Origin of the sequence: Vibrio intestinalis, assembly GCF_025195085.2 — a bacterium.
Taxonomy (GTDB): Bacteria; Pseudomonadota; Gammaproteobacteria; order Enterobacterales; family Vibrionaceae; genus Vibrio; species Vibrio intestinalis.
The window spans coordinates 230687-274183 of record NZ_JANAVY020000002.1 but is presented as its reverse complement, the minus strand read 5'-3'; the positions used below and the strand labels follow the sequence as shown (position 1 = coordinate 274183).

45 protein-coding genes (1 of these 45 running past the window's edge) are annotated in these 43497 nt (G+C 46.2%); 33 read left to right on the top strand and 12 right to left on the bottom strand.

What is annotated here, in order from left to right:
* From MU515_RS05765 to pyrF, 19 genes are all read left to right on the top strand, one after another.
* A partial coding sequence (locus MU515_RS05765; RefSeq protein WP_260259442.1) for a chemotaxis protein CheW occupies positions 1-1052 on the top strand: 1052 nt, incomplete at its 5' end.
* Positions 1053-1088: 36 nt separating this feature from the next.
* A complete protein-coding gene (locus MU515_RS05760; RefSeq protein WP_260259441.1) occupies positions 1089-1583 on the top strand; it encodes a chemotaxis protein CheW in 495 nt (164 codons plus the stop codon).
* A complete protein-coding gene (locus MU515_RS05755) occupies positions 1583-2077 on the top strand; it encodes a DUF2802 domain-containing protein (protein ID WP_260259440.1) in 495 nt (164 codons plus the stop codon). The genes MU515_RS05760 and MU515_RS05755 overlap by 1 nt, the downstream gene beginning before the upstream one ends.
* Positions 2078-2298: 221 nt before the next feature.
* On the top strand, positions 2299-2919 hold the full coding sequence (ccmA, locus tag MU515_RS05750; RefSeq protein WP_260259439.1) for a cytochrome c biogenesis heme-transporting ATPase CcmA: 621 nt from the start codon (positions 2299-2301) through the stop codon (positions 2917-2919).
* A gap of 2 nt (positions 2920-2921) precedes the next feature.
* Positions 2922-3590 carry a heme exporter protein CcmB gene (gene ccmB, locus MU515_RS05745; protein ID WP_260259438.1) on the top strand — a complete coding sequence of 223 codons (669 nt, stop codon included), beginning with the start codon at positions 2922-2924 and terminating at the stop codon, positions 3588-3590.
* Positions 3591-3706: 116 nt separating this feature from the next.
* Positions 3707-4459 carry a heme ABC transporter permease gene (locus MU515_RS05740; RefSeq protein ID WP_260259436.1) on the top strand — a complete coding sequence of 251 codons (753 nt, stop codon included), beginning with the start codon at positions 3707-3709 and terminating at the stop codon, positions 4457-4459.
* 2 nt (positions 4460-4461) lie between these two features.
* Positions 4462-4668, top strand: a complete 207-nt coding sequence (gene ccmD, locus MU515_RS05735) for a heme exporter protein CcmD (protein ID WP_260259435.1) — start codon at positions 4462-4464, stop codon at positions 4666-4668.
* On the top strand, positions 4665-5150 hold the full coding sequence (gene ccmE / locus MU515_RS05730; RefSeq protein ID WP_260259434.1) for a cytochrome c maturation protein CcmE: 486 nt from the start codon (positions 4665-4667) through the stop codon (positions 5148-5150). Before ccmD ends, ccmE begins: the two co-directional genes overlap by 4 nt.
* Entirely contained in the window at positions 5147-7105 is a 1959-nt protein-coding gene (locus tag MU515_RS05725; protein WP_260259432.1) for a heme lyase CcmF/NrfE family subunit, read from the top strand. Before ccmE ends, MU515_RS05725 begins: the two co-directional genes overlap by 4 nt.
* A complete protein-coding gene (locus tag MU515_RS05720; RefSeq protein ID WP_260259430.1) occupies positions 7106-7660 on the top strand; it encodes a DsbE family thiol:disulfide interchange protein in 555 nt (184 codons plus the stop codon). It begins immediately after the preceding gene.
* Positions 7657-8139 (top strand): cytochrome c-type biogenesis protein, encoded by a 483-nt coding sequence (locus tag MU515_RS05715; protein WP_260259429.1) that lies wholly within the window; start codon positions 7657-7659, stop codon positions 8137-8139. The genes MU515_RS05720 and MU515_RS05715 overlap by 4 nt, the downstream gene beginning before the upstream one ends.
* A complete protein-coding gene (gene ccmI, locus MU515_RS05710; protein ID WP_260259427.1) occupies positions 8139-9356 on the top strand; it encodes a c-type cytochrome biogenesis protein CcmI in 1218 nt (405 codons plus the stop codon). The genes MU515_RS05715 and ccmI overlap by 1 nt, the downstream gene beginning before the upstream one ends.
* Before the next feature lie 51 nt (positions 9357-9407).
* Positions 9408-10169: an MlaA family lipoprotein gene (locus MU515_RS05705; RefSeq protein WP_432816132.1), complete on the top strand. Its 762-nt coding sequence runs from the start codon at positions 9408-9410 to the stop codon at positions 10167-10169.
* A 180-nt stretch (positions 10170-10349) separates the two neighbouring features.
* The gene (cmk, locus tag MU515_RS05700) at positions 10350-11030 is read left to right on the top strand and encodes a (d)CMP kinase (protein ID WP_260259425.1); all 681 of its coding nucleotides are present in this window, start codon (positions 10350-10352) and stop codon (positions 11028-11030) included.
* 106 nt (positions 11031-11136) lie between these two features.
* On the top strand, positions 11137-12807 hold the full coding sequence (gene rpsA / locus MU515_RS05695; protein WP_260259424.1) for a 30S ribosomal protein S1: 1671 nt from the start codon (positions 11137-11139) through the stop codon (positions 12805-12807).
* Between the two features lie 245 nt (positions 12808-13052).
* Positions 13053-13337: an integration host factor subunit beta gene (gene ihfB, locus MU515_RS05690; protein WP_333482214.1), complete on the top strand. Its 285-nt coding sequence runs from the start codon at positions 13053-13055 to the stop codon at positions 13335-13337.
* Positions 13338-13463: 126 nt separating this feature from the next.
* Positions 13464-13745 carry a LapA family protein gene (locus MU515_RS05685; protein WP_260259422.1) on the top strand — a complete coding sequence of 94 codons (282 nt, stop codon included), beginning with the start codon at positions 13464-13466 and terminating at the stop codon, positions 13743-13745.
* Between the two features lie 23 nt (positions 13746-13768).
* Positions 13769-14938 (top strand): lipopolysaccharide assembly protein LapB, encoded by a 1170-nt coding sequence (gene lapB / locus MU515_RS05680; RefSeq protein ID WP_260259421.1) that lies wholly within the window; start codon positions 13769-13771, stop codon positions 14936-14938.
* Positions 14939-15021: 83 nt separating this feature from the next.
* Positions 15022-15717 carry an orotidine-5'-phosphate decarboxylase gene (gene pyrF, locus MU515_RS05675; protein ID WP_260259420.1) on the top strand — a complete coding sequence of 232 codons (696 nt, stop codon included), beginning with the start codon at positions 15022-15024 and terminating at the stop codon, positions 15715-15717.
* A gap of 49 nt (positions 15718-15766) precedes the next feature.
* Here the strand turns inward: pyrF and MU515_RS05670 are convergent, their stop codons facing one another.
* The 4 genes from MU515_RS05670 to cysP form a co-directional block, all read right to left on the bottom strand.
* Positions 15767-16897, bottom strand: coding sequence for a sulfate/molybdate ABC transporter ATP-binding protein (locus MU515_RS05670; RefSeq protein WP_260259419.1), 1131 nt, complete (start codon positions 16895-16897; stop codon positions 15767-15769).
* Between the two features lie 8 nt (positions 16898-16905).
* Positions 16906-17763, bottom strand: coding sequence for a sulfate ABC transporter permease subunit CysW (gene cysW, locus MU515_RS05665; protein ID WP_260259418.1), 858 nt, complete (start codon positions 17761-17763; stop codon positions 16906-16908).
* A 10-nt stretch (positions 17764-17773) separates the two neighbouring features.
* Positions 17774-18631, bottom strand: a complete 858-nt coding sequence (gene cysT / locus MU515_RS05660) for a sulfate/thiosulfate ABC transporter permease CysT (RefSeq protein ID WP_260259417.1) — start codon at positions 18629-18631, stop codon at positions 17774-17776.
* A 90-nt stretch (positions 18632-18721) separates the two neighbouring features.
* Entirely contained in the window at positions 18722-19732 is a 1011-nt protein-coding gene (cysP, locus tag MU515_RS05655; RefSeq protein ID WP_260259416.1) for a thiosulfate ABC transporter substrate-binding protein CysP, read from the bottom strand.
* A gap of 188 nt (positions 19733-19920) precedes the next feature.
* Between cysP and cysM the strand changes: the two genes are divergently transcribed.
* The gene (cysM, locus tag MU515_RS05650; protein WP_260259415.1) at positions 19921-20814 is read left to right on the top strand and encodes a cysteine synthase CysM; all 894 of its coding nucleotides are present in this window, start codon (positions 19921-19923) and stop codon (positions 20812-20814) included.
* Between the two features lie 45 nt (positions 20815-20859).
* Here the strand turns inward: cysM and miaE are convergent, their stop codons facing one another.
* Both miaE and MU515_RS05640 read right to left on the bottom strand, forming a co-directional pair.
* Positions 20860-21633, bottom strand: coding sequence for a tRNA isopentenyl-2-thiomethyl-A-37 hydroxylase MiaE (miaE, locus tag MU515_RS05645; RefSeq protein ID WP_260259413.1), 774 nt, complete (start codon positions 21631-21633; stop codon positions 20860-20862).
* A 67-nt stretch (positions 21634-21700) separates the two neighbouring features.
* Positions 21701-22465 carry a DNA repair protein gene (locus MU515_RS05640; protein WP_260259412.1) on the bottom strand — a complete coding sequence of 255 codons (765 nt, stop codon included), beginning with the start codon at positions 22463-22465 and terminating at the stop codon, positions 21701-21703.
* 363 nt (positions 22466-22828) lie between these two features.
* Between MU515_RS05640 and cysB the strand changes: the two genes are divergently transcribed.
* From cysB to MU515_RS05615, 5 genes are all read left to right on the top strand, one after another.
* A complete protein-coding gene (cysB, locus tag MU515_RS05635) occupies positions 22829-23803 on the top strand; it encodes an HTH-type transcriptional regulator CysB (RefSeq protein WP_260259410.1) in 975 nt (324 codons plus the stop codon).
* Positions 23804-23883: 80 nt separating this feature from the next.
* Positions 23884-25080, top strand: coding sequence for an SAM-dependent methyltransferase (locus MU515_RS05630; RefSeq protein ID WP_260259406.1), 1197 nt, complete (start codon positions 23884-23886; stop codon positions 25078-25080).
* 235 nt (positions 25081-25315) lie between these two features.
* Complete coding sequence (locus MU515_RS05625) at positions 25316-26281, top strand: ABC transporter substrate-binding protein (RefSeq protein WP_260259405.1); 966 nt, start codon at positions 25316-25318, stop codon at positions 26279-26281.
* Between the two features lie 105 nt (positions 26282-26386).
* Positions 26387-27328 (top strand): ABC transporter permease, encoded by a 942-nt coding sequence (locus tag MU515_RS05620; protein WP_260259404.1) that lies wholly within the window; start codon positions 26387-26389, stop codon positions 27326-27328.
* Positions 27325-28119: an ABC transporter ATP-binding protein gene (locus MU515_RS05615; protein WP_260259402.1), complete on the top strand. Its 795-nt coding sequence runs from the start codon at positions 27325-27327 to the stop codon at positions 28117-28119. Before MU515_RS05620 ends, MU515_RS05615 begins: the two co-directional genes overlap by 4 nt.
* 101 nt (positions 28120-28220) lie before the next feature.
* On the opposite strand, the gene dusC is transcribed toward MU515_RS05615, so the two are convergent.
* Entirely contained in the window at positions 28221-29177 is a 957-nt protein-coding gene (dusC, locus tag MU515_RS05610) for a tRNA dihydrouridine(16) synthase DusC (protein ID WP_260259401.1), read from the bottom strand.
* 197 nt (positions 29178-29374) lie between these two features.
* On the opposite strand from dusC, the gene MU515_RS05605 reads away from it, so the two are divergent.
* From MU515_RS05605 to serS, 4 genes are all read left to right on the top strand, one after another.
* Positions 29375-29989, top strand: a complete 615-nt coding sequence (locus MU515_RS05605; protein ID WP_260259400.1) for a YecA family protein — start codon at positions 29375-29377, stop codon at positions 29987-29989.
* Between the two features lie 101 nt (positions 29990-30090).
* The gene (gene lolA, locus MU515_RS05600) at positions 30091-30690 is read left to right on the top strand and encodes an outer membrane lipoprotein periplasmic chaperone LolA (protein ID WP_260259399.1); all 600 of its coding nucleotides are present in this window, start codon (positions 30091-30093) and stop codon (positions 30688-30690) included.
* Positions 30691-30693: 3 nt separating this feature from the next.
* Entirely contained in the window at positions 30694-32043 is a 1350-nt protein-coding gene (locus MU515_RS05595; protein ID WP_260259397.1) for a replication-associated recombination protein A, read from the top strand.
* A 91-nt stretch (positions 32044-32134) separates the two neighbouring features.
* Positions 32135-33442, top strand: coding sequence for a serine--tRNA ligase (gene serS / locus MU515_RS05590; RefSeq protein WP_260259396.1), 1308 nt, complete (start codon positions 32135-32137; stop codon positions 33440-33442).
* Positions 33443-33480: 38 nt separating this feature from the next.
* Here serS and MU515_RS05585 read toward each other — a convergent pair whose 3' ends face one another.
* Positions 33481-34344, bottom strand: coding sequence for a LysR family transcriptional regulator (locus tag MU515_RS05585; RefSeq protein WP_260259395.1), 864 nt, complete (start codon positions 34342-34344; stop codon positions 33481-33483).
* Positions 34345-34455: 111 nt separating this feature from the next.
* Here MU515_RS05585 and MU515_RS05580 point away from each other — a divergent pair, with 111 nt between their 5' ends.
* Positions 34456-35103 carry a glutathione S-transferase family protein gene (locus tag MU515_RS05580; protein ID WP_260259391.1) on the top strand — a complete coding sequence of 216 codons (648 nt, stop codon included), beginning with the start codon at positions 34456-34458 and terminating at the stop codon, positions 35101-35103.
* 89 nt (positions 35104-35192) lie between these two features.
* On the opposite strand, the gene MU515_RS05575 is transcribed toward MU515_RS05580, so the two are convergent.
* Both MU515_RS05575 and MU515_RS05570 read right to left on the bottom strand, forming a co-directional pair.
* Positions 35193-35738 carry a hypothetical protein gene (locus MU515_RS05575; RefSeq protein ID WP_260259389.1) on the bottom strand — a complete coding sequence of 182 codons (546 nt, stop codon included), beginning with the start codon at positions 35736-35738 and terminating at the stop codon, positions 35193-35195.
* A 153-nt stretch (positions 35739-35891) separates the two neighbouring features.
* Positions 35892-36779: a LysR family transcriptional regulator gene (locus MU515_RS05570; RefSeq protein WP_260259387.1), complete on the bottom strand. Its 888-nt coding sequence runs from the start codon at positions 36777-36779 to the stop codon at positions 35892-35894.
* Positions 36780-36955: 176 nt separating this feature from the next.
* Here MU515_RS05570 and MU515_RS05565 point away from each other — a divergent pair, with 176 nt between their 5' ends.
* A complete protein-coding gene (locus MU515_RS05565; protein ID WP_260259386.1) occupies positions 36956-37624 on the top strand; it encodes an NADPH-dependent F420 reductase in 669 nt (222 codons plus the stop codon).
* 264 nt (positions 37625-37888) lie between these two features.
* A complete protein-coding gene (locus MU515_RS05560; protein ID WP_260259385.1) occupies positions 37889-38767 on the top strand; it encodes a DMT family transporter in 879 nt (292 codons plus the stop codon).
* A gap of 59 nt (positions 38768-38826) precedes the next feature.
* Here the strand turns inward: MU515_RS05560 and ansA are convergent, their stop codons facing one another.
* Both ansA and sppA read right to left on the bottom strand, forming a co-directional pair.
* Positions 38827-39843: an asparaginase gene (ansA, locus tag MU515_RS05555; RefSeq protein WP_260259384.1), complete on the bottom strand. Its 1017-nt coding sequence runs from the start codon at positions 39841-39843 to the stop codon at positions 38827-38829.
* A gap of 146 nt (positions 39844-39989) precedes the next feature.
* Entirely contained in the window at positions 39990-41840 is a 1851-nt protein-coding gene (sppA, locus tag MU515_RS05550) for a signal peptide peptidase SppA (protein WP_260259383.1), read from the bottom strand.
* Between the two features lie 243 nt (positions 41841-42083).
* Between sppA and MU515_RS05545 the strand changes: the two genes are divergently transcribed.
* A protein-coding gene (locus MU515_RS05545; protein WP_432816134.1) for a 2,4-dienoyl-CoA reductase FMN-binding domain-containing protein crosses the window boundary here: on the top strand, positions 42084-43497 show its 5' portion. 590 nt of this gene lie beyond the right edge of the window; only the first 1414 of its 2004 coding nucleotides appear in the window; the start codon lies at positions 42084-42086; the stop codon falls past the right edge of the window.

The following is a 43497-nucleotide window of genomic DNA, read 5'->3' as shown; positions in this document are numbered from 1 at the left end:
AGCCAGAGCCAGAGCCAGAGCCAGAGCCAGAGCCAGAGCCAGAGCCAGAGCCAGAGCCAGAGCCAGAGCCAGAGCCAGAGCCAGAGCCAGAGCCAGAGCCAGAGCCAGAGCCAGAGCCAGAGCCAGAAATTTCCAAGCCTGAGATTCACGTCAACGGCTTTGAACTTCAACCTAAGGCGCAAGAGTGGAGTGAAGAAAGCTTCTATCAATCAACTACTGCCGAGATTGAAGTCCCAAATTTAGAAGATGTCGAGCGACTACTGCAGCAGCTTGAGACATCGAACCCCGTTGATGATTTGCATCTCGACGAGGTTATGGAGCAGAATACGGTTCAGATTGCTCAAGAAGTCGCCCAGCAGGCCATCGAAGAAGAAATTCAAGAATGGGATGTTGAAGTACTCGCTGAGCCAGAGCCGCAGATTGCCGAGCCAAGTATTGAGGTAGAGCCGCCTGTTGTCGAGGTTGAACCTGCTGAGCCTGAAATAGTGCCAGTGATTGAGCCGACATTTGACGTTGAACAGGTGCAAGAAGTTGAAACCGCTGTTGAGTTAGAAACGCAAGCGGGTGGTCACTTAGCTGCTACGTGGGAGTCCACGCAGCGAGACCAAGATTTCCAAGTGCTTTACTTTGATGTGAATGGCGTGACATTCGCAGTTCCACTAGATGAACTTGGTGGGATTCACCAGCTAGCAGAATTGAGCCATTTAATCGGTCGTCCAGACTGGTATTTGGGTCTTCAAACCAGCCGAGAAGCCCAACTGGATGTGGTCGACACAGCCAAATGGGTAATGGCTGACAAGCTTGCTGATGATTCTTACAAAGAAGAATACCAATACATCGTGATGTTAGGCGAAAGTATGTGGGGGTTAGCTTCGACCCAACTTATGGGTACCGAACTGCTAAACACCGATATGGTTCGCTGGCGTGAAACAGCAGGCAAACGACCATGGCTTGCTGGCATGGTGAAAGAAAAAATGTGCGCTTTGATCCATGTTGAAGCATTGATCACTATGCTAAATGCTGGACTTGATGTAAAAGCATTAGATAAATAGAAAAGTACGCCTAGTAAGGCTTAGAGAGGTTAAGGTATGTCTCAAACTAACGAAGTAGAAATGAGAAAAGATCAGTCTAACGACGAAGTGCTTCAGTGGGTGACGTTCCAGTTAGAAGAAGAAACGTACGGCATCAATGTAATGCAAGTACGTGAAGTTCTGCGCTACACAGAAATTGCGCCAGTACCAGGTGCACCGGATTACGTTCTAGGTATCATCAACCTACGTGGTAACGTTGTAACAGTTATTGATACACGTTCACGCTTTGGTTTGATGGAAGGTGAAATCACTGATAACACTCGTATCATCGTGATTGAATCTGAGCATCAAGTAATCGGTATTTTGGTTGATAGCGTTGCTGAAGTAGTTTACCTACGTTCTTCTGAAATCGACACAACGCCAAGCGTTGGTACTGATGAAAGCGCTAAGTTCATCCAAGGTGTTAGCAACCGTGATGGTAAGCTGCTTATTTTGGTTGACCTTAACAAGCTTCTTACTGACGAAGAATGGGATGAGATGGCTCACCTATAATGAACACCAGCTTGCTGACTAGTACTCCGGTGATTGCCGGAGTCATAGCGTTTTTCGTACTTGTGATATTGCTTAGCCTATTTAGGCTCAAGCGTTCACAACGCATTGCAGCGGATCATGCAAGGCAGCAACATCGCAATTTGGACCGAGAGTTACAAAAAGCGAATAAGCAGCTACTGGAAGTAAGATCGGTTGTTGTTGGCCTTGGACAAAAAGTCAGCGAACAACAAGACATCATTCACCACCTGCTTGAGCGTATAAAAGATCTTGAGCAAGCTGATGGTGATGGACGTTTGTATTCTCGCGCAACCAAGATGGTTCAGTTAGGCGCAGACCTCAATGAACTGATTGAAGAGTGTGAGCTACCAAAGGCAGAAGCAGAATTGATGATGTCTTTGCAGAATAAGCTCGCCGGGCGCGAAAAAATACCGCCACTAGGGGGTAGCCCAGACAAACGCCAAGCTGCTGCGCGAAGGAAAGTACAGAAAAAATAATTAAGGATGCCAAGTGCATCCTTTTTTTATGTCGCCATAACTACAAGTGTAAATATGAATACCTCGCTTATTGATGTAACCATTTAGTGGTAATTACTACTAAATGTGATTATTTATTAATGCATTCTTACGTAGTTTCGTGACTCGTAAAGGTCTATTGCTATGTTGTCAAAAAGTGGCTGTGGTAATATAAACCCATACTTTTCCTGTTGTGACTATAAATGTTAGAAGTAAAACAACTGACAGCTATTCGAGATGAAAGAGTTTTGTTTGCGGCTCTTTCTTTTACTATCGATAGCGGTGAATTAGTACAGATCGAAGGCCGCAATGGCACAGGGAAAACAACGTTATTACGTATTGTTGCCGGCTTGGGCGATCGTGATGAAGGTGAGGTGTGTTGGAACGGTGAGACCATTGAGTCCAACCGCGATGCTTACCATCAAGATTTGCTCTTCTTAGGACACCAGACAGGCGTTAAGCGTGAGCTTACAGCTTATGAAAATGTGCGTTTCTATCTGTCGATTCACAGTAAGAAAGCGGTCGAGAAACAAGCGATCTTCGATGCCCTAACTAAGGTTGGCCTTGCTGGTCGTGAGGATGTGCCTGTCGCGCAGCTTTCCGCAGGTCAGCAGCGCCGAGTTGCTCTAGCGCGCTTGTGGCTGAGCGATCATAAGTTGTGGATTTTAGATGAGCCACTGACGGCGATTGATAAACAAGGTGTAAAGGTACTGGAAGCGTTGTTTCTTCAGCATGCTCAAAATGGTGGCATCGTGGTGTTAACAACTCACCAAGATATGTTTGCCGATAATCCCAAACTTAGAAAAATTAAGTTAGGAGGTTAACCATGTTTGCTGCAATGAATAGCATTGTTCGCCGCGAACTGCTGATCGCCTTTCGCCGCCAAGCTGATATCTTCAATCCGCTGTGGTTTTTCATCATTGTTATTACACTATTCCCGTTAAGTATTGGCCCTGAGCCTAACTTGCTTACGCGTATTGCAGCAGGCATTGTTTGGGTCGCGGCGTTACTCTCGGCACTGCTATCACTAGAGCGTCTATTCCGTGACGATTTCCAAGATGGCGCACTAGAGCAAATGATGTTGATGCCAGTACCGTTATCAGTGGTGGTGATTTCTAAAGTGGCCGCTCACTGGTTGCTTACTGGCCTGCCTTTGATATTGATTAGCCCGCTATTAGCGGTGTTGCTCTCTTTAGATTTCAACACATGGTTGGCGGTTGTTCTAACCTTATTGGTAGGTACGCCGACGTTGAGCTTTATTGGGGCGATTGGTGTCGCGTTGACGGTTGGCCTGCAGAAAGGTGGGGTACTGCTAAGTTTATTAGTACTGCCGTTGTATATTCCGATACTGATTTTTGCTACGTCAGCGATTGATGCAGCCTCGCTGGGTATGGGTTATAGCGGTCAGCTAGCCATATTAGGTGCGATGTTTATGGCTGCTTTAACCTTAACGCCTTTTGCAATTAGTGCGGCATTGAGAGTAAGTGTGAATTAATTGTTTTCGATCAAGCACGAAAAATTCCCATTATATAAATTACAAAACTAATAATTATTGCGTAGCAAATTTTTGAAGCGCAACACAAAAAACTGAAGTAAAGAGCGAGAACAAACATGTGGAAATGGCTACATCCTTATGCAAAGCCTGAATCCGCTTACCAGCTGTGTGGTAAGTTATTGCCCTGGTTTTCTATATTGGCGCTGCTGTGTTTATCAGTCGGTACCGTATGGGGACTAGCTTTTGCACCTTCTGATTATCAGCAAGGTGACAGCTTCCGAATTATCTATATTCATGTGCCTTCGGCTATTTGGTCGATGGGTGTCTACATGTCGATGGCTATTGCTGCATTCATTGGTCTTGTTTGGCAAATCCGTTTGTCGGATATGGCGGCACTGGCTATGGCTCCTATCGGCGCAGTGTTTACTTTTATCGCTCTGTTGACCGGTGCGGTATGGGGCAAGCCAATGTGGGGTACATGGTGGGTATGGGATGCTCGCCTTACCTCAGAGCTAATTCTTCTATTCTTATATCTTGGTGTTATCGCTCTTTACCATGCGTTTGATGATCAAAAAACGGCGGCTAAAGCGGCGGGTATTTTGGCGATTGTTGGCGTGGTTAATTTGCCAATCATTCACTTCTCAGTGGAGTGGTGGAATACGCTGCACCAAGGCGCAACGATTACTAAGTTTGATAAACCTTCGATCTCCAACGATATGTTATGGCCGCTGCTGTTAAACATTTTCGGTTTCGCATTTTTCTTTGGTGCTCTAACTATGGTTCGTTTACGTAACGAGATTATAAGCAAAGAAAGTCACCGCCCTTGGGTGGTCGCCCTTTCTTCTCGTGCGACTCAGAGAGGTAACTGATCATGCATTTTGAATCTTTGAGTGATTTTTTGGCCATGGGTGGCTACGCCGGTTATGTATGGAGCTCTTTCGGTATCACTTTCTTCGTAATGATCGCATTGCTTGTTAGCAGCGTTCGACGACATAAAACCCTGCTTAATGAAGTTCAGGCTAAAGTTGAGCGTCAAGCTCGCATCGATGCCGCTAAGAATTTGGAGAATACCTTATGAACCCAAGACGTAAAAAGAGGCTCACAATTGTTCTTGCGATTTTTCTGGGTATATCGTCCACTATTGGTTTGATGCTGTATGCGTTAAACCAAAATATGGACTTGTTCTATACACCGACTGAACTTGTGCAAGGCAAACCGGATGGTACTAAACCACAGGTTGGTCAGCGCTTGCGTATTGGCGGTATGGTGGTTGAAGGTTCAGTGAAGCGTGATAGTGAATCCTTACGTGTATCGTTCGATTTGCACGATGTTGGCCCTAAAGTGACCATCGTATACGACGGTATTTTGCCGGATCTGTTCCGTGAAGGGCAGGGTATTGTGGCGCAAGGTGTGTTGTTAGATTCAACTACAGTAGAAGCATTTGAAGTGTTAGCCAAACACGATGAAGAGTACATGCCACCAGAAGTGGCAGAAGCGATGCAAAAGTCTCATCAGCCTCTTGATTACACAGAACAACAAAAACAAGGAAGCGGTGAATGATTGCTGAAATTGGTCACTTTGCGCTGATCGTTTCTCTTGCGATGGCAGTATTGCTCAGCATACTGCCGTTGATAGGAGCATCACGAAATAACACTATGTTAATGAATACCGCAAGACCATTGTCTTGGGGTATGTTTCTTTTACTTTCGATCTCATTCGGTGTGCTGCTTTGGGCATTTTACACCAATGATTTTACGTTAAGTTACGTTGCGAATAACTCAAACAGCCAACTGCCTTGGTATTACCGTTTAACCGCGGTTTGGGGCGCGCATGAAGGGTCATTACTGCTTTGGGTGCTAATCCAAGCGGCTTGGACTGTGGCCGTTGCGTCGTTTAGCCGTGGCATGCCACAAGAGTCCGTAGCACGTGTGCTAGCGGTAATGGGTATGATCACTGTCGGCTTCTTGCTGTTTATCATTGTGACGTCTAACCCATTCTTACGCACGTTGCCTTTCTTCCCAGTTGACGGTCGAGACTTAAACCCATTGTTGCAAGACCCGGGTCTGATTATTCACCCACCAATGCTGTACATGGGCTACGTAGGCTTCTCGGTTGCTTTCTCGTTCGCGATTGCATCATTGATGACAGGTCGTTTAGATACAGCATGGGCGCGTTGGTCTCGTCCTTGGACAACCGCAGCTTGGCTTTTCCTAACTTTAGGTATTGCACTAGGTTCTTGGTGGGCTTACTACGAGCTTGGCTGGGGTGGTTGGTGGTTCTGGGATCCAGTAGAGAATGCATCCTTTATGCCTTGGCTAGCAGGTACCGCATTAATGCACTCACTTGCTGTCACCGAAAAGCGCGGCACATTTAAAGCGTGGACAGTATTACTGGCTATCTCAGCATTCTCGCTTAGCTTGCTCGGTACTTTCCTTGTACGTTCCGGTATTTTGGTTTCGGTGCATGCGTTTGCGTCCGATCCGTCTCGCGGCATGTTCATCCTTGGCTTCTTGGTCTTCGTTATCGGTGGTTCTTTATTGCTATTTGCCGTGAAAGGCGCGTCAGTACGAGTGCGTGGTAACTTTGATTTAGTGTCGCGTGAAAATGCTTTGCTGGCTAACAACGTACTGCTGATTACCGCGCTCATGGTCGTGCTTGTTGGTACATTGCTGCCATTAGTACACAAGCAGATTGGTTTAGGCTCAGTTTCTATTGGTACGCCTTTCTTCGACATGTTGTTTGCATGGCTGATGATTCCATTCTCGTTCTTACTTGGTATCGGTCCATTAGTTCGTTGGAAGCGTGATAACCTGTCGAGCTTGGCAAAACCTATGCTGATTTCAGGCGTAGCTTCGCTTGTTCTTGCGTGGGTTTTCAACACGATTTTCTCGGATCAGTTCCTAGTGATGGCTTATATCGGCTGGGTGATGGCGATGTGGATTATTTTGATGCATGGCTACGAGATGTACCAACGCGCGACACACCGTCATAGTTTTGCTGTTGGTATTACCAAATTGCAGCGCAGCCATTGGGCGATGATTTTAGGTCACCTTGGTTTAGCCGTGACCGTGATTGGTATTGCGATGGTGCAAAACTACAGCATTGAACGCGATGTGCGTTTAGCGCCGGGTGATAACTTCCAATTGCAAGGTTATAACTTCTACTTCTCAGGTGTGCGAGACAGTGACGGCCCGAACTATGATGGCTACATTGCTGATTTCGATATTACCCTTAATGGCAAGCCTATCAACACGTTACACGCTGAAAAACGTTTCTATCAAACCGCTCGTTCGATGATGACTGAAGCGGCCATTGATCGTAGTGTCACTCGTGACTTATACGTGGCGATGGGTGACCGCCTTGACGATAATAAATCATGGGCAGTACGTATTTACTACAAACCGTTTGTAAACTGGATTTGGGCTGGCTCATTCATCATGGCATTAGGTGGTGCGTTGGCAATCAGTGACAAGCGTTACCGTTTCAGAAAGAAAGCCAGTAAGCAGGAGGCGTAAATGAACAAGAAACTTCTATTTATTCCACTTGTGGCATTCATGGCATTAGTGTCGGTTTTTGTTACTCAGCTAGTGAAAAACGCAGAAGGTGACGATCCAACGAAACTTGAATCGGTTTTGGTGGGTAAAAACGTCCCTGAGTTCCGCTTAGAAGATTTAGCTGAGCCGGGTAAGCTGTATGACCAAGGCATTTTTAAAGGTGAGCCATTACTTCTGAACGTATGGGCGACGTGGTGCCCGACTTGTTATGCAGAGCACCAGTACCTTAATGAGCTTGCAGGTAAAGGCGTGAAAATTATCGGCCTTAACTACAAAGACCAACGTGATAAAGCCGTAGGCTGGTTGAATGACTTAGGTAACCCATACCTAATCAGCTTGTTTGATGGCGATGGCATGCTTGGTTTAGACCTCGGCGTCTATGGTGCACCGGAAACTTTCTTGATTGATGCCAATGGCGTGATTCGTTATCGCCACGTAGGCGATGTAAATCCGCGTAACTGGCAAGAGAAGCTGCAACCTATGTATCAACAAATGGTTGAGGAGGCGAAACAATGAAAAAGTGGATTTTCGCATTCTTGATCGCTTGTTCTTTTTCAATGGTGGCTCATGCCACGATTGAAGTGTATGAGTTTGAAAACCTAGAGCAAGAGCAGCAGTTTAAAGAACTTGGTAATACCTTGCGTTGTCCTAAATGTCAGAACAACACGATCGCCGATTCGAACGCAGAACTTGCGCAAGACCTTCGTCAGAAAGTGTATGAAATGACCAAAGAGGGCAAAGACAAAGACGAAATCGTCGATTACATGATTGCTCGCTACGGTAATTTTGTTACTTATAACCCACCGTTTACGTGGGCGACCTCCATCCTGTGGCTTGGTCCTATTTCAGTTTTACTGATTGGTTTTGGGTTTATTGTTGTGCGCAGCCGCAAAGGTAAGCAACAACCAGAAACGGTCAGTGAAGAATGGGATCAAGACAAAGAGCAACGTCTCAAAGCGCTGCTTGGTGATGACAATGATGGAGACAAACAATAATGACACTATTTTGGATTGCCTCGATCATCCTAATCGTTCTAAGTGGCTTGCTGATTGCGTGGCCACTGATTAAGAACAAGGCAAACAATGACCAAGCGCTGCGTGATGAACTGAACAAAGCGTTTTACAAAGACAGACTGTCTGAGCTTGAAGAAGAAACCAGTGAAGGTTTAGTTAACGATCAACAAGAGTTGATTGCTGACTTAAAACAGTCACTACTGGATGATATTCCTGTTGACGGTGAGCAAGCTGGCACATCGAAAACGAACCCACTGTTAGTGCTTGTGCCTTCGATGTTGCTTTTGATGGGGTTGTCTTACGGTATGTACTACAAGTTTGGTGCTGCAGAAGATGTGATGCAGTGGCAACAGGTGAGCTCAAACCTTGGCGCATTGTCTAAAAAGCTTTCTTCTCCTGAAGCAACATCGCTGACAGAAGATGAGATGCAAGACTTAACGCTGGCGCTACGCACACAGCTTTACTACAAACCTGAAGAAGCCGAAGGGTGGTTACTGCTAGGCCGAATCGCGTTAGCTAACCGCGATGTCACCACAGCTACGGGCGCAATGAGCAAAGCGTATGATCTAGAGGGCGATAACCCAGATATCATGCTGGGCTATGCGCAAGCCTTGATGCTTTCACAAGAACCCACTGATCAAGATAAAGCGCGTAAGTTGCTGGCGAAGCTGATTCAGCAAGATTACGTGGATTTACGCGTGTTCTCTTTGCTGGCGTTTGATGCGTATGAGCGTAAAGACTTTAATGCCGCTGTGCGTTATTGGAGCATCATGCAACAGATGATTGGGCCGAAAGATGAGCGTTTTGAAATGCTGTCACGCAGTATTGAAAATGCTCAGAGACAAATGGGCATCGCGCCAAACAGTGGGAAATCAGTTTCCGTATCGATTGAGCTTGCGCCAAATGTTCAGGCTAGCCCGAGCGCTGCGTTGATTGTATCGGTACACAATGCTGATGGTTCTCCAGTTCCTGTTGCAGCGGCACGTTATCCGCTAGGTACTTTCCCAAGAACGGTTGTACTCGATGACGGTAACAGCATGATGCAAGGGCAAAAGTTATCTCAACTTGAGAACTATATGGTACGCGTTCGAATCGATAACGACGGCAATGTAGCGACGAAAGATGGTGACTGGTTTGGTGAAAGCCAAGCGGCAGAAATGGGTCAATCTGTTTCAGTTATAATTGAGAAACAGTATTAATAACACTCGTTTATGAGTAAACTAGGCTAGAGTATAACTCTAGCCTTTTTTATGGATATATCAATGAAGTGTAAACTAAGGTTTTGGCTCTCCTTGCTGACCGTTCTGTTATTATCGGGTTGTGCAAGTGCTCCAGAAGAGCAAGGTTATGATACGGGCGTTAATGATCCGTTCGAGGGTTTTAACCGTTCAATGTGGGCGATCAATTACGACTACCTTGACCCTTATCTTGTGCGTCCTGTTTCTCTCACTTATGTGGAATATACGCCTCGTCCAGTACGCATCGGCATATCTAATGTACTGAGTAACTTAGATGAGCCTTCAAGTATGGTCAACAATCTGTTAATGGGTAACGGTGGCAAGGCATTTGATCACTTCAACCGTTTTTGGATTAACAGTACATTCGGTTTATTAGGTCTGATAGATATTGCATCCGATGCCGGAATCACCGATCACAGTGATAAAGCATTAGGTGATGCAGCTGGTCATTATGGTGTGGGCAATGGCCCTTACGTGATGGTGCCGGGTTACGGACCATGGACTGCAAGAGAAAGCTTAGATTTCGTTGATGGTATGTATGTGCCACTTTCTTATCTAAACTTTTGGGCTGGCTTGGGTAAATGGGCGCTTGAAGGAATGGAGTCGCGCGCGGCATTAGTGACGCAAGAGTCTCTACTAGAGAACTCTCCAGATCCGTACGCGTTAACTCGTGATATCTACTTGCAACACCAAGACTTCAAAGCAGAGCTTGATACCGAGCAGGTTGATGAAGCGGAAGAAGAGTACTTGGACGAATATTTAGAAGATTTCTAATTGATAGAACATCAAATAGTAAACTTGCAAAAGGCTTGGATTATCCAAGCCTTTTTTCTTTTCAACGCCGCAAAGTTAAACGCAATCTTCCCTAGAACCTTGGGGAAATTACCACTATAATTTGTCGCCGATAAAGTCAGCGCAGCATCGCACTGGCAGATAACCAACTTGGAGTATTTCATGTCCACTCATACACCGGTAATTACCGTCGATGGGCCAAGTGGTGCTGGTAAAGGCACGCTTTGTATGCAGCTAGCAGGTAAGCTAGGTTTTCACTTACTTGACTCTGGTGCTATCTATCGAGTGCTTGCTTTGGCAGCGATTCATCACGGAGTGGATCTTGATTCGGAAGATGCGCTAGTAGCACTGGCTACTCATCTAGACGTTCAATTTATTGCTGAAGGTGAGTTGGTTAAAGTTATTTTAGAAGGTGAAGATGTATCAGGAGAGCTACGTAAAGAGCAAACTGGTATGGCTGCATCTAAAGTAGCGGCACTGCCACGTGTACGTGAAGCCCTACTTCGTCGTCAACGTGCTTTTGCGGAAGGTGCTGGCCTAGTGGCTGATGGCCGTGATATGGGCACAGTGGTATTCCCACAAGCTGAAGTTAAAATCTTCCTAGATGCGAGCGCAGAAGAGCGTGCGGATCGACGCCTTAAACAGTTGCAAGGCAAGGGGTTAGATGTTAAATTTGACGACCTTTTGAGCGAGATCCAAGAGCGAGACGACCGAGATCGTAATCGCCCAGTGGCGCCACTACGCCCTGCAGAGGATGCGCTCGTGCTTGATTCTACGTCGATGGGTATCGACGAAGTTGTGGAAAAAGCACTACAATATATTGAATCTAAACTGACTGCGTAATTAGCGGGGTCAGCTCAGAGCGTCGGTCGCAAGGATGATGACTGGCGAATTTAACAACCCCATGAGGTAGGATACCCGTGGACGTTTATTTATTGAAGATTAAATAATGACTGAATCTTTTGCTCAACTCTTTGAAGAGTTTCTAAACGAAACAGAATTCCAACAAGGCAGCATCGTTAAAGGTACTGTAGTAGCTATCGAGAACGGTTTCGTTCTTGTTGACGCTGGTCTTAAGTCTGAATCTGCTATCCCTGCTGAACAGTTCAAGAACGCTGCTGGCGAACTTGAAGTTGAAGTTGGCGCTGAAGTAGACGTAGCTCTAGACGCTGTTGAAGATGGTTTCGGTGAGACTCAACTTTCTCGTGAGAAAGCTAAGCGTCACGAAGCTTGGATCGTTCTTGAGAAAGCTTGCGAAGAAGCTGAAACTGTTGTTGGTATCATCAACGGTAAAGTTAAAGGCGGTTTCACTGTTGAACTAAACGGTATCCGTGCTTTCCTTCCAGGTTCTCTAGTAGACGTTCGCCCAATCCGTGACACTGCTCACCTAGAAAACAAAGAGCTAGAGTTCAAAGTTATCAAACTTGACCAGAAGCGTAACAACGTAGTTGTTTCTCGTCGCGCAGTTATCGAATCTGAAAACAGCGTTGAGCGTGATGAACTTCTTGAAAACCTACAAGAAGGTGCAGAAGTTAAAGGTATCGTTAAGAACCTTACTGACTACGGTGCGTTCGTTGATCTTGGTGGTGTTGACGGTCTTCTACACATCACTGACATGGCTTGGAAGCGTGTTAAGCACCCATCTGAGATCGTTAACGTTGGTGACGAGATCCTAGTTAAAGTTCTTAAGTTCGACCGTGAGCGTACTCGCGTATCACTAGGTCTTAAGCAGCTAGGCGAAGATCCATGGGTAGCAATCGCTAAGCGTTACCCAGAAGGTCACAAACTATCTGGTCGCGTAACTAACCTAACTGACTACGGCTGCTTCGTTGAAATCGAAGAAGGCGTTGAAGGTCTAGTTCACGTTTCTGAAATGGATTGGACTAACAAGAACATCCACCCATCTAAAGTTGTTAATGTTGGCGACGAAGTTGAGGTTATGGTTCTTGAGATTGACGAAGAACGTCGTCGTATCTCTCTAGGTCTAAAACAGTGTAAAGCTAACCCATGGCAGTCATTCGCTGAAGCGCAAGCTAAAGGCGACAAAGTTACTGGTAAGATCAAGTCTATCACTGACTTCGGTATCTTCATCGGTCTAGAAGGCGGCATTGACGGTCTAGTTCACCTATCTGACATTTCTTGGAATGTTGCTGGCGAAGAAGCTGTACGTGAGTACAAGAAAGGCGACGAGATCTCTGCAGTTGTTCTAGCAGTAGATGCTGAGCGTGAGCGCATCTCTCTAGGCGTTAAGCAAATGGAAAACGACCCATTCAACGCTTACGTTTCTGAGAAGAAGAAAGGTGTTCTTGTAACTGGTACTGTTACTGCAGTAGACGCTAAAGGCGCAACTGTTGAGCTAGAAGAAGGCGTGGAAGGTTACATCCGCGTATCTGAAATCGCTCGTGACCGTGTAGAAGATGCATCTCTAATCCTAAGCGCTGGTGACAGTGTTGAAGCTAAGTTCACAGGTGTAGACCGTAAGAACCGCGTAATCAACCTATCTATCAAAGCTAAAGATGAAGCTGAAGAGCAAGAAGCAATGGCTTCACTGAACAAAGCAGATGATGCTTCATTCGGTAACGCTATGGCAGACGCTTTCAAAGCAGCTAAAGGCGAATAATTTAATTCCCCTATAGCAAAAAGGAGCCGCAAGGCTCCTTTTTTATTGGAAAGCATATAAATCAGAGACCTAGTTAAAAACTAGGCTGAAACGTGTGGATTAATACCAATTTGTGCAACGTCGCGTAAATTAACCTAATTTTACTTGCACACATTGCTCAATTTTTGTCTAGAATTGATAGCAAGTGTTTGTTGGAATTGGTATTACTTACTATAATACTGGTAAATTACTCTACGAGGGCAACTATGACTAAGTCTGAATTGATTGAAAGACTCTGTGCTGAGCAAACCCATCTTTCAGCTAAAGAGATCGAAGATGCCGTGAAGGATATTCTTGAGCATATGGCAACAACGCTTGAGAGTGGCGACCGAATTGAAATTCGTGGTTTTGGCAGTTTCTCACTTCATTACCGTGAGCCACGTGTAGGTCGTAACCCTAAAACCGGTGAAAAAGTTGAGCTTGACGGCAAACACGTCCCTCACTTTAAACCAGGTAAAGAATTACGTGAGCGCGTAAACGTTATTAACTGATCGGTTTACTTATTATTAAAGGCGGTGTGCGATTTCGTACACCGCCTTTTTCATAAGATAACCATGGAGTGTTCCGTGGTTTTACTGCATAATCTTACCGGTAGATTTTCAAATAGGTAACGGACTATGAAAATTATAAAAATCGTTGTTATTTTGGCTTTATTTCTGATTGCTCTCGCACTTGGCGCTCAAAACCAAGCAATAGTGAATTTTAATTATCTCCTTGCACAAGGTGACTTTCATTTGTCTACATTGTTAGGCAGCGTTTTCGTTACAGGTTTCGTTATCGCATGGGCGATTTTTGGCAGTCTTCATTTGAAATCTAAGTTACAGGTTCGCAAGCTAAAGAAACAACTTGATAAGCTTGCACCACCAGCCTCAACCGAGGTAGAAGAATCAAAAGCATAAGAGATAGGTAGGCTTTTTACTCGATGCTAGAAATACTCTTCTTGTTGTTGCCGATCGCCGCCGCTTACGGGTGGTATATGGGTAATCGCAGTGCCCAGCAAGACAAGCAGAAACACTCCAACCAGATCTCCCGCCAATACGTGACGGGTCTAAACCTGCTGTTGTCGGATCAATCTGACAAGGCGGTTGATCACTTTATCGAACTTTTGCAGGTCGATACTGACACCATTGATACTCACTTAGCTCTGGGTAACCTTTTCCGATCTCGCGGCGAAGTGGATCGCGCAATTCGTATTCACCAAAACTTAATCTCTCGCTCTGGGCTGACTATTGACCAGAAAAACATTGCGTTGCAGCAATTGGCGAAAGATTACATGGCGTCAGGATTCCTAGACCGTGCTGAGAAGATTTTTGAACAGCTAGTCGAAGAGCCAGAACACCGCGAGGCGGCGTTGCAGCAATTGGTCGCGATTTACCAACAAACCCGCGAGTGGAACAAAGCCACTCACTATGCTTCTTTGTTGGTGAAGATGGGGCGCAAGCGCATGCGAACCAGTATCGCGCATTTCTATTGTGAAATGGCGATGCAAGAGCAAGCGGATGGGGAAGGTGCTAAAGCAATTGCACACTTCAAGCGCGCATTGGTTGAAGACCCTAAATGTGTGCGCGCCAGTATTGCCCTAGGTCGACTTTACTTAGAGACCGAAGACTACGCGCAAACCATCAAATACATGACGATGGTGATTGATCAAGATATCGACTTTATCAGTGAAGTGTTACCGACCTTGGCTGATTGCTATCACCATTTGGGACAAGAAGACGAACTGCTTGAGTTCTTGCGTCAATGTATTGCTAACAAAGCCGGCGTATCAGCGGAACTGATGTTAGCTCAGCTGGTGGCTCAACACGAAGGCTCAGCGCACGCTCAAGAGCTGTTAACTCGACAGCTAGTGAAAAACCCAACCATGAAAGGTTTCTTCCGTTTGATGGATTACCACTTAATGGAAGCGGAAGAAGGCCGAGCAAAGAACAGTTTGGCGACTCTGCAAAAACTGGTTGGTGAACAATTGAAAGTGAAGCCTCATTACCGTTGCCGTAAATGTGGCTTTTCGACCCACTCAATGTATTGGCATTGTCCTTCATGTAAGGGGTGGGGAACGATCAAACCAATCCGCGGATTGGATGGTGAGTAATTTAATGCAGCTGGCAGAGTTTCTGTCCGCTGCATTTTTTTAGCCTTTTATTTAACAAGAACTAAAAATCGTTAGGAGATGAAATGACCGACCAAAAAGTTATTGTCGCACTGGATTATGATAACCAAGCGGATGCGCTTGCTTTCGTAGATAGAATTGATCCTGCGTCATGCCGCCTAAAAGTAGGCAAAGAGATGTTTACGCTGTTTGGTCCTGATTTCGTTAAAGAGTTGCACAAAAGAGACTTCTCTGTATTCCTTGACTTGAAATTCCACGATATTCCAAACACGTGTTCAAAAGCAGTACGTGCAGCGGCCGAGCTAGGTGTATGGATGGTTAACGTTCATGCCAGCGGTGGTGAGCGTATGATGACGGCATCCCGTGAAATTCTAGAGCCGTATGGTAAAGATCGCCCACTTTTGATTGGTGTAACGGTATTGACCAGTATGGAGCAAAGTGATCTAGCGGGTATTGGTTTGGATATCGCGCCAAAAGACCAAGTGATTCGTTTAGCATCACTGACTAAGAACTCAGGTCTAGACGGTGTGGTATGTTCGGCTCATGAAGCCTCTATGCTTAACTCAGAGCTTGGTAAAGAGTTTAAACTTATAACCCCAGGTATTCGCCCAGCAGGTTCAGCACAAGGCGATCAGCGCCGTATCATGACGCCTGTAGAAGCGATTCAAGCAGGTTCTGACTACTTAGTGATTGGTCGCCCAATTACTCAAGCTGCAAACCCAGCAGAGGTGCTTGCGCAAATTAACGCGACTTTGGCGTAGTTTCTCTAAAAGCGAATCAGCAAGCCCGAGTTTTCACTCGGGCTTTTTATTAGATTTCGAAGTTGAGATTGTTTTTATCCACTAAAGGCCATTGAATGACTTGAGGTGAGCTCTGTTGATCTTGACCAAAAAAGTACCCGACTTGCGGTGAACCAAACACGCGTTGTCCTTTTTTAAACTGGTATTCCGCCAAATGTGCGTGGCTTAATTTGGCTTCCCATATCTCATCGCTTTGCCAACCATTTGGCGCAAGCTCAACCCGAACCTCAGCACCCACTGGATTGATTGCGACAATATCGAAAGGCAAGTTTGCTTGGCTATTTGGTTTGCTCGCGATAGATAGCTCGTGGCCGCGAACATATAACCAACCGTCTTTTGAGGTTTGCTGCGTATTCGGCGGCAAGATAAACGCTTGGCCATCCTGCCATCGTTTCTCATTGTGTTTGGCGTTAAAGACGTTCACGTTACCAAAGAAATCGAACACGAAACGGCTATTCGGTTTGGCATAGAGTGAAACGGGATCGTCCACCTGTTCAATTTTTCCGTTGCTCATCACCACAACGCGATCAGACAGTTCTAATGCTTCATCTTGGTCGTGAGTCACAAACACACTGGTAAAGCTAAGTTCGTCATGCAAGTTTCTTAACCAGCGACGCAGGTCTTTGCGCACTTTCGCATCCAAAGCGCCAAAAGGCTCATCAAGTAACAATATTTCTGGTTGAGTAGCAAGCGCGCGAGCGAGGGCGATGCGCTGTTTTTGTCCGCCAGAAAGCTGCTCAGGATAGCGATTCGCTAAATGGCCTAACTGCACCGTTTCAAGCAGATGATTTACGCGTTTGTTAATTTCTGCTTTAGAAGGTCGCTCACGTTTGTCCATCACTTGTAGACCAAACGCCACGTTATCCGCTACGCTCATGTGGCGAAACAACGCGTAATTTTGAAATACAAAGCCTACACGACGGTTACGAACGTGCACGTTAGTGACGTCACGGCCATTGAAGTGAATCTCACCTCTGTCACTGCCTTCTAGGCCGGCAATGATCCGAAGTAGGGTGGTTTTTCCTGAACCTGAAGGGCCTAGTAATCCAATCATCTCGCCATTTTCAATTTGTAGCGATAGAGGTGACAGCGCTTGAAAGCTACCGAAGGATTTTTCAATATTTTCTAAACGAATGCTCATAATATTAACTACTTATTATTGTTTTGACTGAGGATGTACTGGCGCTCTTGACGCCATTCGACCAGCGCCTTTAATGCCAATGTGATAAGGGCTAGAAATGCCAATAGCGATGCACTAGCAAACGCGGCTTCTGCTTGGTAATCCTGATAAAGCAGCTGAACTTGTAGCGGTAAAGTGTTGGTTTCACCACGAATGTTGCCAGAGACAACCGCTACCGCGCCAAATTCGCCGACCGCGCGTGCATTGGTAAGAATTACCCCGTAGATAAGTGCCCACTTGATATTGGGAAAGGTGACTCTTCGAAACAATTGCCACCACGACGCGCCGAGAATAACGGCCGCTTCTTCATCGGAATGACCCTGCTGCTGCATTAAAGGAATAAGCTCGCGAGCCACAAATGGGCTAGTGACAAACACCGTGACTAAGACTATGCCGGGCCAAGCAAACATGATTTGTAAGTCATGTTCCATCAGCCATTGGCCTAACCAACCACTACTGCCATAGAGAAGTAAATACAGTAGGCCAGCAACAACAGGTGATACTGCAAATGGGATGTCAATGAGTGTAATCAGTAGCTTTCTGCCTGGAAAATTAAAGCGGGTCACAGACCACGCCAGCATAATGCCGAACACTAAGTTAACTGGCACCGTTAACAGTGAAACCAATAAGGTCAATTGAATCGCATGTAAGTTGTCAGGCTCGGTGAGGTGTTCAAAATAGGCCGAGATACCACTAGCGAAAGCTTGCTGGAAAATACTAATTAGAGGAATAATCAGCAGTAGAGTAACCAATGCGAGGGTAAGCCCGATTAGTCCCCATTTTACCCAAGTTTGGTCACCAACGCGGCGAGGTTGATATTGATTCATCGCTTAGCTCCTAGTGGCCGTGGATACGGCGTAAGTAGCGTCCTTGCCACACGTTAATGGCTAGCAATAGGACAAGGGAAGTAACCAGCACTACGGATGCAATCGCACTTGCGGCAGCGAAATTGAATTCTTGTAAGCGGACAAAAATCATCAGCGAAGTAATCTCACTGATATACGGCATGTTACCGGCAATAAAAATCACCGCGCCAAATTCGCCTAGGCTTCGGGTGAAAGATAGTGCCGTACCAATGGCCAGTGCTGGCCAGATAGAAGGCATAATCACTTTGCTAAAAATCGACCAGTCGGATGCGCCTAGTGACATACCAGCTTCTTCCTCTTCGCTTGAGAGCTCTTCCAACACTGGCTGCACGGTGCGTACAACAAAAGGAATACTGGTGAATGCCATTGCGACAATAATGCCCAGCGGTGTGTAGGCTACTTTAATCCCAATCTCAGATAACACACTACCAATCCAACCGTTATCCGAATAAAGGTTCGCAAGCGTAATACCTGCTACTGCGGTGGGCAGTGCAAAGGGCAAATCGATCAGAGCATCGAGAATCCGCTTACCGGGAAAGCTATAACGCACCAGAACCCACGCTAACAATAAGCCAAAGCAAGCGTTAAACAGTGAAGCGGCGAGCGCGGCAAGCAGGGTGACTTTGTAACTGGCAACGATGCGAGGGTCGCTGATCATAAACCAGTATTCAGCCCATGTTAGGTGGCTAGTTTGCATGATTAGCCCAGTTGCAGGCAGCAACAAAATCAAACTAACAAACAGCAGTGAAATACCGAGGCTAATCGTAAAGCCGGGTAAGACTCGCTTATGTCGCAAGCCATTAGGCAAAGAGAAGGTTGAATTGGCCATAAAAACTACTCAGCAAACAGGCAATACAAAACAGAAACCGCGCGATTGAGCGTCGCTATCGCGCGGTTGAACAGGTGATAACAGAAGAAATTATCGACGTTGCAGTTGGTCGAGCTTAGCGCCGCTGGCAAACAGAGTTTTCATTGCGCTATCCCAGTCGCCCACGATTTGTTCAACGGTAAGTAGCTCTACTTCTGGGAAGGTATCTGAGAATTCAGCTTTTACTGTTTCGTTGTGTACGCGGTAGTTAAAGCCCGCTAACAAACGCTGCGCTTTTTCGCTGTACAGGTAGTTTAGGTATTCATTTGAAACGGCTGTCGTACCATTGCGCTCCGCATTTTTCTGAACAACAGCGACAGGGAATTCAGCCAAGATAGATGTTTTAGGGACAACCACTTCGTATTGGTCTGCGCCGTATTGCTGACGAATGTTGTTTACTTCAGATTCAAACGTAATCAACACATCACCGATTTTGCGCTCAACAAATGATGTGGTTGCACCACGGCCGCCTGTATCGAAAACAGCAACGTTAGCTAAGAATTGTTTAAGGAATGCGTCTTGTTGGTCTGTGCTTTCTTTACCAAACGTTTTCTGCGCATAGCCTAGCGCAGCAAGGTAAGTGTAACGACCGTTACCCGAGGTTTTAGGGTTCGGGAATACGCTCGCTACATCTACTTTGGCAAGATCGCCCCAATCTTGAATATTCTTCGGGTTACCTTTGCGCACAAGAAACGCTGTAGTAGAGAAGTAAGGTGAGCTCTGGTTCGAGAGCAGCTTCTTCCAATCTTCAGGGATCAGTTTGCCGCGGTCGTGGAGGATTTGTACATCCGTCACTTGGTTAAAGGTGACAACGTCTACTGGCATTCCTTGCAAAATGGAACGCGCTTGCGCAGAAGAGCCTGCATGAGATTGTTTGATCTCGATAGTATTGCCCGTTTTCTCTTGCCAATGCTCGGCGAAGATAGGGTTGTACGCAGCAAACAATTCGCGAGCGATATCGTAAGAGGCGTTCAGGATGGTTTGTTCTTCAGCAACTGCGTTAAAAGCGCTACCCAGCAAGATTGCGCTAGCCAAAAGACGTGATTTTATCTTTATTTTCATCTAAGAATCCTTTCCAAAATAAGGGGAATTATCTGCTGGATTCAGATTATGAGATAAGAACGATATATCAAAGGCCATTTATAGAACATAAGTGAATAAATCCTAACTAATTATTTTATCAGGAGAAAAATAACCCTTTATACTCTGAGCTTTACATCACTTTGTCCCTTATCACGGAGAAGATATACGTGACGGAATTTAACACGATAGAAGCTTATGTTGGCGGTACGCCACTGGTGAAACTGCAACGATTAGTGGCCGATAATGGCAGCACAGTGCTGGTTAAATTGGAGGGCAATAACCCTGCCGGTTCAGTGAAAGACAGGCCCGCATTGAACATGATTACTCAAGCGGAGTTACGTGGCGATATCTCTCCACAAGACACTTTAATTGAAGCCACCAGTGGTAATACCGGCATAGCGTTGGCGATGGCCGCGGCCATAAAAGGTTATCGAATTATTCTGATCATGCCGGACAATGCGACTCAAGAACGTAAAGACTCAATGCTGGCTTACGGCGCAGAGCTGATTTTGGTCAGCAAAGAAGAGGGTATGGAAGGCGCTCGCGATTTAGCTTTGAAGATGCAGGCCGAGGGTCAAGGCAAAGTGCTCGACCAATTCAACAATGGCGATAATCCTGATGTTCATTACCATTCAACAGGGCCTGAGATCTGGCAGCAATCGCAGCAAAAGATTACCCACTTTGTTTCTAGTATGGGGACAACGGGTACAATAATGGGCGTTTCACGCTATTTGAAGCAGCAAAACCAAGCGATAGAAATTATTGGTTTGCAGCCATCAGAGGGGAGTGCCATTCCGGGTATTCGTCGTTGGCCACAAGAATACTTACCGGGAATTTTTGAGCAGAGCCGAGTGGATAGAGTGTTAGACGTGGACCAATCGGACGCGGAGGAAACCGCACGTAACTTAGCTCAGAAAGAGGGCATTTGCGCTGGTGTCAGCTCAGGCGGCGCAGTGTTTGCCGCACTGCAAATTGCGAAAGATAATCCAAATTCAGTCGTGGTAGCAATTGTGTGTGACCGCGGGGATCGTTATCTATCTTCTGGTTTATTTTCCAGCTAATACTTGTATGAGAAATGCCGCTGACGACCGCCAGCGGCATTCAGTTTAATCGCAAGGTAAACCGCTGTGGAACTTAAAGTCATCATCAGGGCTTGAGATAAGCTGCGCCTCTAGATGGCCAAAGAAGGCAACACGTTCAGAAATATCTTTGCCTGCAATCTCTTCCGCTAAGATAAGGTAATCTTGGTAGTGACGCGCCTCAGAGCGTAGTAGAGAGATATAAAACTTGGCAATATCTTCATCCATATGCGGCGCAAGCTTGGCAAAACGTTCACAAGAGCGCGCTTCTATGTAGGCTCCAATGATGAGTTTATCGATCAGTGTTTGTGGCTCATAGGTGGCCATTTCCGCCAATAAACCTTTCGCGTAACGGCTTGCAGTGACGGGCTCATAAGCGATACCGCGCTGCTCCATGATCTCTAGCACTTGATAGAAATGGTGCAGCTCTTCTTTGATCAACAATACCATCTTATCAATTAAATCTTGGCTGTACGGTGAGCCGGACTTAGCCATGATTGATTTAGAAATATTGCTCTTTCCTTTTAATGTTTCAAGCGAGCCTGTCTTACGGTAAGCAAAATCTTCATAAGGTTTGAACCAATCAAGTAAGCTATTGGCACTTTGTTTATCGACTGCATACTTACGAATTAAGTACATCGCTGATTGACCTGCTTTTAGCTCACACAGCAAGTGATCAATTAATACGGTTTTTAGATTTTCTGGTTTAGCGGCTTCCACTACCCATTCGTCGGGTGTCGGACATTGCAGGAATTGATTAATAGGAGCGAGCAGCTCTTGGTATTGTTCTAGTTGTTTCATGTGACTTTACAAACTTATATAAAAAAGGCCGCGATAGCGGCCTTGGTCATTTGTTGCGGTAAGTATATTACCACTTTTTCTTTTCGCCAAAGAGCGCATCCATATCGTCGTTGCGTTCTTTTTCTGCTGATGCTTGAGCTTCTTCAGAGTTTTTGTTTTGGCGGCGCTGCTCAAGATCATCGTACATTGCTTGTAGCTTTTCACGAGCTTGGGCTGAGTATGCGTCGTTTTTAGTGCTCAATACATCAAGGCCTTTGCGCAGTAGCTGAATCGCAGTACCCGGTTGACCACGAACAATCGCATCGTTAGAGCGCTTGATAACGTTTTCAATGTTGATGCGAACTTGGATCGTTTCTAGACGAGCGTTCTCAGCAACGTAAGCTTGAGTTTCAAAACGGCCTTTGTTGTGCTCATTGCGAATAGTATCGCGCAGACGTTTTACCAGCTTCAGCATAACAATCGCTTGTTTATCGCTGCTCGGTACTTTAAACGCAGCCGTTTCACCACTTTGATTGCTGTTTTTAAGCTGCTCAATTTGCTGCTTTACGTGTTCTACGCGCTGCTCTAATTGTTTGTTTTTAGGATCAAGCTCATGCATGTTTTGCACAGCATCTAAAATACGGTTATTCAGACAAAGTAATAGGTCTTTACTAAACGGCATATGATGCGCGTGACCGATCAGCTCTTCTGTCGCATCAATAATAGCAATGTAGCGAGCGCTTTCTTGTTTTTTCGCAGTGGCGATTTTCGCGTTGTACTGCAGCATAATGTTGTAGCCAAGAACTAATACCAACAAAATGGCAACTAAAGCGATGATTAACCCAATATTCATAAATTCCGTATCTTATGTTTATGATGGCTAGCCGTTAAGCATACACGATTCTGTACACCTAAAGCACTAAATTCTCCATCATTTATTCCAACATCCTGCGTATTATTACTTGTTGCTGATTTGATTAATATTGAAAACCTGAAATTAGACCAGAAACTGGGCTTTCGATTGCAAAAATTAGCTTTGTAACCCCTATTTCTCTCAAGAGAGCGGGCTATTTTATCAATTCGACTATCAATTTCCTGAAAGAGACGTTATAACTAAAACTTATAAACTATGTGAGCGAGCTGCTAGTTGAACACTTCAACGAAGGGGCTTGGTTATATCCATCAAGTCCTTCGATAAGGGATTACGAGGTCGAGAATGAAGTTACAGCAACTGAAGTACATTGTTGAGGTTGTAAACCATAACCTAAACGTCTCTGCTACTGCAGAAAGTCTATATACTTCCCAGCCGGGGATCAGTAAGCAGGTTCGTTTGTTAGAAGATGAACTTGGAATTCAAATTTTTGAGCGTAGTGGCAAGCACTTAACCCAAGTGACCAATGCTGGTGAAGATATCATCCGTATTTCGCAAGAGATATTGGCTCGTGTTGAAAGTATTAAAGCGGTTGCGGGCGAGCACACTCATCCAGAAATGGGTACGCTGAATATTTCGACCACTCACACCCAAGCTCGCTACGCTCTTCCTGATGTGATTAAAGGCTTTACTGCTCGTTATCCAAAAGTTTCGCTGCACATGCACCAAGGCACGCCAAGCCAAATGTCTGAAGCGATTGCGAAAGGAACCGCAAACTTCGCCATTGCAACCGAGGCGCTGCACCTTTATCAAGACGCGATTATGCTGCCGTGTTACCACTGGAACCGCTCTATTGTGGTGCCAAAAGATCACGCTCTCGCGCAGAAAAAACAAATCACTATTGAAGATCTTGCAAGCTACCCATTGGTAACTTACGTGTTTGGCTTTACCGGCCGTTCAGAGCTTGATACCGCGTTCAATAAAGTTGGCCTGACACCGCGCGTTGTGTTTACAGCAACCGATGCTGATGTCATTAAAACTTACGTTCGCATGGGCATGGGCGTTGGTGTGATTGCCAGCATGGCAATTGATAAAGAGCAAGACCATGATTTGGTTGCGATTGATGCAAGCCATATCTTTGGTGCAAGTACCACGAGCATTGGTTTCCGCCGCGGTACCTTCTTGCGCTCATACATGTTTGATTTTATGGAGCGTTTCGCGCCGCATTTGACTCGTCCAGTTGTAGAACAAGCGCTTTCACTTAAGTCGAATGCTGAAATCGAAGAGATGTTTAAGGATATCGACTTACCGGTTCGTTAAACCGCTATCAAAACTCGCCGCTTCCCTCTAAAATAAAGGCTTACTCAGGTCAGATGAACCTAAGATCCCTAGAGGGAAGCATGCAACACCTTTTCCAATCTATCGATTCATTTCTAATCAAGCACCAACAGTACTGGCGCTTTGAGCCGTTTTTCGCCAGTTTTTCCGACGCGCTTTTATGGCAACAAACCCATCCTGAATTGTGCTCGTGGCTTAGCACACTATCTGAGCTACAAATCGAGCAGTATAAGCAGGACTCGTCATTATTGTTTGACCATATAGGTCGATTTTTCCCTGAGTTAAAAAGCCATTTGGCTAGCCTTTATGTACCTGAGTTACCTAATCACGGCCTGCAACTGGCTCGTGGTGTTGATTCCGGCGTGCCGGGTCGCAAGCTTGCTCAAATTGTATCAATGGGAGAGGCGGCGCTGGCGCAGCATCATGGCAAAGAATGGTTAGAGTGGTGTTCTGGCAAAGGGTTCTTAGGTCGTATTCTTGCGAGCCAAAGCGGTGAGAAGGTAACCAGCTTTGAGTTTCAGCATGCCTTGTGCGAGTCAGGCCAACAAGAGGCCGATAAACAGCATCTTCCTATGCAGTTTGTACAGGGTGATGCGTTTGATGAATCAGCTAAGCAAGTCTTCAATGATAAGCAACATGCGGTGGCTCTGCATGCTTGTGGCGACCTGCATGTAACATTACTTAAGCATGGGGTAACTCATCACTTACCAGCAATGACCATTTCTCCTTGTTGTTATCATCTGATTAAAGATGACGACTACCAAGCGTTATCCAAGCAGGGGCAGGCTTCGGAACTGGCATTGACTCAGCAAGAGTTGCGAATTCCTTTACAGGAATTGGTCACTGGCGGCGAACGTGTGAAACGTCACCGGTTTTTAGAAATGAGTTACCGTTTGGGGTTTGAACTCTTGCTACGCGAGCAGCTTGGCCACCAGCAATACACACCAATACCAAGTATTAAAAAGTCACTACTTTCAGAGGGTTTTGAACCGTTTTGCCAATGGGCGGCTGAGAAAAAGCAACTTAATCTGCCTCAAGTCGACTTTGACGGCTATTTTGAGCGAGGGCAACAACGCTACTGGCAGATGGAGCGCCTTAGCTTAGTGCAACAACTGTTCAAGCGCGGTTTGGAAATGTGGTTGGTGCTAGATAAAGCGTTATACCTGCAACAAAATGGTTATCAAGTGTCGGTGAGCGAGTTTTGCTCTCGCGCAACCACGCCTAGAAACTTATTGATTCACGCACAGCGTAACGTGTGACTGCTCTCTTTTGGTATTGCGATAGCGCAATACCAAGCGATAAATACCCATCTCTCCTTTTGTTGATTGGATGTTAAATCTTGCTTCCAATTTGTTTAACTTATTGGTAATAATTAAAGCTGTGCGCAATAAGTGTACAAATTAACTAATAATTAAATAAGCCAAATACCTCGCAATTCAGAAAGGTAAGGCAAACACACAACATCCCAGTCATTGCTTAAATCAAGGAGTTAAGATGAAAGCAGGAAAAGTCATCGCAACCGCCGTTCTTGCCGGTGTGGCATTACTTTCTTCAGGTAGCATCATGGCTAAAACAGCCACCGTAGCGGTTTCTCAGATTGTTGAGCACCCAGCACTCGATGCAACACGTCAAGGTTTGGTCGATGGTCTAAAAGCCAAAGGCTATGAGCAAGGAAAGAACCTCGAATTTGATTACAAAACTGCGCAGGGCAACCCTGCGATTGCAGTGCAAATCGCTCGTCAGTTTGTTGGTGAGCGCCCAGATGTATTAGTCGGCATTGCAACGCCTACGGCCCAAGCTCTAGTTTCCGCTACCCGCGACATCCCAGTGGTATTTACCGCTGTAACCGATCCAGTAGGTGCAAAGCTGGTCAGCCAGTTAGAGCAGCCGGGTAAAAATGTGACTGGCCTTTCTGACTTGTCTCCAGTTAGCCAACATGTTGAGTTGATTAAAGAGATCCTACCTAACGTAAAATCTATCGGTGTGGTGTTTAACCCGGGTGAAGCAAATGCTGTCACTCTTGTTGACCTACTGAAAGAGAGCGCAAAAGCACAAGGTATTGAAGTTGTAGAGGCGACCGCACTAAAAAGTGCCGATGTTCAATCAGCCACTCAAGCGATTGCGGCAAAATCTGACGTTATCTACGCACCAACTGATAACACAGTAGCAAGTGCGATTGAAGGTATGATTGTTGCGGCAAACCAAGCCAAAACCCCAGTATTTGGCGGTGCGACGTCATACGTTGAAAAGGGGGCGATTGCGAGCCTAGGTTTTGATTACTACCAAGTTGGTGTACAAACCGCTGATTACGTCGCGGCTATCTTGCAAGGCGTTGAGCCAGGTTCTCTTGATGTACGTGTCGCAAAAGGTTCTGATTTGGCTATCAACAAGACAGCCGCAGCGAAACTGGGTGTTGAAGTTCCTCAAGCGGTATTAGAGCGCGCAACAAGCGTTAAGTAATACACTTAAAGCATGGTTAGTGGGTAAAGGAATTTACCCACCTTAAGCTTTGGCGACTGGCCTATTTAGCTGGTGGCCTTGGCATCAAGCAGAGAAGGAGTATGTATGTCTGCTTTTGCTTTTTTTGGCGCGCTTGAGATTGGTTTGCTCTATGGCCTTGTGGCTTTGGGCGTCTACCTAACGTTCCGCGTGCTCGATTTCCCTGATTTGAGTGTTGATGGCAGTTTCCCTATGGGAGCGGCCGTTGCAGCTACGGCAATTGTTGCTGGTATCAACCCTTGGGTAGCGACAGGTATGGCGATTTTGGCCGGTGCAGCGACAGGCTGGGTCACGGCATTTCTCGCAGTGAGATGCGGCATTTTGCATCTTTTAGCCTCTATTCTTACCATGATCGCAGCCTTTTCTATCAATATCCGTATTATGGGGCGTCCAAATATGGCGCTATTAGGAGAAGAAACAATTCTGACTCCTTTCGAAGCCATGGGCGATCCGGTTTATATCCGTCCTCTAGTGGTCGGCGTGTTAGTACTCATCTCTTCTTGGTTTGTGGTTCGACTATTAAACAGCGACTTTGGCTTGGGCCTTAGAGCCACTGGTGTTAACTCACGTATGGTCTCCGCCCAAGGTGCAAGTACTTCGTTCTACACCTATTTTGGTTTGGCTTTGTCGAATGGCTTTGTTGGCTTTGCAGGCGCGCTGTTTGCTCAAACCAATAGCTTTGCGGATGTCACCTCAGGCGTCGGTACGATTGTGGTTGGTCTAGCGGCGGTCATTCTTGGGCAAACTCTAATACCCGGTCGTAAGATTTGGGTGGCGGTTGTCGCTGTCGTTGTCGGCTCTGTGTTATATCGACTTGCGGTCGCCTTTGCCTTAAGTACCGGAATGTTTGGCTTACAAGCATCGGATCTAAACCTAGTGACGGCTGTATTGGTAGCCATTGCGCTTATCGCTCCTAAGATTCGGAGCAATCTTCGTGCAAAAAAGCTTAGCCCTGCGACGGGCAAAGCATCGGCGAAGATAAGTAAAGGATCAGGAGAGGCGGTATGATTCGTTTAGAAGATATTCAAGTGACGTTTAACCCCGGCACTATTTTAGAAAATCGCGCCCTGAAAGGGGTGACATTAGAAGTACCAGAACATCAATTTTTGACTGTGATTGGCTCCAATGGGGCTGGTAAATCGACTCTATTAGGCGCTGTCACTGGTGAAACCCCAATGGTTGGCGGACGAGTCCTCATCGACGAGAGCGATGTGACTCGGCAAACGGTCGCTCAGCGTGCGACGCAATGTGCGCGCGTATTCCAAGACCCTTTGGCGGGTACATGTGGCGATTTAACCATCGAAGAAAACATGGCCTTGGCCTATATGCGTGGTAAACGCCGTGGTTGGAGCCATTCGTTGTCGTCCAAGCGTCGTAAATTGTTCCAAGAGCGAATTAGCATTCTCGGCTTGGGGCTAGAAGATCGCCTCGGTGACAACATTGGTTTGCTATCAGGCGGTCAAAGGCAAGCGGTTAGCTTGGTGATGGCAACATTGACAGACAGCAAGCTGTTATTACTTGATGAGCATACCGCAGCGTTAGATCCGCGAATGGCTGCATTCATCATTGATTTGACCAAACGTATCGTTAAAGAGTTCAATTTGACGGTAATGATGGTGACTCACTCAATGAAAGATGCGCTCGCATGTGGAGATAGAACCGTCATGCTGCACCAAGGTGAAATCGTTCTTGATGTCGCAGGTGAGCAGCGAGCAAACATGCAAGTGCCAGATCTGTTAGAGATGTTCTCTAAGGTGCGCGGCGAAGAGTTAGCTGACGACAGTTTGTTACTCAATTAGTCAGGTTTAACGTTCATAGAAAAGTAAAAGCCCTATCGAGTTTGATAGGGCTTTCTAGTTTTTGTAGCTATTTCTACTTAGCTGTTATTTCTGCTTGGTTGCTATTTATCGGCAACAAGCTCATCGCGGTAGCGCGTGATGTATTCAACAATCGGATCCGCTTTGTTGAAGGTGCGAATTTCTCTAAATAGCTCAGCGGCTTGTGGGTATTGCTGGCGCAAGTAAGCAAACCATTGTTTGACGCGGTTAGGGTAGTAGAGGCCTTTGTCGCCTTTCATTTCATAGCGAGAGTAAACTAACAGTAGCTCTACTACTTCTTCCCACGGCATCTCTTTGTGGTTGTGTTTGACCACATTACCTAGGTTCGGCACGTTGAATGCGCCTCGACATACCATCAGTGAGTCTACACCCGTGGTTTCAATACAGCTTTGGCCGTCTTGGTAGTTCCAGATTTCGCCATTAGCAATCAGCGGAATAGAGCTGCGTTGGCGAATTTGGTTAATGTAATCCCATTTGATTTCACTCGCCTTGTAACCGCCAGTTTTGGTACGAGCATGTACCGTCAGTTCGTTTGCACCCGCCGACTCAATCGCGCTGACGATTTCAAAACAGTCTTCAGGGTTTTCCCAACCTAAGCGTATTTTTGCTGTAACTGGAATCGATTCATCAACGGCATCACGACAGGCTTTGACTACCTGATGGATTAGCTCAGGATGCTGCAATAGCGCTGCGCCACCTTTGCTTCGATTGACCAACTTGGCCGGGCAACCAAAGTTAAGATCGATGCCGCGCGCGCCTAAATCTGCCGCCATCACAGCGTTTTCCGCCATCCAATGTGGGTCTTGACCAAGCAGTTGGATATGAACAGGTACACCAGATTTGGTTTGCGAACCTTGGTCTAGCTCAGGGCATAAGCGCTTGAAAACATGCTCAGGCAGTTTTTGATCGATCACACGCACGAACTCTGTCACACAGAGATCGTAGTCGTTGATATCAGTTAAGATCTCACGCATCAGGTGATCTAAAACGCCCTCCATCGGGCCTAAAACTACTCGCATATCTCAAACGCCATAAAATCAGGAGGCGTGATTCTAATGATTTCACTAGCGGAAGTCACGAATATAGGCCAGATAACAGTTTTGTTCAGTTGAGATTCATCAAGCCTAGGCTATCTTGTTCAATACACAAGTGACCCAGCAGGGTAGGCAAGGTATAATCCCTCGCTTAATTAAACTGACGCTAATATAACAATCTTATGACTGATCAATTAATCGCTTTAGACACGCTGAGCTGTGATGAATCTCCAATGTTCATTGAAGGCGTTGTACTGGCCGCTAACTTAGCCACTAAACCGCTACAACCAGAATCTTGGTTAGGCGACATTTTTGGCGATAACGCTGAGCAAATGAATCGCCCAGTTGTGGAACAGATTAATAAACAATTTGGATTGTTAAAACGTAATGAATACTCACTGCTTGCTTTGATTGATAACGAGCAAAAGAGTGAGTGGTTGGCCGATTTTTCTGAAGGTTTCATGACATTATGGCCAACTATTGAGCCACAATGGATGGAAACGAAAATCAGTGATGGTTCACTGCGTATGCTGCAAGCAATGCTAACCACGTTCATGTTGGCGATTGATGAGCAGCAAACTCAAGAGCAGATGAAGCAAGCAGGTGTGGATACTCCACCTTCACTGGCTGATTTACTTGATCAAGTTGATTTGATGATCAACGAAGTGGCACAAGCGGCTGACGAAGCGATGGTGGGTGCTAAAGGTCAAAGCGTAAACCCATTTAAAGAGATCGGTCGTAATGACCCGTGCCATTGCGATAGCGGCAAAAAGTTTAAGCAGTGCTGCGGTAAGTAATATTTTACCGCTTCGCCTCAAGAACCAAGTGAGCTTTTGCTGGTCATACAGAACATGAAGGTAGGGATAATTTCTCTATCGATGCATTCAGGAACGAAAACATGAAGAAAGCCCTTTTATTGTTATTAGCTGCGAGTTTTACTGCCTCCGCTGCACCTAAAGATGAACTGAACCAGCGTTTGCAAATGCGTGATGGCTTCAGTGCAGACTTTTCTCAAACGGTAACTAGCCCTGATGGGGATGTGATCTCCGAAGGTGAAGGCAAAGTAGAGATAGCGCGTCCTAGTTTGTTCCGTTGGACAACCCTGTCACCAGATGAAAACGTATTAGTGTCTGATGGTAAGACGCTGTGGTATTACAGCCCATTCATCGAGCAAGTCAGCATTTACTGGCAAGAGCAAGCAACCGCACAAACGCCATTTGTATTGCTAACTCGCAACAAACCAAGTGATTGGGATGCGTACCATGTGGTGCAAAAAGGTGATGTATTTACGTTGACGCCAACTGCCGTCGATAGCAACCAAGGCCAATTCAAAGTAGAAATTGACGCCAAGGGCGCGGTGCAGGGCTTTAGCGTTATTGAACAAGATGGCCAAAAAAGTGAGTTTAAGTTCAACAAAATTACCCTTGCAACTCCAAAAGCCGATCGCTTTAGCTTTACTATTCCAGATGGTGTAGAGGTCGATGACCAAAGGAATTAATCTGTGAGTAATTACTCGTTTGATTTTGCAGGGGACGAAGATTTTCGTCCCCTTGCTGCTAGAATGCGCCCGCAAACGTTAGACCAATACATTGGTCAGCAGCATATATTGGGTGAGGGCAAGCCGTTAAGACGCGCGTTAGAAGCGGGTCATATTCACTCCATGATTTTATGGGGGCCTCCGGGCACCGGTAAAACAACCCTTGCCGAAGTTGCAGCGAACTACGCCAATGCCGAAGTCGAACGTGTCTCGGCAGTGACCTCGGGCGTTAAAGAGATTCGCGCCGCAATTGAACGAGCGCGAGAGAACAAACTGGCTGGTCGTCGCACTATCTTGTTTGTTGACGAGGTGCATCGCTTCAATAAATCTCAGCAAGATGCCTTCTTACCGCATATCGAAGATGGCACCGTGACCTTTATTGGCGCGACCACAGAGAACCCATCCTTTGAGCTTAACAACGCTTTGTTATCGCGCGCTCGTGTATACAAGTTAACCTCGCTTGCGACTGAAGATATTCAACGGGCTTTGCAACAAGCTATCAACGATAAAGAGCGTGGCCTAGGCAATGTAACAGCCAACTTTGTTGATAATGCGCTGGATCGCCTAGCAGAGCTCGTTAACGGTGATGCTCGTATGTCGCTCAACTACCTTGAGCTTCTGTATGACATGGCGCAAGAGAACGAGCAGGGCGAAAAGCAAATCACCCTACAACTGCTCGCAGAAGTGGCAGGTGAGAAAGTGTCTCGCTTTGATAATAAGGGCGACATTTGGTACGACTTAATTTCTGCGGTTCACAAGTCCATTCGTGGCTCTAACCCAGATGCGGCTCTATATTGGGCTGCTCGCATGATTGCCGCGGGGTGTGACCCTCTTTACATCGCAAGACGCCTTTTAGCCATTGCTTCAGAGGATGTGGGCAATGCCGATCCACGAGCAATGCAAGTGGCTCTCTCTGCTTGGGACTGCTTTACCCGTGTTGGCCCAGCAGAAGGTGAACGAGCGATCGCACAGGCGATTGTTTACCTAGCATGCGCACCAAAAAGTAATGCGGTGTACACCGCTTGGAAACAAGCCCTGACCGACGCCCACAACCTACCCGAATATGAAGTGCCTGTGCATTTACGCAATGCGCCGACTAACTTGATGAAAGATCTTGGCTATGGCGCTGAATATCGTTATGCCCATGACGAGCCAGGAGCATACGCAGCTGGGGAGCAATATTTGCCACCTGAGATGTTAGGCACACAGTACTATCAACCGACAAATCGTGGTTTAGAAACCAAAATTGGCGAAAAGTTAGATTACTTGGCTAATTTAGACGCAAATAGCCCACAAAAGCGCTATGAAAAGTAGCCAAATTTGGATACATTTGTTCGGTTAATATTTTTAGTGCTTGAGCATGATGTTCGAGCACGATTTCACCACTAAAAGCATAGGATTAACAATGCTGGATTCTAAATTACTTCGTACAGAGCTGGATGAAACAGCTGCTAAACTGGCGCGTCGTGGCTTTAAGCTAGACGTAGAGACAATCCGTACACTTGAAGAACAACGCAAGTCCATTCAAGTTGAAGTTGAAAATTTACAATCCACGCGTAACTCCATCTCCAAGCAAATCGGCCAAAAGATGGCGGCTGGTGACAAAGAAGGCGCAGAAGAAATCAAGAAGCAAATCGGTACTCTAGGTAGCGATCTTGATGCGAAAAAAGCTGAACTAGCAGAGATTCAAGTAAAACTTGAAGACATCACGCTGTCAGTGCCTAACTTGCCAGATGATTCTGTGCCAGACGGCAAAGATGAAGACGACAACGTAGAAATCTCTCGTTGGGGTGAGCCTAAAACTTACGATTTCGAACTAAAAGATCACGTTGATCTAGGTGAAATGGGCGATGGCCTAGATTTCGCTAGCGCAACTAAGATCTCTGGTGCGCGTTTCATCGTAATGAAAGGCCAATTCGCTCGTCTACACCGTGCAATTGCTCAGTTCATGCTTGACCTTCACACTGAACAGCATGGCTACACAGAAATGTACGTGCCATACCTAGTGAACGCAGACAGCCTATACGGTACTGGTCAGCTACCTAAGTTTGGTAAAGACCTGTTCCACACTGAACCTCTAGAAGAGAAAGTAAACGACGAAGAACCTCGTAAACTGTCACTTATCCCAACAGCGGAAGTACCAGTAACGAACATGGTTCGTGACACTATCTCTGAAGAAGCAGACCTACCACTTAAGATGACGGCTCATACTCCATGTTTCCGTTCAGAAGCAGGCTCTTACGGTCGTGATACTCGTGGTCTGATTCGTATGCACCAGTTCGACAAAGTTGAACTTGTACAAATCACTAAACCAGAAGATTCAATGGCGGCTCTAGAAGAGCTAACCGGTCACGCTGAGAAAGTTCTACAACTTCTAGAGCTTCCTTACCGTAAAGTGGTTCTATGTACTGGTGACATGGGCTTCGGCGCTCGTAAAACTTACGACCTAGAAGTTTGGGTTCCAGCACAAGAGACTTACCGTGAGATCTCTTCTTGTTCAAACATGTGGGACTTCCAAGCTCGTCGTATGCAAGCTCGTTTCCGTCGTAAAGGCGAGAAGAAGCCTGAGCTAGTGCACACGCTAAACGGCTCTGGTCTAGCCGTAGGCCGTACAATGGTTGCTATTCTAGAGAACAACCAAGAAGCAGATGGCCGTATCGCGATCCCGACTGCACTACAGTCTTACATGGGCGGTGCAACGCACATCGGTTAATCTCAAGCGAGATAAGCGAAGAAAATTCAAAAGCCGACTCATCGAGTCGGCTTTTTTGTCTCTGAATTTTGTGTTAGCTGCTCAATACAGCTTTTATCCAGCAATGGATGTCCATTCGCGCCTGTTAGCAGCACGATGTCGACAGCAGGAAGCGGGGGCATGTCTGTCAGTACTTCTAACTCTTCGCAAGTACTGATTGCGCCCATCGCACCGACAGCAAGCCCTTGCTTGATGATCGCTCTGAGTGCTGAAGAGGTATTGCAGCAGGCCAACAGCTGATACTCGGTACCACGTTTCGTTAGGCCATCAATCGCGGCGGCGTGATACTTACAATCGGTCTGATATAAAGCGATAGGTAGGGTTTCTTTCTGGTTATTGCTGTGCAGTTTAATAGCGTGCTTTTTACTGGTAACCCACACGCCCTGATCGCTAGCGAGCCAATAACCCTCTTCACTATCTGGCGCTCTGGTGACAATCGCCGCATCCAGTTTTCCTTCATCGAGCCATTCTCTTAGTTTCACACTTGGCTCGCTGAATACTTGAATCGAACAAGTAGGTTTAGCTTGTTGAATGGTTTGGATGACTAAGGGCAGGATCTTATCGTTGTAATCTTCTGGGCAGCCTAGTCGAAATGGATGCTTATCTTGGTATCGCTTTACCTGATGAATGGCTTGATTGTGAATGCCGACTAGCTTTTCGGCGTGGCTGCGTAGTGCTAGCCCAGCTTCACTCAGCACAAGATTACGGCCTTCTTTTTCAAACAAGCTGACATTTAGCTCTTGCTCGAGCTTGCGCATCTGAGCGCTAAAGGCAGATTGAGTTCGGTTAATCTGCTTGGCTGCACGGGTAAAACTGCCCGTTTCAACGAAAGCGAGAAAGCTCTTGAGCGATTCAATATCCATATCGGTCTAACCCATCGTTTTTATCAATATATGCCATCAAAACTATCCGTTAGTTGGCCAATAAACAATCCTTTAATCTGTTTGTAGATGTTAAGAGACAAGGAAAAAGGAATGCAACTGTTTATTGCCAATCAAAATTATTCGACATGGTCATTGCGCGCGTGGCTGATATTTGCCCAATACAATTTGGATGTAGAGTTCATTAAGTTAAAGCTCTTTACGCCAGACTTTTATACCACCCTTGAAGAGGTAACACCCACTGCGAAAGTGCCGACATTGGTTGATAAGCAAACCGCTGTGTGGGACTCATTAGCCATATTGGAATATGTAAATGAGCAGTATCTTGATGGGCAAGCATGGCCAAACGATGCAGGGCAGCGTGCATTAGCGCGAGCTATTTCAGCAGAGATGCATTCTGGTTTTTTCAATCTGCGTAATGAAATGCCAATGAACTGCCGCGCGAAACGCAGAGTCGAAATCAGCGAAGGCGCTAAGCAAGAGATAGCGCGCATTGACCAAATTTGGTCACAGCAGATGCAGGTATTCCCGGATGAGTGGCTATTTGGTGAGTGGTCGATTGCTGATGCGATGTATGCGCCTGTGGTATTGCGATTCAAAACTTATGGCATAGAGCTGTCGCCTCTCGCCGAGCAATACGCGCAGAAAGTGCTAAGCAGTGCAGCTATTCAGCGTTGGTTAGCAGAGGCGAGTGAAGAAACCGACATTGTCGAAGAAGACGAAGCCGGTATAGAGGTTTAGAACAAATAAAGCTCCCTAAGTACTATGAAGTTGCTTAGGGAGCTTTGCGCCAATTAAGGGTACTGCTGAGGAGATTTGGCGCGAATTGGTTACAGAGCTTTACTTAGGCAGCGTTTCACTTCGCGGCTACGCTTTTTCTCAAGCTGTCTTTGAATCTCACTTTCAGACGCGTTAGCGACTTCTGCTGAATTGGCACTTTTTACTAAGCGGTCGACATTATCGAATGCACTCACTTTTTTGCTGTAGAAGTATTTCGCTGCTGACTTTGGCATGTCCGATGGGTCTTTGATGTCGTTTTTCATTTGGTCGCGTATGTCATCTGCGCTCATGCCTTCAATCGAAGCGGCATACAAAGCGTAATTGTAGTCGCCAACGAACTCGCATTGTTCTTGAGTCGAAGCATCGGTTGGGAAGCTTTGCGCCAACATGTCGCTGCTATTGCTTGAACCACCAAATAGCATCCACCCTACGCCTAATAGCAACAATGCACCGCCAGCAATAATGCCAATCTTGGCTTTTGGATTGTCAGCAATGCCGGAATGTTCAATTTGGCTTTTTGCCTGCTCAGCGTTGGCTTTAATTTTTTCGATATCGACTTTTTGTTTTACTTGGTCTGTTACTTTGTTCAAATCCATTTCGCTATCCTCACGGTGATTCTGGTTTGCTTAGCGCTAAAGGGGGAATGCGCTGCCTGTCTCGATGGGATTAAGTTTGCCCGTGAGCGAGAAATGAACCTAGGTACGAAAATTAGAAAAAAACGCGAAATTTATTTTTTGATTTGTTTGTCTCTATCGATACCGGTCGATAACGGCCTCAATAAATGCCTGCATGGTAGCGGTTTGGTATCGGTCTTGACGATAGACAAGATGGAAGTTGCGCGCTGGGGTTTGATAGTCAGGTAGCACTTGTACAAGTTCACCAGAGTTGAGTTCTTTGCTCACCATGAGTTCTGGTACCATCGCGATACCAAAGCCATTCACCATGGCTGACAGCAATGCTCGACTCTCATTCACTTTAAGGCGAGATTCAATCTCTATCTTGAGGGCTGAACCGTTTTGGTAAAAGTGCCAGCGGTTATAGTTCATCGCCCCTTCAAATAAATACCCTAAGCATTGGTGCTGCTCTAAATCTGTAGGGGTTAAAGGTGTGCCGTAACGCTTAAGGTAGCTAGGAGAAGCGCAGCAAAGCAGCTTGTAATCCATCAGCGGGCGCGCCACTAGGTTTGAATCTTCTAATTTTCCGACTCGAAACACCGCATCGAAATCACTTTGTTGAATATCAACGTACTCGTCAGATAAATGCACTTCTACGCCAATCTCTGGATAGCGATTGAGAAAGTCAGCCAGAAAAGCTGTAAGGCTAAAAGCTCCGAAGGTTCTTGGCGCACTGATCTTTAACGTGCCTGAGGGCGTGTTAATCAGAGAGTCGCTAAGCTGCTCGGCGGCTTTAATATCTTGCAGAATTTGTTTGCAGCGCTTGTAGTAGGCATCACCAAAAGCAGTGAGCTGGTGGCTACGTGTGGTTCTTTGTAGCAAAGTCGCGCCAAGTGTTTGCTCTAGATTAGCCACTTGCTTAGCTACCATCTGCTGAGAAATACCGAGCTTTTTGCCTGCGGCAGTGAAGGAGCCGCCTTCAACGGTTTGGATGAAGGTCGACATTGCGCTGAGTTTATCCATATTCACTACCTCTACATCAACAACGGCTATATTCACAACTTTTGGTTGTTAGTGTTTAAATTGTTCGTCCATTTAACAAGTAAATAAGCGGTAATAACATTAGCCTAAGTGAGATGAAGGGGGAAGATATTGCATGAGTCGCTCTTCGCTAAATGGAATGAAAAAGGATGTAAAACATGAAGATAGGTATTATCGGAGCAGGGTTCGTGGGTAAAGCAATCGCTGAGTTATTAATAAGCCATGGCCATGAGGTACTCATTGCTAACTCGCGCGAACCAAAAACACTATTTAGCTTGATGGGGAGCTTACCTCAAGCGCAACTTGGTACGGTTCAAGACGCTTGTCACTTCGCAGAGACAATTGTAGTCGCAATCCCGTTTTCTAATATTGGCCAGCTACCTGTTGAAGCTCTTGCTGGGAAGGTGGTGCTTGACGTAAATAATTACTACCCAGAGCGTGATGGTGCGATAGCCGCGTTAGACAACTTTGAAGCGACAACCAGTGAGTTGTTAGCTCGACATTTATCTCAATCAACGGTTGTGAAAGTATTCAGCAACATTATCGCTGCGCACATTAATCGTGATGCTTTGCCAAAAGGAAACCCGAGCCGCCGAGCGTTACCTGTGGCGAGTGATGATCAACAAGCTAAGCAGCAAGTTATGGCCTTGGTGGATGAGCTAGGGTATGACCCAATTGATGGCGGTAACCTCACTGAAAGCTGGCGTTATGAGCGCAGCAAACCTGCCTATTGCTTCCCTTTGAATGTGGCCGAAATGCAGCAAGCGCTGTCGAAAGCCAAGCGAGATGAAGAATTACCACTCAGTGCTTGGGCGGGAGTGGTCTAAACCTCGATAACTGGATTTGACGAGTAAAAGCTGGCAGATGCCGGCTTTTGTATTTTTACGGTCTTTATCTTTGTTGGCTCTTAGAGCGAAGAGGTAAAACTAATCTTGTAACATTTGTTACAAGATTCTCATTGTGTGATAAAAAAGTTACGGCGCATATCGCGTTTAGCGGCTTGAACTGGCATGATTTATTGAGTGGGTTGTTATTTGGGCTCGCTAAAACCTAAACCAGTTTCTAAAAAGTGAATAGATCGAGCGCCAATAGTGAAACCTGAACAAAAAGCAGCCGCCATACTAGTATGCGCCACCATCTTGTCGGCGTTAGGATGGATCTTTTCCAAAGAAACCATACAAGGTTTGCCTCCATTTGGCTTTGTCGGTCTGCGCTTTCTACTCGCTTCTCTCTGTTTGTTGCCATTTTGCTTAGGTTCGCTGCGACGCGCTAGCTGGCGAGATATTCGCTCCGCTGCCTTAGTAGGGTGTTTACTTGCCACGGCTCTAATGAGCTGGATACATGCGATTTCCATTAGTGACACTTTGGGTGAAGGGGCGTTTATTCTTAGCCTATCTATGCTGATGGTGCCGTTTGTTGCATGGGTGCTGTTTGGTCAGCGTCCGAAACGTATTTTTTGGGTATCGCTGCCTGTGGCCATTTGTGGCTTGGCTTTCCTGTCACTTAAAGATGGTTGGCAAAGTTCGAGCAGTCAGCTGTGGTTTTTGTTCAATGCGGTGATTCTGGCGCTGCATTTTAATGTAAACAGTAAGTACTCCAAGACCTTGCCTATTTTACTGCTAACTTGTATTCAGCTGTTTGTCACAGGTGTGATTGGCTTAGTGGCAAGCACGTTGTTTGAAACGGTTCCGGTGTATATTGAGCCCTCAATTTGGGGTTGGTTTGCGGCTAGTACCATCTTGGCCACTGCGCTGCGTTACGTCATGCAAACTACCGCGCAAAAGCAGATCGTGCCGGGCAATGCGGCGCTGATTATGATTTTGGAGCCTATCTGGACGGTGTTTCTCAGTATCGCGTGGTACGGAGAGCAGATGTCGCTCAATAAAATGGTTGGTTGCTCACTTATCTTGTTCGCGCTGATTCTCTATCGTACTGACGGTAAGCTGACAAGTTTGTTTCGCCGTAGCTAATTCTCGCCTAAAACAAAAAAGCCAGCGAAGAACGCTGGCTTTAGCTATATCAATTTGAGTTAGATACTCATCTCACCACGCAGTACTTGCTGCATCTTCACTTTAACTTGTTCGTAAGTTAAGCCTTGGCTTAATAAGAAGTGCAGTTTTGCTAGCGCCGCTTCTGGTGTCATATCGTAACCACTGATCACGCCTGATTCTGCCAAAGCACAACCTGTCGCGTAGCCGCCCATATTCACTTTACCGGCAAGGCATTGAGTTAAGTTTACGACTAACACGCCGCGCTGTGACGCATCTTTTAAGTGAGCCAGTAGCTCTGGGTTTTGTGGCGCATTACCCACACCAAAGGTGAGTAGAATCATCGCGTTGACCGGTTGCAACAAGGTGTTGCGGATCACTTCATGAGAGATGCCCGGGTACATAGTGATAACGCCAATCGGCTGCGGGGTAATATCGTGAACTTTGAACTCACCTTCAGGTTGTTCATTCACTTTAATGTCGCTGCTGATTTGAATATTGATACCCGCCTCAAGCAGAGGAGGTAGGTTTGGTGAAGTGAACGCATTAAAGCCATCAGCGTGTGATTTCGTGCTGCGGTTACCGCGCATCAACTTGTTGTTGAAGAACAGGGTCACTTCATTGATTGGGTAGTTCGCCGCGATGTGTAAAGCGTTAAGTAGGTTTGCTTGGCCATCTGAACGCAATTCCGCTAGCGGAATTTGTGAACCAGTAACAATGACTGGTTTGGCTAAGTTTTCAAACATAAACGACAGTGCAGAAGCGGTGTACGCCATTGTGTCTGTACCGTGCAAAATCACAAAGCCATCGTATTTATCGTAGTTATCTCGGATGTCGTCTGCGATTTGTTGCCAGTCGGCAGGGGTCATGTCGGAAGAGTCGATCAGTGGATCATACTCATGGATCGTGAATTCCGGCATTTCCGGACGTTGGAACTCTGGCATGCTTGCAAGTTGCTTTTCCATAAAGCCCGCAACAGGCACGTAACCGTGATCATGTGACTTCTGCATACCAATGGTACCGCCCGTGTAGGCGATATAGATGTGTTTTCTTGCCATTGCTCGAAACCAGTTTAATTGTAGGGGGAACAGAGCGGGGGATTATAAACAATTCTTCACCAATAAAAAGGGGCATGTCGCACAGACATACCCCTCTAATTGTGGCCTAGAGCGCATATAGGTTTAAACGCTCAAATAGTGTACGGTTACTGGACTTGGCAGTTTAAACAGAAGGCGTAATGGCCTTTTGGATCGTTGAAACTGTTCAGTAAACTCGCGTCTTCAACTAGCTGTGTAGCAGCAGGTTGAAGGGCTTTCGGCAGCATTGAGCTGACATCAAGGCCAAGGTTTACTTTTACTTGGTTCATGAAATCTTGGAAGAACTGCTCTGCAGGTGAAAGCGGCTCTTCAACCCAGTAAAGGTTGTAGTTTTCAAGCTCTGCCAGTTTTGCAGCTAGCGCAACCGCATCGTCAAAATCACCCATCTTATCAACTAGGCCACGCTCTAGTGCGTCTTGACCTGTCCATACACGGCCTTCAGCGATGTTTGGCATGTTATCAATGGCAATATCACGGTTAGTGCTTACCAAGTTGATAAAGCGATGGTAACCATGCTCAATGCCCATTTGGAATGCGTCTGCTGCGTCTTCAGTAAGGCCCGTGGTCACGCCGATACCTGAGAATGGTGAGGTACCCACGCCGTCAGTGTAAACGCCAATGTTGTTCAGACCTTTTTCAAAGGTGGTGATGACACTGAAAATACCGATAGAACCAGTCAAAGTGGTCGGCTGAGCGATGATTTGATCTGCACTCATTGAGATCCAGTAACCGCCAGATGCAGCAAGGCTAGACATAGAAACCACGACAGGTTTGCCCGCTTCTTTTAACGCTTGGATTTCGTTGCGGATAACTTCTGAGGCAAATGCACTACCGCCTGGGCTATCTACACGTAGAACGACTGCTTTTACCTTGTCGTCGTTACGAGCTTGGCGCAGCAAAGAAGCCACAGTGTCGCCGCCTACTGTACCGCGCGGCTGTACGCCATCCATAATGGCACCGCTTGCGACAACAATCGCGATATCATCACTGTTGATGTCAAAATCAGGGGTAACAGTGGCTGAGTACTCGTAGTAATCAATGTATGGATAGCTATCACCGCCATCGCTGCCGAAGGCGTCAATCATCTCTTTACGTACTTGTTGGCGGGTTGCCAATTGATCCACCAAACCAGCTTTGAGCGATAGCGCTGCTAAGTCACCATCAGACTCTTTCATCAACGCAAGGAATTCGTCCATGGTTGGGTTGAGCGATTGTGGGCTAATTTCACGATTGGTCGCGACGTCATCCACATAAGCACCCCAAAGTTGACCTAACCAACGGGTCGCGGACTCTTTCGCTGCATCAGACATATCGTCACGCACGAAAGGTTCAATGGCCGATTTGTAAGTGCCCACGCGGAATACGTGCGTATTGACATCTAGCTTCTCTAACAGAGTTTTGTAGTACATCGAGTAGGCGCTGTAGCCTTTGATCATTACTGCACCGTCAGGAGCCATGTAAACCTTGTCAGCATAGCTTGCTAAGTAGTATTGGCTTTGATTGTAAAAATCGCTTACCGCGTAAATCGGTTTGCCTGAGGCTTTAAACTCGTTCAGTGCTTTGGCGATGTAGCGCAGCTTGGTTAGGTTCGTTTCTGGCATATCTCTTAACGCCAGAACAATCCCGGTGATGTTCGAGTCATCTTTGGCCTTGCGAATGGTATTCACAATGTCAAACAACACGTTTTCTCTTGGTAGATCTTTACCAAACAAAGAGCCAGTAAATGAGTCCATTGGATTGGTGTAGCTAGATTGCTCAACAATAGGACCAGAGATATTAAGGATCAATGCAGAGGACTGCGGAACCTGCGGTACGGGTGTTTCTGCTGAGTTGTACAAGAAGTACATAGAAGCAAGCACTGCAAAAAACAGTAAATTAACAATGGCGACTCGGATAAAGGTGATGAGTTTCCAAATCCCTTTGAAAAACAAGCCGATAAACTTGAATACTTTTTTCATTTTTTCTCCGCTGTGGGATACACAGGTTCTGACGGTGAACCTTATATCCTACTGAATCTATTGGTTTCTAGCTAGATGTTGGAAGGATTCATTTATTAATCTAGTCAAGGAACGCCTGTTCCTGCCAACTTTCTACGTCACAGAGTGCGTTATGTTTCAAAAATGTAAACGATTGTTTGATTTTTGTGTGATTACGTCTTAGTCTGGTCAGACCAGAATAACGATAATGAAGTGATGTCTGCCATGTACTCTAACTTGCTTAAACCACTGGATCTTGGTTTCACCCAATTGCGTAATCGTGTACTGATGGGGTCGATGCATACAGGACTAGAGGAAGATAAAAAAGGTTTAGACCGTTTAGCCGCATTTTACGCGGAACGAGCCAAAGGCGGGGTTGGCCTGATTGTGACAGGTGGTTTTTCGCCGAATCTACGCGGTCGACTGCATCCATTTAGTGCAGAGTTTAGTAAGCCTAAACACGCCAAAGCGCATCAAGTCGTGACCGAGGCCGTGCATCAACACGGGGGCAAGATTGCGTTGCAACTACTGCATGCTGGTCGTTATGCCATGCACCCCTTTGCTCAGAGCGCGTCGGCCATTCGAGCGCCTATCGCCCGTTTCGCACCAAGTGAAATGAGCACTCGCCAAATCAATAACACCATTGAAGCATTCGCTAACAGTGCCGAGCTCGCGCAACTAGCGGGTTATGATGGGGTTGAGGTGATGGGCTCTGAAGGTTACCTCATCAATCAATTTATCTGTCAACGCACCAACAATCGTTATGATGAGTGGGGCGGTGACTACCAAAACCGGATGCGTTTCCCATTAGAAATCGTCAAGTCTATTCGCCGAAAAGTGGGCGAGCGTTTCATTATCATTTTCCGCTTATCTATGTTGGATTTGGTTGAACAAGGCAGCACCTTTGATGAAGTGGTCTTACTGGCCCAAGAGTTAGAAAAGGCAGGCGTAACGATCATCAATACTGGCATTGGTTGGCATGAAGCACGTATTCCAACCATTGCCACTCAAGTCCCCCGCAGTGCGTTTACATGGGTTACTGAGAAGGTAAAACCTCATGTCTCTGTGCCAATTGTGACCTGTAACCGAATCAATACCCCTGAAGAAGGCGAGCGAATTATTGCTGAAGGCCAAGCGGATATGGTGTCGATGGCGCGGCCATTCTTAGCTGACCCATATTTTGTGGCTAAGGCTGAAAAGCAGCAAGCCGCGCTGATCAATACCTGTATTGGTTGTAACCAAGCGTGTCTCGATAACGTGTTTAAAGGCAAACGTGCCAGTTGCTTAGTTAACCCATACGCGTGTCGCGAAACCGAGCTGATTCCGGTTAATACCGATACGCCGAAAAGTATCGCAGTTGTGGGGGCTGGGCCTGCTGGCTTAGCCTGTGCGACGACATTAGCGCAGCGAGGTCACAATGTTGATTTGTTTGAACGCAGTGACCGAATTGGTGGCCAATTCAGGTTGGCAATGCAAATCCCCGGTAAAGAGGAATTTCGAGAAACTATTCGATACTTTGCAAATCAGATTGATGAAACTGGCGTCAAGTTGCATCTTGATACCGAAGCGAATGCAGACTTGCTCAGTGAGTACGATGAAGTGGTGATGGCTTCTGGTGTGACACCACGTAAAGTCCATA

What these genes read in the sequence shown, in the direction of transcription:
- MU515_RS05760 (WP_260259441.1), top strand. Translation starts at nt 1,089, where the DNA reads ATGTCTCAAACTAACGAAGTAGAAATGAGAAAAGATCAGTCTAACGAC.
- MU515_RS05755 (WP_260259440.1), top strand. Translation starts at nt 1,583, where the DNA reads ATGAACACCAGCTTGCTGACTAGTACTCCGGTGATTGCCGGAGTCATA.
- ccmA (WP_260259439.1), top strand. Translation starts at nt 2,299, where the DNA reads ATGTTAGAAGTAAAACAACTGACAGCTATTCGAGATGAAAGAGTTTTG.
- ccmB (WP_260259438.1), top strand. Translation starts at nt 2,922, where the DNA reads ATGTTTGCTGCAATGAATAGCATTGTTCGCCGCGAACTGCTGATCGCC.
- MU515_RS05740 (WP_260259436.1), top strand. Translation starts at nt 3,707, where the DNA reads ATGTGGAAATGGCTACATCCTTATGCAAAGCCTGAATCCGCTTACCAG.
- ccmD (WP_260259435.1), top strand. Translation starts at nt 4,462, where the DNA reads ATGCATTTTGAATCTTTGAGTGATTTTTTGGCCATGGGTGGCTACGCC.
- ccmE (WP_260259434.1), top strand. Translation starts at nt 4,665, where the DNA reads ATGAACCCAAGACGTAAAAAGAGGCTCACAATTGTTCTTGCGATTTTT.
- MU515_RS05725 (WP_260259432.1), top strand. Translation starts at nt 5,147, where the DNA reads ATGATTGCTGAAATTGGTCACTTTGCGCTGATCGTTTCTCTTGCGATG.
- MU515_RS05720 (WP_260259430.1), top strand. Translation starts at nt 7,106, where the DNA reads ATGAACAAGAAACTTCTATTTATTCCACTTGTGGCATTCATGGCATTA.
- MU515_RS05715 (WP_260259429.1), top strand. Translation starts at nt 7,657, where the DNA reads ATGAAAAAGTGGATTTTCGCATTCTTGATCGCTTGTTCTTTTTCAATG.
- ccmI (WP_260259427.1), top strand. Translation starts at nt 8,139, where the DNA reads ATGACACTATTTTGGATTGCCTCGATCATCCTAATCGTTCTAAGTGGC.
- MU515_RS05705 (WP_432816132.1), top strand. Translation starts at nt 9,408, where the DNA reads ATGGATATATCAATGAAGTGTAAACTAAGGTTTTGGCTCTCCTTGCTG.
- cmk (WP_260259425.1), top strand. Translation starts at nt 10,350, where the DNA reads ATGTCCACTCATACACCGGTAATTACCGTCGATGGGCCAAGTGGTGCT.
- rpsA (WP_260259424.1), top strand. Translation starts at nt 11,137, where the DNA reads ATGACTGAATCTTTTGCTCAACTCTTTGAAGAGTTTCTAAACGAAACA.
- ihfB (WP_333482214.1), top strand. Translation starts at nt 13,053, where the DNA reads ATGACTAAGTCTGAATTGATTGAAAGACTCTGTGCTGAGCAAACCCAT.
- MU515_RS05685 (WP_260259422.1), top strand. Translation starts at nt 13,464, where the DNA reads ATGAAAATTATAAAAATCGTTGTTATTTTGGCTTTATTTCTGATTGCT.
- lapB (WP_260259421.1), top strand. Translation starts at nt 13,769, where the DNA reads ATGCTAGAAATACTCTTCTTGTTGTTGCCGATCGCCGCCGCTTACGGG.
- pyrF (WP_260259420.1), top strand. Translation starts at nt 15,022, where the DNA reads ATGACCGACCAAAAAGTTATTGTCGCACTGGATTATGATAACCAAGCG.
- MU515_RS05670 (WP_260259419.1), bottom strand. Translation starts at nt 16,897, where the DNA reads ATGAGCATTCGTTTAGAAAATATTGAAAAATCCTTCGGTAGCTTTCAA.
- cysW (WP_260259418.1), bottom strand. Translation starts at nt 17,763, where the DNA reads ATGAATCAATATCAACCTCGCCGCGTTGGTGACCAAACTTGGGTAAAA.
- cysT (WP_260259417.1), bottom strand. Translation starts at nt 18,631, where the DNA reads ATGGCCAATTCAACCTTCTCTTTGCCTAATGGCTTGCGACATAAGCGA.
- cysP (WP_260259416.1), bottom strand. Translation starts at nt 19,732, where the DNA reads ATGAAAATAAAGATAAAATCACGTCTTTTGGCTAGCGCAATCTTGCTG.
- miaE (WP_260259413.1), bottom strand. Translation starts at nt 21,633, where the DNA reads ATGAAACAACTAGAACAATACCAAGAGCTGCTCGCTCCTATTAATCAA.
- MU515_RS05640 (WP_260259412.1), bottom strand. Translation starts at nt 22,465, where the DNA reads ATGAATATTGGGTTAATCATCGCTTTAGTTGCCATTTTGTTGGTATTA.
- cysB (WP_260259410.1), top strand. Translation starts at nt 22,829, where the DNA reads ATGAAGTTACAGCAACTGAAGTACATTGTTGAGGTTGTAAACCATAAC.
- MU515_RS05630 (WP_260259406.1), top strand. Translation starts at nt 23,884, where the DNA reads ATGCAACACCTTTTCCAATCTATCGATTCATTTCTAATCAAGCACCAA.
- MU515_RS05625 (WP_260259405.1), top strand. Translation starts at nt 25,316, where the DNA reads ATGAAAGCAGGAAAAGTCATCGCAACCGCCGTTCTTGCCGGTGTGGCA.
- MU515_RS05620 (WP_260259404.1), top strand. Translation starts at nt 26,387, where the DNA reads ATGTCTGCTTTTGCTTTTTTTGGCGCGCTTGAGATTGGTTTGCTCTAT.
- MU515_RS05615 (WP_260259402.1), top strand. Translation starts at nt 27,325, where the DNA reads ATGATTCGTTTAGAAGATATTCAAGTGACGTTTAACCCCGGCACTATT.
- dusC (WP_260259401.1), bottom strand. Translation starts at nt 29,177, where the DNA reads ATGCGAGTAGTTTTAGGCCCGATGGAGGGCGTTTTAGATCACCTGATG.
- MU515_RS05605 (WP_260259400.1), top strand. Translation starts at nt 29,375, where the DNA reads ATGACTGATCAATTAATCGCTTTAGACACGCTGAGCTGTGATGAATCT.
- lolA (WP_260259399.1), top strand. Translation starts at nt 30,091, where the DNA reads ATGAAGAAAGCCCTTTTATTGTTATTAGCTGCGAGTTTTACTGCCTCC.
- serS (WP_260259396.1), top strand. Translation starts at nt 32,135, where the DNA reads ATGCTGGATTCTAAATTACTTCGTACAGAGCTGGATGAAACAGCTGCT.
- MU515_RS05585 (WP_260259395.1), bottom strand. Translation starts at nt 34,344, where the DNA reads ATGGATATTGAATCGCTCAAGAGCTTTCTCGCTTTCGTTGAAACGGGC.
- MU515_RS05580 (WP_260259391.1), top strand. Translation starts at nt 34,456, where the DNA reads ATGCAACTGTTTATTGCCAATCAAAATTATTCGACATGGTCATTGCGC.
- MU515_RS05575 (WP_260259389.1), bottom strand. Translation starts at nt 35,738, where the DNA reads ATGGATTTGAACAAAGTAACAGACCAAGTAAAACAAAAAGTCGATATC.
- MU515_RS05570 (WP_260259387.1), bottom strand. Translation starts at nt 36,779, where the DNA reads ATGGATAAACTCAGCGCAATGTCGACCTTCATCCAAACCGTTGAAGGC.
- MU515_RS05565 (WP_260259386.1), top strand. Translation starts at nt 36,956, where the DNA reads ATGAAGATAGGTATTATCGGAGCAGGGTTCGTGGGTAAAGCAATCGCT.
- ansA (WP_260259384.1), bottom strand. Translation starts at nt 39,843, where the DNA reads ATGGCAAGAAAACACATCTATATCGCCTACACGGGCGGTACCATTGGT.
- sppA (WP_260259383.1), bottom strand. Translation starts at nt 41,840, where the DNA reads ATGAAAAAAGTATTCAAGTTTATCGGCTTGTTTTTCAAAGGGATTTGG.